This is a genomic window from Centipeda artemidis DSM 19719, assembly GCF_000426665.1.
In the GTDB taxonomy this organism is placed as follows: Bacteria; Bacillota; Negativicutes; order Selenomonadales; family Selenomonadaceae; genus Centipeda; species Centipeda artemidis.
In genome coordinates this window covers 1-53,319 of the sequence record NZ_KE384552.1, presented here as the reverse complement: position 1 = coordinate 53,319, position 53,319 = coordinate 1, and the positions used below count along the sequence as shown (strand labels likewise).

53 protein-coding genes, 1 tRNA gene and 1 pseudogene are annotated in these 53,319 nt (G+C 58.1%); 46 read left to right on the top strand and 9 right to left on the bottom strand.

Annotated features, from left to right (window positions below; all coding sequences use genetic code 11):
• The 12 genes from K341_RS12860 to mnmG all read left to right on the top strand — a co-directional run.
• Window positions 1–181 (top strand): hypothetical protein (locus tag K341_RS12860; protein ID WP_211221222.1); only part of this gene is annotated, 181 nt, incomplete at its 5' end.
• 718 nt (window positions 182–899) lie between these two features.
• The gene (locus K341_RS12050; RefSeq protein WP_037349782.1) at window positions 900–1,229 is read left to right on the top strand and encodes a hypothetical protein; all 330 of its coding nucleotides are present in this window, start codon (window positions 900–902) and stop codon (window positions 1,227–1,229) included.
• Entirely contained in the window at window positions 1,226–1,849 is a 624-nt protein-coding gene (locus K341_RS0111000) for an N-acetylmuramoyl-L-alanine amidase (RefSeq protein ID WP_026762827.1), read from the top strand. Before K341_RS12050 ends, K341_RS0111000 begins: the two co-directional genes overlap by 4 nt.
• A gap of 127 nt (window positions 1,850–1,976) precedes the next feature.
• The gene (locus K341_RS0110995; RefSeq protein WP_071604427.1) at window positions 1,977–2,642 is read left to right on the top strand and encodes a hypothetical protein; all 666 of its coding nucleotides are present in this window, start codon (window positions 1,977–1,979) and stop codon (window positions 2,640–2,642) included.
• Between the two features lie 341 nt (window positions 2,643–2,983).
• Window positions 2,984–3,445 carry a pyridoxamine 5'-phosphate oxidase family protein gene (locus K341_RS0110990; protein ID WP_026762825.1) on the top strand — a complete coding sequence of 154 codons (462 nt, stop codon included), beginning with the start codon at window positions 2,984–2,986 and terminating at the stop codon, window positions 3,443–3,445.
• A gap of 31 nt (window positions 3,446–3,476) precedes the next feature.
• The gene (locus tag K341_RS0110985; protein ID WP_009439504.1) at window positions 3,477–4,382 is read left to right on the top strand and encodes a substrate-binding domain-containing protein; all 906 of its coding nucleotides are present in this window, start codon (window positions 3,477–3,479) and stop codon (window positions 4,380–4,382) included.
• Complete coding sequence (locus K341_RS0110980) at window positions 4,382–5,761, top strand: histidine kinase (protein ID WP_026762824.1); 1,380 nt, start codon at window positions 4,382–4,384, stop codon at window positions 5,759–5,761. The genes K341_RS0110985 and K341_RS0110980 overlap by 1 nt, the downstream gene beginning before the upstream one ends.
• Window positions 5,758–6,411 carry a response regulator gene (locus tag K341_RS0110975; protein WP_026762823.1) on the top strand — a complete coding sequence of 218 codons (654 nt, stop codon included), beginning with the start codon at window positions 5,758–5,760 and terminating at the stop codon, window positions 6,409–6,411. The genes K341_RS0110980 and K341_RS0110975 overlap by 4 nt, the downstream gene beginning before the upstream one ends.
• A gap of 141 nt (window positions 6,412–6,552) precedes the next feature.
• Window positions 6,553–7,881 carry a glycerol-3-phosphate transporter gene (glpT, locus tag K341_RS0110970; protein ID WP_009350782.1) on the top strand — a complete coding sequence of 443 codons (1,329 nt, stop codon included), beginning with the start codon at window positions 6,553–6,555 and terminating at the stop codon, window positions 7,879–7,881.
• A gap of 165 nt (window positions 7,882–8,046) precedes the next feature.
• Window positions 8,047–8,361, top strand: coding sequence for a hypothetical protein (locus K341_RS0110965; RefSeq protein ID WP_026762822.1), 315 nt, complete (start codon window positions 8,047–8,049; stop codon window positions 8,359–8,361).
• Window positions 8,362–8,468: 107 nt separating this feature from the next.
• Entirely contained in the window at window positions 8,469–9,854 is a 1,386-nt protein-coding gene (gene mnmE, locus K341_RS0110960) for a tRNA uridine-5-carboxymethylaminomethyl(34) synthesis GTPase MnmE (protein WP_026762821.1), read from the top strand.
• A 381-nt stretch (window positions 9,855–10,235) separates the two neighbouring features.
• Entirely contained in the window at window positions 10,236–12,116 is a 1,881-nt protein-coding gene (gene mnmG / locus K341_RS0110955; RefSeq protein WP_026762820.1) for a tRNA uridine-5-carboxymethylaminomethyl(34) synthesis enzyme MnmG, read from the top strand.
• A 327-nt stretch (window positions 12,117–12,443) separates the two neighbouring features.
• On the opposite strand, the gene K341_RS0110950 is transcribed toward mnmG, so the two are convergent.
• Genes K341_RS0110950 through K341_RS12780 form a run of 3 tightly spaced genes read right to left on the bottom strand, consistent with a single transcriptional unit; the run spans window position 12,444 to window position 14,171 of the window.
• The gene (locus K341_RS0110950; protein WP_009350776.1) at window positions 12,444–12,743 is read right to left on the bottom strand and encodes a DUF2442 domain-containing protein; all 300 of its coding nucleotides are present in this window, start codon (window positions 12,741–12,743) and stop codon (window positions 12,444–12,446) included.
• Window positions 12,744–12,757: 14 nt separating this feature from the next.
• Window positions 12,758–13,024: a DUF4160 domain-containing protein gene (locus K341_RS0110945; RefSeq protein WP_009350775.1), complete on the bottom strand. Its 267-nt coding sequence runs from the start codon at window positions 13,022–13,024 to the stop codon at window positions 12,758–12,760.
• A gap of 52 nt (window positions 13,025–13,076) precedes the next feature.
• Window positions 13,077–14,171 (bottom strand): alpha/beta hydrolase fold domain-containing protein, encoded by a 1,095-nt coding sequence (locus K341_RS12780; RefSeq protein WP_248676920.1) that lies wholly within the window; start codon window positions 14,169–14,171, stop codon window positions 13,077–13,079.
• Window positions 14,172–14,415: 244 nt separating this feature from the next.
• On the opposite strand from K341_RS12780, the gene K341_RS0110935 reads away from it, so the two are divergent.
• From K341_RS0110935 to K341_RS0110925, 3 genes are read left to right on the top strand one after another with little or no spacing between them, the layout of a single operon-like run.
• Window positions 14,416–15,408, top strand: coding sequence for an HlyD family secretion protein (locus K341_RS0110935; RefSeq protein WP_026762819.1), 993 nt, complete (start codon window positions 14,416–14,418; stop codon window positions 15,406–15,408).
• Complete coding sequence (locus K341_RS0110930) at window positions 15,398–16,312, top strand: ABC transporter ATP-binding protein (RefSeq protein ID WP_026762818.1); 915 nt, start codon at window positions 15,398–15,400, stop codon at window positions 16,310–16,312. Before K341_RS0110935 ends, K341_RS0110930 begins: the two co-directional genes overlap by 11 nt.
• Window positions 16,313–16,316: 4 nt before the next feature.
• Window positions 16,317–17,423 carry an ABC transporter permease gene (locus K341_RS0110925; RefSeq protein WP_009350770.1) on the top strand — a complete coding sequence of 369 codons (1,107 nt, stop codon included), beginning with the start codon at window positions 16,317–16,319 and terminating at the stop codon, window positions 17,421–17,423.
• 446 nt (window positions 17,424–17,869) lie between these two features.
• Here the strand turns inward: K341_RS0110925 and K341_RS0110920 are convergent, their stop codons facing one another.
• Window positions 17,870–18,910, bottom strand: a complete 1,041-nt coding sequence (locus tag K341_RS0110920) for a threonine aldolase family protein (RefSeq protein ID WP_026762817.1) — start codon at window positions 18,908–18,910, stop codon at window positions 17,870–17,872.
• A gap of 158 nt (window positions 18,911–19,068) precedes the next feature.
• On the opposite strand from K341_RS0110920, the gene K341_RS0110915 reads away from it, so the two are divergent.
• From K341_RS0110915 to K341_RS0110880, 6 genes are all read left to right on the top strand, one after another.
• The gene (locus K341_RS0110915) at window positions 19,069–19,491 is read left to right on the top strand and encodes a hypothetical protein (RefSeq protein WP_026762816.1); all 423 of its coding nucleotides are present in this window, start codon (window positions 19,069–19,071) and stop codon (window positions 19,489–19,491) included.
• A gap of 220 nt (window positions 19,492–19,711) precedes the next feature.
• Entirely contained in the window at window positions 19,712–20,110 is a 399-nt protein-coding gene (locus K341_RS0110910; protein ID WP_026762815.1) for a hypothetical protein, read from the top strand.
• Between the two features lie 120 nt (window positions 20,111–20,230).
• Complete coding sequence (locus tag K341_RS0110905; RefSeq protein WP_026762814.1) at window positions 20,231–21,571, top strand: alanine/glycine:cation symporter family protein; 1,341 nt, start codon at window positions 20,231–20,233, stop codon at window positions 21,569–21,571.
• A 66-nt stretch (window positions 21,572–21,637) separates the two neighbouring features.
• A complete protein-coding gene (locus tag K341_RS0110900) occupies window positions 21,638–22,603 on the top strand; it encodes a D-2-hydroxyacid dehydrogenase (RefSeq protein ID WP_026762813.1) in 966 nt (321 codons plus the stop codon).
• A 1,021-nt stretch (window positions 22,604–23,624) separates the two neighbouring features.
• The gene (locus tag K341_RS0110885; RefSeq protein WP_026762811.1) at window positions 23,625–24,065 is read left to right on the top strand and encodes a hypothetical protein; all 441 of its coding nucleotides are present in this window, start codon (window positions 23,625–23,627) and stop codon (window positions 24,063–24,065) included.
• A 44-nt stretch (window positions 24,066–24,109) separates the two neighbouring features.
• A complete protein-coding gene (locus tag K341_RS0110880; protein WP_026762810.1) occupies window positions 24,110–24,550 on the top strand; it encodes a hypothetical protein in 441 nt (146 codons plus the stop codon).
• Window positions 24,551–24,704: 154 nt separating this feature from the next.
• On the opposite strand, the gene K341_RS0110875 is transcribed toward K341_RS0110880, so the two are convergent.
• The 3 genes from K341_RS0110875 to K341_RS0110865 all read right to left on the bottom strand — a co-directional run bounded on the left by K341_RS0110875 (window position 24,705) and on the right by K341_RS0110865 (window position 27,636).
• Window positions 24,705–24,778, bottom strand: a tRNA-Gly gene (locus K341_RS0110875).
• Between the two features lie 43 nt (window positions 24,779–24,821).
• Entirely contained in the window at window positions 24,822–25,256 is a 435-nt protein-coding gene (locus K341_RS0110870) for a hypothetical protein (RefSeq protein WP_026762809.1), read from the bottom strand.
• Window positions 25,257–25,584: 328 nt separating this feature from the next.
• Window positions 25,585–27,636, bottom strand: coding sequence for a TonB-dependent copper receptor (locus tag K341_RS0110865; protein WP_026762808.1), 2,052 nt, complete (start codon window positions 27,634–27,636; stop codon window positions 25,585–25,587).
• Between the two features lie 191 nt (window positions 27,637–27,827).
• Here K341_RS0110865 and deoC point away from each other — a divergent pair, with 191 nt between their 5' ends.
• The 14 genes from deoC to K341_RS0110800 all read left to right on the top strand — a co-directional run bounded on the left by deoC (window position 27,828) and on the right by K341_RS0110800 (window position 40,877).
• Window positions 27,828–28,469 (top strand): deoxyribose-phosphate aldolase, encoded by a 642-nt coding sequence (deoC, locus tag K341_RS0110860; RefSeq protein WP_009658809.1) that lies wholly within the window; start codon window positions 27,828–27,830, stop codon window positions 28,467–28,469.
• Between the two features lie 12 nt (window positions 28,470–28,481).
• Window positions 28,482–29,423, top strand: a complete 942-nt coding sequence (gene rbsK, locus K341_RS0110855) for a ribokinase (protein WP_026762807.1) — start codon at window positions 28,482–28,484, stop codon at window positions 29,421–29,423.
• Window positions 29,424–29,436: 13 nt separating this feature from the next.
• On the top strand, window positions 29,437–31,056 hold the full coding sequence (locus K341_RS0110850; protein WP_026762806.1) for a xylulokinase: 1,620 nt from the start codon (window positions 29,437–29,439) through the stop codon (window positions 31,054–31,056).
• Window positions 31,057–31,165: 109 nt separating this feature from the next.
• Window positions 31,166–32,203 (top strand): LacI family DNA-binding transcriptional regulator, encoded by a 1,038-nt coding sequence (locus tag K341_RS0110845; protein WP_026762805.1) that lies wholly within the window; start codon window positions 31,166–31,168, stop codon window positions 32,201–32,203.
• Window positions 32,190–32,753, top strand: coding sequence for an SIS domain-containing protein (locus K341_RS0110840; RefSeq protein ID WP_009658876.1), 564 nt, complete (start codon window positions 32,190–32,192; stop codon window positions 32,751–32,753). Before K341_RS0110845 ends, K341_RS0110840 begins: the two co-directional genes overlap by 14 nt.
• 19 nt (window positions 32,754–32,772) lie before the next feature.
• Complete coding sequence (locus tag K341_RS0110835; RefSeq protein ID WP_009658853.1) at window positions 32,773–33,219, top strand: RbsD/FucU family protein; 447 nt, start codon at window positions 32,773–32,775, stop codon at window positions 33,217–33,219.
• 30 nt (window positions 33,220–33,249) lie between these two features.
• Window positions 33,250–34,335, top strand: a complete 1,086-nt coding sequence (locus K341_RS0110830) for an autoinducer 2 ABC transporter substrate-binding protein (RefSeq protein WP_026762804.1) — start codon at window positions 33,250–33,252, stop codon at window positions 34,333–34,335.
• 92 nt (window positions 34,336–34,427) lie between these two features.
• On the top strand, window positions 34,428–35,930 hold the full coding sequence (locus tag K341_RS0110825) for a sugar ABC transporter ATP-binding protein (protein WP_026762803.1): 1,503 nt from the start codon (window positions 34,428–34,430) through the stop codon (window positions 35,928–35,930).
• A complete protein-coding gene (locus K341_RS0110820) occupies window positions 35,927–36,934 on the top strand; it encodes an ABC transporter permease (protein ID WP_009349400.1) in 1,008 nt (335 codons plus the stop codon). The genes K341_RS0110825 and K341_RS0110820 overlap by 4 nt, the downstream gene beginning before the upstream one ends.
• Before the next feature lie 2 nt (window positions 36,935–36,936).
• On the top strand, window positions 36,937–37,944 hold the full coding sequence (locus K341_RS0110815; protein ID WP_037349776.1) for an ABC transporter permease: 1,008 nt from the start codon (window positions 36,937–36,939) through the stop codon (window positions 37,942–37,944).
• Between the two features lie 336 nt (window positions 37,945–38,280).
• A complete protein-coding gene (locus K341_RS12985) occupies window positions 38,281–38,556 on the top strand; it encodes a hypothetical protein (protein ID WP_248676919.1) in 276 nt (91 codons plus the stop codon).
• A 10-nt stretch (window positions 38,557–38,566) separates the two neighbouring features.
• Window positions 38,567–38,725, top strand: coding sequence for a hypothetical protein (locus K341_RS12980; protein ID WP_248676925.1), 159 nt, complete (start codon window positions 38,567–38,569; stop codon window positions 38,723–38,725).
• A gap of 251 nt (window positions 38,726–38,976) precedes the next feature.
• Window positions 38,977–40,089: a substrate-binding domain-containing protein gene (locus K341_RS0110805; protein ID WP_026762801.1), complete on the top strand. Its 1,113-nt coding sequence runs from the start codon at window positions 38,977–38,979 to the stop codon at window positions 40,087–40,089.
• A 215-nt stretch (window positions 40,090–40,304) separates the two neighbouring features.
• Entirely contained in the window at window positions 40,305–40,877 is a 573-nt protein-coding gene (locus tag K341_RS0110800; protein ID WP_037349772.1) for a hypothetical protein, read from the top strand.
• A 283-nt stretch (window positions 40,878–41,160) separates the two neighbouring features.
• On the opposite strand, the gene K341_RS12165 is transcribed toward K341_RS0110800, so the two are convergent.
• Window positions 41,161–41,436 (bottom strand): helix-turn-helix domain-containing protein, encoded by a 276-nt coding sequence (locus K341_RS12165; protein ID WP_009349393.1) that lies wholly within the window; start codon window positions 41,434–41,436, stop codon window positions 41,161–41,163.
• 192 nt (window positions 41,437–41,628) lie between these two features.
• On the opposite strand from K341_RS12165, the gene K341_RS0110790 reads away from it, so the two are divergent.
• The 10 genes from K341_RS0110790 to K341_RS0110740 all read left to right on the top strand — a co-directional run bounded on the left by K341_RS0110790 (window position 41,629) and on the right by K341_RS0110740 (window position 52,371).
• A complete protein-coding gene (locus K341_RS0110790; RefSeq protein ID WP_009349392.1) occupies window positions 41,629–42,573 on the top strand; it encodes a Dyp-type peroxidase in 945 nt (314 codons plus the stop codon).
• A gap of 115 nt (window positions 42,574–42,688) precedes the next feature.
• On the top strand, window positions 42,689–43,024 hold the full coding sequence (locus tag K341_RS0110785) for a SemiSWEET family transporter (protein ID WP_026762799.1): 336 nt from the start codon (window positions 42,689–42,691) through the stop codon (window positions 43,022–43,024).
• A 61-nt stretch (window positions 43,025–43,085) separates the two neighbouring features.
• The gene (locus tag K341_RS0110780; RefSeq protein WP_248676917.1) at window positions 43,086–44,090 is read left to right on the top strand and encodes a methyl-accepting chemotaxis protein; all 1,005 of its coding nucleotides are present in this window, start codon (window positions 43,086–43,088) and stop codon (window positions 44,088–44,090) included.
• A 227-nt stretch (window positions 44,091–44,317) separates the two neighbouring features.
• Window positions 44,318–44,899, top strand: a complete 582-nt coding sequence (locus tag K341_RS0110775) for a biotin transporter BioY (RefSeq protein WP_009349389.1) — start codon at window positions 44,318–44,320, stop codon at window positions 44,897–44,899.
• 3 nt (window positions 44,900–44,902) lie between these two features.
• On the top strand, window positions 44,903–45,589 hold the full coding sequence (bioD, locus tag K341_RS0110770) for a dethiobiotin synthase (protein ID WP_026762797.1): 687 nt from the start codon (window positions 44,903–44,905) through the stop codon (window positions 45,587–45,589).
• 13 nt (window positions 45,590–45,602) lie between these two features.
• Window positions 45,603–46,976 carry an adenosylmethionine--8-amino-7-oxononanoate transaminase gene (bioA, locus tag K341_RS0110765; protein ID WP_026762796.1) on the top strand — a complete coding sequence of 458 codons (1,374 nt, stop codon included), beginning with the start codon at window positions 45,603–45,605 and terminating at the stop codon, window positions 46,974–46,976.
• A 383-nt stretch (window positions 46,977–47,359) separates the two neighbouring features.
• The gene (locus K341_RS0110755; protein WP_009349386.1) at window positions 47,360–48,385 is read left to right on the top strand and encodes an ABC transporter substrate-binding protein; all 1,026 of its coding nucleotides are present in this window, start codon (window positions 47,360–47,362) and stop codon (window positions 48,383–48,385) included.
• A 138-nt stretch (window positions 48,386–48,523) separates the two neighbouring features.
• Window positions 48,524–49,615 (top strand): ABC transporter ATP-binding protein, encoded by a 1,092-nt coding sequence (locus tag K341_RS0110750; RefSeq protein ID WP_026762795.1) that lies wholly within the window; start codon window positions 48,524–48,526, stop codon window positions 49,613–49,615.
• Window positions 49,612–51,303, top strand: coding sequence for an ABC transporter permease (locus tag K341_RS0110745; protein ID WP_009439543.1), 1,692 nt, complete (start codon window positions 49,612–49,614; stop codon window positions 51,301–51,303). The genes K341_RS0110750 and K341_RS0110745 overlap by 4 nt, the downstream gene beginning before the upstream one ends.
• 3 nt (window positions 51,304–51,306) lie before the next feature.
• Window positions 51,307–52,371 (top strand): ABC transporter ATP-binding protein, encoded by a 1,065-nt coding sequence (locus K341_RS0110740; RefSeq protein ID WP_009439394.1) that lies wholly within the window; start codon window positions 51,307–51,309, stop codon window positions 52,369–52,371.
• A 288-nt stretch (window positions 52,372–52,659) separates the two neighbouring features.
• Here K341_RS0110740 and K341_RS13030 read toward each other — a convergent pair whose 3' ends face one another.
• Window positions 52,660–52,794 carry a hypothetical protein gene (locus K341_RS13030; protein ID WP_009439435.1) on the bottom strand — a complete coding sequence of 45 codons (135 nt, stop codon included), beginning with the start codon at window positions 52,792–52,794 and terminating at the stop codon, window positions 52,660–52,662.
• A 326-nt stretch (window positions 52,795–53,120) separates the two neighbouring features.
• On the opposite strand from K341_RS13030, the pseudogene K341_RS12015 reads away from it, so the two are divergent.
• Window positions 53,121–53,319: pseudogene (locus tag K341_RS12015) on the top strand (IS30 family transposase); the annotation flags it as partial.

Genomic DNA, 53,319 nt, shown 5'->3' with positions numbered 1-53,319 from the left:
GTTACACAGGCGAATACCGCTTGCGGTATTGAAACAAAAGCGCCCCGCAGGACGCTCAAATCTCATGATGTTGCACAGGCGAATACCGCTTGCGGTATTGAAACTCTGTTTCGGCGAAGGACAAGGATCCAAAACCGCTGTTGCACAGGTGAATACCGCTTGCGGTATTGAAACCCCGTAATATTTGGCAGTCCCGCCTCTACGCTCCCGTTGCACAGGCGAATACCGCTTGCGGTTTTGCGCCCGGTGGAAACCATTGATTTACGCGCGCGCTGTAGGGGCACGGCGTGCCGTGCCCACGTGCGATCCATGCGCGCCTATCGTTTTGTGCGATGCATGGAGACGGCGGGCGTCGTGGAATCCTTGATAGCGGTTTCTGTCGTTCTATGTTGGTATGTATCGGCGTAGAGACGCTAGTTGTTAGGTGTTGTTCGCTTTGCTATGCCGCCGTATATCGATCAAGGGCACGGCACGCCGTGCCCCTACGAGGGCGGTATATTGCGTAGCATTTGCGAGGATATGTACCGCTTGCGGTATTGAAACTACGAGATGTTCGCCTCATCGAAATCAAAGAGTGGTTGCACGGGCGAATACCGCTTGCGGTATTGAAACATGTGAGGAATGCTCTGCCCTCCGTAGAAGTCATGTTGCACAGGCGAATACTGTTCACGGTTTTTATGCCTCGGAGCTGTTGTATCAACGCGCGTCTCTCGTTGCGGAGGGCGCGGTACATGTAATGTGTCCCTGCAACGACAAATTTTTATACGTTCAAAAAAGAGGTTCTGTACCTATTTCGTACAGAACCTCTTTTTATGCGCACCTCTTCTTTTCCGCGCTTCATGCAGGTACATAGGCAGTATATGTACCTGAGCCGGTAGGAAAAGAAAGGAGCAAATCATATGCATGAAAAATTGCCGCGTGTGGATTGGATGGTGGGGACGGGGCTGGTCGCGCTTGCGATTCTGTCAGTGTTCTACGGGAGCGCGGAGCTGACGAGCAATATCGCCGCGGGGCTGATCGGGTTTCTCGGGCGGACGGTTGCCGGGCGGGAGGAATGCGTGTCGCAGGAGATGCGGCACAAAAATACTGTGTTCTCAGATGATGCGGGGGCAGATGTGCGGCACACTGTGTGCGAGAAAGACGACCGGACGCGCGACGTATCTGCACCGCATTCAGGACGGATGATTCAAGTGCCGCAGGGCATTAACAAGCAGGAGATGCAACGATGAGCGGCGTACTCCCGCGTGCGGCGATGACGCGTGTGACGCTATATGATCTCGTGTCGCTCGGCGCGGCATACCGCGTCGCGCTTCGTGATGCGGCGGCACGATATAATCGCGAGACGAAGCTGTACCTGCACTGGACGGCGGGGCATTATGGGCAGTTCTTTGCGGACTATCATGTGCAGATTGATGTGGACGGCGGCGTCTATGTCGTGGGGGACGGTGCGCTCGATGCACTGCGCGCCGCGACCTACATGCGCAACAGCGGGAGCGTGAGCATCGCGCTCCTCTGCGCCTATGGGGCAACGACCTCGCGTCTCGGGGATGAGCCGCCGACGGGCGCGCAGATCGAGGCGGCGGCACAGACGGTTGCCGCGCTTGCGGGCGGGCTTTGGCTGACGATCGACAAGGAACGCATCATGACGCACGGGGAGGCGGCGGATAATGAGGACGGCGTGTACGCACACGCGCCCTATGGACCGCGCTCGACCTGCGAGCGTTGGGATCTCGAGTATCTCGGCACGCCCGAGAGCCCCGCGTTCGCGCCGTGGACGGCGGACGGCACGCGCGGTGGCGACGTCCTCCGGGGCAAGGCGGCATTTTATAGGGAGCTATGGAAGAGATAAGGAAGGGATAGAGCGTATCAAGTAGGCAGATGATTTTGTATATAGAACGTCTTGACCTAAAGTGAAAATAATATTATAATATATTTAGCTCAATATTTGGATATTTTGTTCAGGAAAGGATACCGTGATGAGAAAATTTAAGAAAACAATGGCACTTGGACTATGTGCCGCAACTCTGTCCACTGCTGTGCCTGCCTTTGCTGCTGAGCCTGTGCAGCGTACTCATGAGACAGGTACATGGGAGCCGTTTAAGCCGTCTTTGGATGGGGGCAAGCCTGTCATTTCTAAAATCCCTAAAGACCACGCATATATTCCAAAGGATACCGTTTTATCCGTTATTTTGACCAGTGAACTGACATCCAAAAGAGCTCGCAAAGGGGATATGGTTCCCTTGAAGTTAGCAGAGAATTTAATCGTCAATGGCGTGGTTGTTGTACCGGCCGGGGCGAAGGTGTTTGCGAAAGTCACGCGCGTCACGAGATCCGGTATGTTTGGCCGTGCGGGAAAACTAGAGTTCACTGTGGATAGTGTAAAGGCTGTCAATGGCGTGGAGATTCCGCTTGAATACACTGCTGAGCGGAAGAGACACAACGATGGCGGTGCTGTTGCTGTCGTCGCTGTGGTCAGTATTCTCGGAGGTGCACTCATGAGGGGGGCAAATGTATCGTTTCCTGAGGGATCGGTTTTTGAAGCAAAGGTTGCGGCTGATACGGATCTCAACGTTACGATTGATGAACTGCCGGAAGCGATGAATCCGGAGAAACCGCACGGCGTCGCGATTACAATCCAATAGTTCTGAAAGGGTTCCATTGGACGGTGTTCTAAATAATTGACCATGAAAAAACCTCTTGCTGTAAAATAGAAAGAGCTGCAGCGGGAGGTTTTATTGTGCTGATTCTTGCAAGAAGAGCAACAATCCAGTAAAATAAAATCGAGAGAGGGCATGCTGTGGAGTGGGATTTTGACACTATTTCGTTCCTGCGAAGGAAGGTGGGGGGCGTGATCCCTGGAGATGTCCGGCTTGCGGCTTACCGGCTCAAATATGCCGCATTTCTGCAACGTTGAATGGTGATTGGTTCGTATAGCCTGCCGTCGCGGCGGGCTGTTTTTCTGCACGATGAGAGGGAATCGAAAATGAGACGAAAAGACAGGGAGCTGACGGAGGCGGAGGCGCGCGAGGTGCTGCGGCGGGCAGAGTACGGTGTGCTCTCGCTCGTGACGGCGGACGGCGCGCCGTATGCCGTGCCGATGAGCTATGCGGCGGTCGGGGACACGATCTATTTCCATGGGACGACGGAGGGCGGCGCGAAGATGGACTGCATGGCGCATCATAGCCGCGCGGTCTTTACCGCTGTGACGGATACGCAGGTGCTGCCGGATCAGTTCGCGACGATTTATTGGTCGGTGATCGCGGCGGGGCGCATGGAGGAGATCACGGAGGAGGCGGCAAAGACAGCCGCGCTCGAACATCTCCTCGTGAAATACAGCGCGGACTATATGCGGGCGGGGCGTCGCTACATCGCCGCGAATCTGCACCGGACGGCGGCGCTCTGCCTGCACATCGAGACACTGACCGGGAAGGCGCGCAAGAAGTAAAGGCAAGGGAAAAGCCAAAGGAGGGGACGCGATGCGAGTACGGCAATATATCTTCGTCGGGGCAGTGCTGGCGGTACTCGCCGCCGTCCTCGTTCACACGCTCTCGGAGGAGCGGATACAGGTCTATTTTGACCGGGTGGAGGCGATCCCGGGGTATAAGATCGAGCTGCGCGAGCAGCCGCTGCGGATCGCGATGATCTCGGTGCTGAACCATCAAACGACGGACGAATATCAGCACGCGATGGTGCGCAGCATCGGGCGGCTCCTCGGGCGCCCGGTGCTCCTGCTGCACCGCCGCAGCTACGCGGAGATCAATCAACTCCTCGCGCGCGGCGACGCCGACGTTGCGTTCCTGTCGAGCGGGGCGTACATGGTCTACGGGAAAAAGGAGGATGTCCGCCTGCTCGCGATGCCGGAGCGGGACGGGGCGAACCGCTATTTTTCGTACATTATCGTTCCGCGCACCTCTCCCGCACAGGCGCTGAGCGATCTGCGCGGGCGGCGGTTCGTCTATGTCGATCCCCTCAGTTACTCCGGCTACATCGAGCTGCGGGCGCGCCTGCGCACAATGGGCGAAGATCCCGAGCATTTCTTCGGCTCGTACTACTTTACCTATAGTCACGACGATTCGCTGCGCGCCGTCGCGGACGGGCTCGTGGACGGCGGCGTCATCGCGAGTCTCACCTATGACTATTACCGCGTGAATGCGCCTGCGATCCTCGATAAGATCCGCCTGCTTGAGGCGCTGCCCGGCAGCGGGATGGGCCCCGTCGTCGCGCGACGCGATCTGAGGGATGCGGATGCGGTACAGGAGATTTTGCTCCATCTGAATGAGGATGCCGAGGCAAAAGAAGCGATGCAGCATCTGCTCATCGACCGGTTCGTTCCGCCGCAGCCCGAGCTTTACCCGCAGTTTTCACCGGAAGAGGGGATCTGATGCGCTGGTTTGCAAAACTCCGCATTGCGGGGAAACTGACCGCCGTCATGATGGCAATCGTGCTCCTCTTTGCCCTCCTGACGGGGCTGCTCTTTTGGTCGACGATCTCGGACGTCATGCGCGCATCGCTTGAGCGGCGCGGTACGAGCGTTGCCGTCGAGGTGGCGGAGCTGAGCAGCGAGGCGATCCAAACGGGCAATCTCTTTGCCCTCGAAGAACTCATCCACACGACGAAGCGCAACAATGATTTCGTCGCATATATCTTCCTCCTCGACGAGCAGGGGCGCGTCATGGCGCATACGTTCTCGAAGGGAATGCCGCTCCACCTGCGCGAACTGCACCCGGCGGCGGGCGAAGAACCCGACGTCATGGAGATTCGCACCGACCGCGGGCGCATCCGCGACGTCAGCACGCCCATCGAGGGCGGCGCGCTCGGCACGGTGCGTGTCGGCGTGAGTGAGGACGCACTCGCGGGGCTCTTGAAAACAAACCTATTTAAGCTCAGCGGCATCACGCTCGGCATCCTGCTGCTCGCGACGCTGCTCATTTTCCGCCTGTCCGAAATCCTCACGCGCCCGCTCTTTCACCTCATGGAGCGCGCCGAGCACATCTCAAAGGGGCATTTCTCCCCGCGCAGCATCGCGCTCTCCTCGTCGGACGAGATCGGACGTCTCGCGAACGCCATGAACCGCATGGAGGAGCACCTGAAAGAAGGCGCGCGCGAGCGCACCCGCCTGATCCGCCACATCATCACCGCGCAGGAGGAGGAGCGCAAGCGCATCGCGATGGAGCTGCACGACGAGACCGGGCAGACGCTGACCGCGCTCCTGTTCTCCCTGCGCGCGCTCGCCAACGAGACCGCGGATGAAAATATGCAAAAGGCGCTCCTCGCCATTCGCGACGAGACCGCCGATACCCTGACGAAACTCCGCCGTCTCGCCGTGGAGCTGCGCCCGCCCGCGCTCGACGAGCTCGGCATCGAGGCGGCGCTGGAAAAGCTCGTCCACGACTACCGCGGCGGCGATGCGCCCGAGATCACACTCTCCTGTCGCATCGAGGGCACGCTCAGCGACGTCGAGAGCCTTGCCGTCTACCGCATCGTGCAGGAATGTCTCACGAACATCATCCGCCACGCAGGCGCGACGCGCGCACTCGTCCGCCTGGACGTCGGGGAGCGCATCACCCTGTGGGTCAAGGACAACGGCGTCGGCATCACGGGCGAGCGGATGCGTGCCGCACGCCGCGAGAACCACATGGGTATCTACGGCATCGAGGAACGCGTCCGCCTGCTCGCGGGACGCATGGAGATCGGCAGCGAGCCGCCCGACTGGGCGACCGTCTACCGCATCGAATTTCGCACAAAGGGGGCGCGCACATGATGAACCTGATGATCATCGACGATCACCTCTTGATCCGCGCGGGGATCAAGCTCCTGCTGAAGAACGCGCGCGACTACCGCGTCACCGCCGAGGCGGGCAGCGCAGAGGAAGCGCTCGCGCTGCTGAGGGAGACGCCCGTCGACCTCGTGATCCTCGACATCTCCATGCCCGGCATGGGCGGGCTTGCCGCCATCCGCGCCATCGGCGCGCAGTATCCCGCCGTGAAGATCCTCGTCCTCAGTATGCACGAGGATGAGGAATACATCTACAAGGCGATGCAGTCGGGCGCGATGGGCTATCTCCCAAAGACCTCGGCGGACGACGAACTCTTCGACGCCCTGCACGCCCTCGCCGAGGGACGCCGCTACCTCAGCCCGAACGCACAGCAGTCGCTCCTCGCCGCCATGTTCAGCCGCCCCGGGGACGCCGAGGAAGACCCGCGCGCACGTCTCACCGAGCGCGAAAAAGAGGTGTTCGACCGCCTCATCCGCGGCTACACAGTCACCGAGACCGCAGAGCAGCTCCACCTGAGCGGCAAGACCGTCGACACGCACAAGACGCACATCTACGAAAAACTCGGATGCAGCCGCCGCAGCGACCTCGTCGCACTCGCCATCCGCCACGGATTGTTACAGACACCGGGCGTATAGTCCCATCAGAATTTTCCTGATGCAGGGGCGGAATTTTTCTCTGAAAATCTGATGAAAAAGAAGAACTTTGCCGATGGTCTCCCGATTTTTCATTCTGTATACTAATTACAGATGAAAAACACACAAAGGAGATGAAGCGGTATGTCCATCTTTTCCCCCGCACCGCATATCGAGCGGCTGCCCGCGCACCTCGTTGACGAGCGGTACAAATCGATCCGCCGGCAGGTGTTCCTCGGCACGTTCATCGGCTATGCGACATTTTACCTCATCCGCAAGAATTTCAGCCTTGCGATCCCGTACATGATACAGGATTACGGCTACTCGAAGGCGGATCTCGGCATCGTCCTTACCATGCTCTCCGTCGCGTACGGCGTCAGCAAATTCGTCATGGGGAACATCTCCGACCGGTCGAATCCGAAGTATTTTGCGACCGTCGGACTTCTCCTCAGCGCGCTCGTCACCCTCGCGTTCGGCGTCGTGCCGGGCGTCATGACCAGCATCCCCATCATGTGCGCGCTGAGCTTTATGAACGGATGGTTCCAAGGCATGGGCTATCCCCCGTATGCAAAGACCATGGTCACATGGTTCTCCCAGACAGAGCGCGGCGCGTGGTGGTCATGGTGGAACGTCTCGCACAACCTCGGCGGCGGGCTCATCGCGCCGCTCGCGACCATCGGCATCGCCATCTTTGGCACGTGGAACAGCATCTTTTTCTTCCCCGCGATGATCTCCATCGCGCTCGCGATCCTCACCTTTTTCCTCCTGCGCGACACGCCCCAGTCCTGCGGACTGCCGCCCATCGAGGAGTACAAGAACGACTACCCGAAAGAGCACGGCGCCGTCATGGAGAAGCAAATGACGGCAAAGGAAGTACTCATGAAGTACGTCCTCAAGAACAAACTCCTCTGGTATCTTGCCATCGCGAACATCTTCGTCTACTTCATCCGCTACGGCGTCGTCGACTGGGCGCCGACCTACCTCGCTGCCATCAAAGGATTCAGCAAGGAGAGCTCGCGCTGGGCGTACTTCCTCTATGAATGGGCGGGCATCCCCGGAATGCTCGTGAGCGGCTACCTCAGCGACCGCGTCTTCCGCGGACGGCGCGCGCCCGCGACCATGATCTTCATGGCGCTCGTCATCGTCGCCATCCTCGTCTACTGGTTCAACCCGCCCGGCAATATCCTCGTCGACAACCTCGCCCTCATCGCCATCGGCTTCCTCATCTACGGTCCCGTCATGATGATCGGCCTGCAGGCTGCCGACATGGTGCCGCGCGTTGCAACCGGCGGCGCCACAGGGCTCACCGGACTCATGGGCTACATCGTCGGCTCTGCGTTCGCCGGCGTCTACATGGGATTCGTCGTCGATCACTTCGGATGGACGGGCGGCTTCATCAGCCTCCTCACCTCCTGCGTCCTCGCCATTTTCTTCCTGTTCATGACCATGGGCGGGAAAAGGGCAAAGGCATAACCTCTCTCCTAATATAGAAAAGCCGCCGCATCTTAGTGGAAAAGCTAAGGTGCGGCGGTTTTGTGCTGTGAGGACGGCGGCATAAAGCATCGCTGAAATATTGCGAGGGAATGTGCTATAATCAGATATATAAGGCCGCTGGATCCATGAAAGGGGACGAAGCATATGGATCATCTTACGCCCTATGAATTGGGATTTATGGTAGGAACCATAATAGGGAACACTGTGATTGGCACGGGCGTTATGCTGCTGCTCAATGCAGCGCTGAAAAAATTAGGCAAATGCCAATCGCACCATACGATCCTCATCGTCATGGTTCTGTTCCCGATGAACTGTATGGGGCTGGTTCTCTTTGGCGTCACCCTATGGAACCGACTTCATACCGCGTTTGTGGTACTGATCCTGGTCGTTGCCGCATGCGCCTCTATCCTGTATATTGTGCGCCTCTTGTGGAGGAAAATAACTGCGGAGCGGGATTGAAGGACTGCGTGGCGATGCTTGCAGTTTGGGCGGGGCGGCAGTATAATGTGCACAGGAACAGCGCAGCCGCGGGCTGCTTTTTTTGACGATAGGATAAAGGAGCTATGATGCGAGGAGAGCGCGATACCATCAGTCAGATCGCAACGCCGCCGGGGGCGGGCGGCATTGGAATCGTCCGTGTGAGCGGGGCGGATGCGCTGCATGTGGCGCGCGCGGTGTTCCGTCCTGCACGCGGCGGGCGGCTTGAGGGCATCGAGCCCTATACGGCGCGCTACGGGGATATCGTGGCGGCGGACGGTACGGTGATCGACGAGTGCGTGCTGCTCTATATGCGCGCGCCGCATTCCTACACGGGCGAGGATACCGCAGAGCTCCAATGCCACGGCGGGACGCTCGTTCTGCGTGAGGTGCTGCTGCGTACATGGGAGGCGGGGGCAAGACCTGCCGAGGCGGGTGAGTTTACAAAGCGCGCCTTCCTGAATGGGCGGCTCGATCTCTCGCGCGCCGAGGGCGTGATGGAGCTGATCTCTGCAAAGAGCGCGCGTGCGGTGCGTGCGGCGCGGGAGCGTATGGCGGGGGCGCTCGCGGAGAAAATTGCGGGGATCCGTACGCGTCTCCTCGGGGCAATCGCACACATCGAGGCGGGGATTGATTTCCCTGAGGACGATATTCCGGAGGCACGAACAGGGGCGCTCGCGGCAGATATCGCAGCGGCATCCGCGGATGTCGCGCGGCTGCTCGAAGGGGCGGATGCAGGACGCATTCTGCGCGAGGGGATGAAGACCGTGATCGTCGGGCGACCGAACGTCGGGAAATCGAGTCTCCTCAACGCCCTGCTCGGCATGGAGCGTGCCATCGTGACGGATGTGCCGGGGACGACGCGCGACGTGATCGAGGAGCAGATCATGATCGAGGGCATCCCTCTGCGTCTGCTCGATACGGCGGGACTGCGCGCGGCGGAGGATGCCGTTGAGCAGATCGGCGTCGCGCGGACGGAGCGCCACCTCGCCGATGCCGAGCTCGTTCTCGCCGTCTTTGACGGGGCGGCTCCGCTTACGCCGGAGGACGAGGACTTGATCGTGCGTCTCCGGAACTGCGCGGCGGAGATGATTGTCCTCTGCAACAAGGAGGATCGCGATTCTGTCCTCACAGCGGCGGATTTCTCGATGCTCGATGCGCCCGTGCTCGTTATCTCGGCACAGGCTGGGACGGGGCTGGACGACCTGCGCCGCGCGATTGCGGAGATCGTCCGGCGTATGGAAGGAGACCTCAGCGACGGCGCGCTCCCGAACGTGGAGCGCGAGACGGAGGCACTGCGCCGTGCGGCAGAGCATCTGCGGACGGCGCAGGAGACGCTTGCAGCGGACATGGGCACGGACTTTGTATCCATCGACCTGCGCGCCGCGTACGAGATCCTCGGCGAAATATTGGGCGAAACGGCAGACACCGACCTCATCGACAAGATCTTCAGCGAGTTCTGCATCGGGAAGTAGGGACGCTTGACGAAATATATGTTGGATGGTAAAATAAGAGCATAAAAATAGGCGTTGCCGATAAACGGCAGCCCCTATTTACCGAAAGTCGAGTATCCCCGCCTGCAGTTTGGTAGCTTTAAGGCGGGGCTTTCTCATTTATTGTTTGACCGCAAGGATCAGTATAATGAGCAACACGATGAACGTGTAGAATTCATATATACTCATATATATACCCCCTTTCGGGGGCGAGAATTGACCGCCTACCTGTGATGGCAACGCTTGTTCGTAGTATACCAGAATGAAACATAGTGTGCAAGTTTATGTTTTATCATACTTATAGCCGTCCGCCGGGACGGATTTTTTCTTGTCTGAATCAACCGGAAAACTTTGGAAGGAATTATGAACAGCACGACAGATTACGACATCATCGTCGTCGGTGCGGGGCACGCGGGTGTCGAGGCGGCGCTCGCAGCGGCGCGGCTCGGGCGGCGTACGCTCTGCGTGACGCTTTCGCTCGACAACATCGCGATGATGCCCTGCAACCCGTCCGTCGGCGGACCCGGCAAGAGCCACCTCGTGCGCGAGATCGATGCGCTCGGCGGCGAGATGGGCATCGCGGCGGACAGGGCGTCCATCCAGCGGCGTCTGCTCAACACGGGTAAAGGGCCCGCCGTCCACGCGCTCCGGATGCAGGCGGATAAATTTCTCTATCAGCGCATCATGAAAGAAACGCTCGAAAATACGCCGAACCTCGATGTGCGTCAGCTTCTTGTAACGGAATTGCTGAGCGAGGAGACGGAGGACGGCAGACGCGTCACGGGCATCCGCTGTGAGACGGGGGAGCGGATCACCGCGCGCGCCGTCATCCTTGCGACGGGGACATATCTGCGCGGACGCATTATCCTCGGCGAAACCATCTACGACGGCGGTCCAAACGGACAGCGCCCCGCGATGCAGCTCTCGGATTCCCTGCGGGCGTTGGGGCTCAAAATCATGCGGTTCAAGACCGGTACGCCCGCACGTGTGGATGCACGTACGGTCGACTTTGCTCGGACGCAGGTGCAGGAGGGGGAGGAGAGCGCGCCGCCCTTTTCCTTTATGACCGAGGAGATGCCAAAAGAGCAGGTGCGCTGCTACCTCACCTATACCAATGCCGCGACGCACGAGGTCATCCGCGTGAATCTCCACCGCGCGCCGATGGCAAACGGCGTCATCGAGGGCATCGGGCCGCGCTACTGTCCCTCCGTTGAGACGAAGATCGCGCGCTTTCCCGACAAGGAGCGGCATCAGCTCTTCCTCGAACCCGAGGGGCTGCATACCAATGAGCTGTATGTGCAGGGGATGTCTACAAGTCTGCCGACCGACGTGCAGGAGGAATTTCTCAGGACGATTGCGGGGCTGGAGCGCGCACGCATCATGCGCCCCGGTTACGCCATCGAGTACGATTGTTTTGACCCTCTTGGACTCGAACCGTCACTTGCCGTCAAAGGCGTTGCGGGGCTCTATAGCTGCGGACAGGCGAACGGTACGAGCGGCTACGAGGAGGCGGCGGCGCAGGGGCTGATCGCGGGCATCAACGCCGCGAGGGAGATTGCAGGCGAGGAACCTCTCATCCTCGGGCGCAGCGACGGCTACATCGGGGTTCTCATCGACGATCTCGTGACGAAGGGAACGGAGGAGCCCTACCGCATGATGACGAGCCGCGCCGAGTATCGGCTGATCCTGCGGCAGGACAATGCCGATCTGCGTCTGACGCCCGTCGGGCACGAGATCGGGCTCGTGAGCGATGCGCGCTGGGCGAAGTTTACCGCGAAACGCGACGCCATCGAGGCGGCACTGCATCTCCTTGAGACGACGAAACTCACGCCTGACGCGGCGACGGAAGGGCGGCTTGCGGATGCGGGACTTCTCCCTCTGCGCACGCCGATGAATCTCGCCGCGCTCCTGCGCCGCGAGGGCAGCTACGATGTGCTCGCACGCATCTTTGACCTCCCAATACTCGCGGACGATGTAAAGGAAGAAGTCGAGATCACCGTGCGCTACGACGGCTATATCCGCAAACAGCGGGAGCAGATCGCGCGCATGGAGCGGCTCGAACGGCGCCGTATCCCGGAAGAGATCGACTACGCCGCTATTACGAGCCTGCGTCTTGAGGCGCAGGAAAAACTCGCCGCCGTTCGTCCGCACTCCATCGGGCAGGCGTCCCGCATCAGCGGTGTGTCGCCGGCGGATGTTTCGGTGCTGCTGGTTTATCTCGAGAAAGCTCGAAGGGAGGCGTGACAGCTGATCTTGGTGCACGGCGGTGTCATATCGTCGAATGCTTCGCTAGGAGTAGCTTTTGACTACGCCGTCGCTCGCATTCTCCTCATTCCTAGCCGTGCATCCAAACTTGACTGTCACTTAGGTTGCGGTGGGAGGGGAAGACGCGGGATTTTGGCGCATAGCGACATTCGGTTCATGAGTGGGGGCGGACGTGACTTTCGTCTCGGAAATGCTATACTATGCGTAGGGCAAGGGCGACTGACATCCTGTCACGAAACGACGAATCCCCTAGCGAGCGTGGGCGCCGCTCCTAGGGGATTTTCTTATGCAATTCGCGTGCGGAGATTATGCAGGATTCGCTTCCTGCACCGGGGCGCCCTCGTCATACAGCGTCTCGGGCGAGAGGTCGATTGTGCCGTCGTTCCATGTCGGGACGCCATAGTCAATATAGACAGCGCGAAATGTCTCCGGTGTGCGCAGCGGGGCGAAGATCGGCAGATCAAACAGCGGCTTGCAGTCGAAAATCTTCGCCTCGCCAGTACTGAACCGCACCCACAGGCGGAAATCATCCAGCGGACGCACGCCGCTGACGCGCAGCACAGGCTTCTGTTCTCCCGCATAGGCAATACCGTTGACGATATACATATCTCTTGTCTCCCTTATCTGAGCGGATCGATTTTGTCGAATGCCAGACCACGTACCGCATTGTTCCATGCGGCATATAATTCATCCTCATGAATGGCGAGCCACGCCTCAATGAGCCGCAACTGTTTGACAGGGATGCTGCCGGCAAGGAGTTCGCCATCAATTCCGATGGATGCCTCATATTCATTAAAGTAAACGTGCACATGCGGTTTATGGTGCTGATTGTTATCTTTGAAAATCATCTTTACAACGATGCCAAAAAATCGGCTTAATTCGGGCATATACTCATCTCCTTTATAATGAGTATAGCATGTTTATGATTACCTGCGCAATTCACCTTTTCAGCTGCGCATCGACAAACTGCCGGATTTCCGCGTCCATCGCGGCGGATTCGGGCAGCTCCGGCAGGAGGAGCGTCCAGTCGTGCGACATGCGCGGGTAGATGGTAAACTGCACGGGGACGCCCGCAGCCGTCGCGTGTGCCGCGAGGAGCGCTGCGTCGTCGAGGAAGAGTTCGTCGCCGCCTGCAGTGATCAGCATGGGCGGCAGCCCCGTGAGGTCGGCGTAGACGGGGGAGATGTACGGATCGGTGACGGGCGCATCCTTACGATAGGACGGATGGGCGACCTCGCCGCCGAGGCGGACGTTCTTTGCGCCGAGCACCTGATCCTTCGGGATGTTGTTCACATGCGACGGCAGGTCACTGCCGAGATAGCCCCATGGCGATATGAGGATGGCCGCCTTTGGCAGCGGCATCTTGTTGTCGCGCAGAGAGAGGAGCAGCGCTGCGGCGAGGTTCCCGCCGGCGGAGTCGCCGACGAGTACGATCTGCCGGGGATCGGTTCCCTCTTTTAGAATCGCGCGATAGGCGGTCACGGCGTCCTCAAGCGCCGCAGGATAGGTGTGCTCGGGTGCGAGACGATAATCCACGGCAAAGAGCGTGCCGGCGTCCGCGAGGTCGCCTTGATGCAGCCCCCAGTCGAGATACCGACCGTGCAGCCCCCCAATATAGCCGCCGCCATGAAGGAAGAGGACGGTGCGGTCGATGAAGGTCTTGAGCGCGCCGCTCATCGTGTGCCAGTAGACGGGCGTGCCGATGACGATGGTATCCGCCTGCTCTGTCGCCGCAAGAACGTCGGTGAGCCGGTCGTCGTCATAGTGCTGGCCGAGCTGGTAGATTTTGTAGTCGTTCAGAAAGAGCGTGTCGTGCGGAACGCCGGCGAGGAACGCTTCTCCCATCTTGTACGTATTGCCGTTTGGGTCACGGCTTGTGTTGATGAAGAGTACTTTCGTTTTTAGCGCAGGGGGAGCCGACTGGGCATTTGCCGTCGCATGTTGTGCCGGCACATCGGCTTCCTGTGCAGAGCCGCAGCCCGCAGCGCTGAGCAGGAAAACCGCCAACACGAGCAGAGTGAGCATCTTCTTCATGGTGCACGCTCCTTTCGGGAGTGTTGTGAAAGCTTCTGTATCCATTATATGACGCGCACCTCGTGCTGTCAATCGTGAAGCGTGGTTTAGCGTGCATAGGCGTATATGTAATATGTTGATCCGCATATCTAATCGAAAATTAGTGATTGCCCCTTAAAATCGTATGCTATAATATTTTCTATTAATTCAGTAATTATTATACCAACAAGAGAGTATATTTATCGCCCTAGAAAGGATGAACCGGATGAAACTAAAACACATACGTATTGCGCTCATTCTTATCGCGGTCATCATACTGTCTGTGATCGCCTACCGCTCTTACAGTGCGCAGACAGCACGGACGAATCTCCTCACGGGCACAGTTGAAGCAACGCGCATCGACATCAGTGCGAAGGAGAGCGGAACCATTGAGGAGCTGCTGCTCACGGAGGGGATGGAGGTACATCAAGGGGATATTGCTGCACGCATCCGGCGCAATGATCTTATGGCAGCACGGCTGCGGGATGAGGCGGCACTGGCATACGCACAGGCACATCTCGACCGTGCGGTGCACGGCAGCCGGGCGGAGGATATCTCTGCGGCGGCGGCACGCACGCGGGCGGCACGCGCGGCAGCGGATAAGGCGGCGGCAGACTATGAACGTGGGGCACAGCTCCTCGCGGAGGGAGCGATCGCACCGCAGGCATTCGATGCCCTGCGTGAGGAACGGGAGGCATCCGAGGCAAATCTGCGCGCTGCCGAGCAGCAGGAAGCGCTTCTCAAAAATGGCAGCCGCCCCGAGGATATCCGCATGGCCGCCGAGGATGTGAAGCGACAGCAGGCGATCCTCGCGATCGACGACGCTGCGGTCGGCGACCTCACGGTCAGCGTACCCGCGGACGGTGTCGTCCTTACGAAGAACTATGAGCCGGGTGAGTACGTCCGTGCGGGCGCGGCGCTCGCGACCATCATCGACCCGCAGGACGTTTGGGTGAAGGTTTATGTGACGACCGACGTCCTCGGCGATCTGCGCATCGGGGATGCGGCGCTTGTCTACATCGATGGCCGTGCGGAACCGCTCAACGGGACGATCAAGGAGATCAGCGATGCGGCCGAGTACACACTGCGTCAGAGCATCACGAAGGACGAGCGTGCCAATCTTGTCTTTGCGGTTAAGGTCGCGGTGCACAACGAGGACGGCGCGCTGAAGCCGGGCATGCCGGCTGATGTAGATTTGGACTGGCATCATGCAAGATAAAATATCCGAAGGCGCCGTCATCGAGACGCACGACCTCACTCGCGTATTCGGCAGCTATACGGCCGTCGATCGGCTGAACCTTACCGTGCGGCGCGCCTCGATCTTTGGTTTCATTGGGTCGAACGGCTCGGGAAAATCCACCGCGATCCGCATGATCTGCGGGCTGCTCTCCCCGACGCACGGCACAGCGCTCGTCCTCGGCTGCGATACAGCCGTACACCCTGAACGGGTGAAACAGTCGATCGGCTATATGTCGCAGCGCTTCAGTCTCTATGAGAACCTTACGGTGTGGGAGAATATGATGTTCTACGGCGGGCTCTACGGCCTTGCGAAAGAGGAGCGCCGATGCCGCTGCGCGGACGTGCTCGCGCAGATGCAGCTGGTTGAAAAGCGGGACATCCTCGCAGGCGGGCTCTCGGGCGGGCAGAAGCAGCGTCTCGCACTCGGCTGTGCGATCCTGCACCGTCCGGCACTGCTCGTCCTTGACGAACCGACGTCTGCCGTCGATCCTACGTCGCGGCGGCTCTTTTGGAACCTGCTCTCGGAGATGGCGGGCGGCGAGGGCACGACTGTCTTTGTCACGACACATTTCATGGACGAGGCGGAACACTGCGATGAGATCGCCTTTTTACAGGCGGGGCGCAAGATTGCCGCGGGTTCGCCCGCCGAGCTCAAGGATGAATTGCCGGCGCGCCTGTTCGTTTTGCCCTATGAGAGCACGGGAGAGGCGGAGGCCGCGCTGCGTGCGGCACATGCGCAGTATGACGAGGTTTATGTGTTCGGACGCCAGGTGCGTGCGCTCATCCCAAGGGGCGCGGAAGTGCCGTCGGAGGTGCAGGCACAGCCCGCAGCACTCTCGATGGAGGATGTCTTCATCTATTACGACCGACAGCAAAGGGGGTGAGGAGATGATGCGCATTGTTGCGCTCCTGCGCAAGGAGCTGATACAGATGCGGCGCGACCCCATGACGATCGGTGTGACCTTCCTCCTGCCGCTCGTCTATCTCATCGTGTTCGGGATGGCAATCAGTACGGATGTGAAGCATCAGTCGACCGTCGTGTTCGACCAGTCGCGGAGTGAGGAGAGCCGCAGTTTCCTTGCGGCCATGACGGCGAGCGGGTATTTTGACCTGCGCTATATCGCCTACAGCTATGAGGAGCTTGATGAGCGGATTCAAAACGGGGATGCACGCATCGGCATCGTTTTCCCGCCTGATCTCACGGCGGAGGCAAACCGGGGGCGGACGGTGCCGATTCAGGCGATCGTGGACGCTTCCGACTCTATCGGGTCGACCTCTGCGATCGCTGCGCTTACAGGGCTCGGCATACACGTCCGACCCGTTGCCGCGCGCGGCACACCGGCGATCACGCCCGCGTACGATGTGCGCATCCGTGCGTGGTACAACCCGGATGCCGTCACCGCCTACTACATGCTGCCCGCGCTTATGGGCATCATCCTCAGTCTCACGATGGTGCTCATGACCTCAATGGCGATCGTGCGCGAGCGCGAGACAGGCACGCTGGAGCAGCTTCTTGTCACACCGCTGCATGTGTGGGAGCTGCTCGTTGGAAAGATACTGCCGTACATCGCCCTCGGCTATATCCAGGCAACCGTCTCGATCATCGTTGCGCTTGCTGTGTTCGGCGTACCGCTGCGCGGGAGCATTCCGCTCCTCTATGCGCTCACGACCCTGTTCCTGCTCGCCTCCCTCACGATGGGACTCATGATCTCCTCACTCGCGCGCAGCCAGTTACAGGCGGGGCTTCTCAGCCTCGCGACCCTCCTGCCCGCCGTTCTCCTCTCGGGATTCATGTTTCCGCGCGATGCCATGCCGGCGATTTTTCAATACATCAGCCTCGCCATCCCCATGACCCACTACATCGAGATCCAGCGCATGATCTTTCTCAAGGGCGGCGGCATCGCCGCGCTCTGGCATCAGACCCTCTTCCTCGCGGGCTTTACACTCCTCTTTTTCGGCGTCGCCGTCCGCAAGTTCAAGCGCTCCGTCGGGTGAGGGCTTGACGAAGCTCCGGGGAAAAGCTATAATGAGCATAGAAAAAGGCGCTGCCGGCAGACGGTCAGCCCCAAACACTTAATCGGGAAGAACCCCGCCTAGAGCTGGAGACTAGAGGCGGGGATTCTTATGCTCGTAACGCTACAATGCAAATTATAACGAGGAAAACCAACGATAAAAAATCGTAGAGCTCCATAAGCATCGCCCCTCTCTAGGGGCAAGATTCGACCGCCTACCGCTGTGGCAGCGCCTGTACACATTATATCAGTGGAAAGACACGCATGCAGCGTGTCTTTTTGTTGTGTGGGAAAACCGCAAAGCGGCGTTCTATAAACGTGCAATAAAATTATCGCAGGGGACTTCCTCTCCGGGGAACGGTACAGGATAGCGTGCTGCTGCCGCACGGTAGTTCCGGTGGTGTGCCTCCCATTCAGAAAGCCCAGTGTTTACAGTACTGCGATCAGCCGGTCGACATCCTCGGCGCGCGTCGCCCAGCTCGTGGCGATGCGCATGACGGTCGTCTCGTCCGAGACCTTCTCCCAGAAATCGATCTGCACATCGCGTTCGAGGGGCTCCCGCTCCGCGGAACTCAGCACGAGGAAAATCTGATTCGTCGGCGTTTCCCATGCGAACCGATAGCCGCGTTCCCGGAGCGCTGTACGGATGCGGTCGGCGCCAGCGATCGCGTGCGCTCCGCAGCGCCGATAGAGATCGTCCGTGAAGAGCGTGTCGAACTGGATGCCGAGCAGGCGTCCCTTCGCGAGAAGCGCGCCGCATTGTTTCACGATGGAGAAGAAATGCGGCACCGTTCCCGGCTGAGGGAAGACGACCGCCTCGCCGATGAGCGCGCCGCACTTCGTCCCGCCGATGTAGAACACATCCGTCAGCCGCGCGATGTCCGGGAGCGTCACATCGTTCGCGCCGCAGCCGAGCGCGTACGCCAGGCGCGCGCCGTCAAGGAAGAGCGGCACGCCGTGTGCGCGGCAGATTTCGCTGATGGCGGTCAGCTCCGCGCGCGTGTAGAGCGTGCCGTACTCCGTCGGGTGCGTGACATAGACCATGCCGGGCATCACCATGTGGTCGCGGTTCTCATCGTCCGCATAGGCCGAAAGACACGCAGCGACAGCCTCCGCCGTGAGTTTCCCGTCCACGGCAGGCAGCGCGAGTACCTTGTGCCCGCCGCGCTCGATCGCGCCAGCCTCGTGCAGCGCGATGTGTCCCGTCTCCGCCGCAACGACGCCCTGATAGGGGCGCAGCATCGCCGAAATCACCGTCATGTTCGTCTGCGTCCCGCCTGCGAGGAAGTGGATTTCCGCATCGGGCGCGCCGCACGCTGCGCGGATTTTTTCACGCGCCGCCTCGGAAAATTCATCGCAGCCGTAGCCCGCCGCCTGCACCATATTCGTCTCGACGAGACGCTGCAGAATCGTCGGGTGCGCCCCCTCCATATAGTCCGACGTAAAGCCGGGACGATTCGTTTTACTCATTGGTATTCCTCCATTCCATGCGTTCATTATATGGTGCTGCGAAGCAAAACACAATGCTGCTCGCTCAGCAAATTCTTACTTAAACTCTATGTGAAAAATTCCGATGATATGATCAAAGGAAGCGAAAAATTTGCAGGAGCGCGAAAGGAGGGAAAACGATGGAATTTGAAAAGCTGTATCCCGGACGCGGCGCGCGTGCTGTGGCAGCCACGGCGACGTCTCCCGTACGCCGCACCGCGCAGAGCGAGGACACGAGCGACACATTTGCGCGTATGCTGCAAAATATGCGCGAGGCGAAGCCCGCCAACAGCCGCAGCCGGGAGGACGCCGAGGGCGATACCGTCGTCACGCGGATCCTCGCCGACGGATCGGTCGTCGTGCAGATCTTCCGCGAGGGAAAGCTCATCTCGGAGAATATGACGCGCGGCTCCGATCCCGCGGCGGGCAAGGAAATCCTGAGCACGCAGGTTGAAACGATCGCACAGAAAGCGGACGAAGCCGCGCAAAATCCTCTGCTCGCCTCACGCGCCGCACAGGGCGCAATGGGAGCGGCGGCAGCCGTGATGAACACGGTAATGTAAATCGCAAAAGCCAACAAAGACCTCTTATCCGATGACCGGATAAGAGGTCTTTTGTACTTATTTAGACGTATGAAGATGCGTATGATGGATACATTAACTTTAACGACATATAAATTATAAATGGTATCATAACATTCTACAAAGCAAGACTTAACCTATATCCCCGATACTATTTACAAGATGCACAGAATAATCGCATCCGTGAAAGGAGGAGACCTTGATGGTACTTGACAAAATTGATGTCGACCGCGTTGTATCGCCGGTGAAACCGGTGCAGCGTGCTGCACAGAAAGGAACTTCGGGCGCATTCGAGGATGCCCTGGAGGATTTTAGGCGCTCTAAGCCTGCGGAAACGAATCATTCCGCCGAGGCGGAGGGCGATGCCGTCTTTACGCGTCTCCTCACGGATGGTTCGGTTCTTGTGCAGGTTTACCGTGGGCAGCAGCTCATATCGGAGACTCACATGCGCGGGGCGAATGCAGCCGCGCAGCGCCGGCTCTTGCGCAGCATTGCGGGATACCCGCATCCGGATACCTCCCCCGGGCGTGCGTCCCTGCTTGCCTCTCGCGCAGCACAGGGCGCAGGCGCCGTTGCCGCACTGGTCAATAGGGCGGTGTAGTGCCGACGATCAAAGACCTCTTGTCCGCTTGCCGGAGAGAGGTCTTTTTGTATACATGGACATTCGCGCCAATCTTTGATATGATACACGCATATTTTCATTTTTTTGGAGGTATGCGCCATGGAATCCTTTCTTCCCATCCTAAATGCGATCGACTCCTTTCTCTGGGGCGCGCCGCTCATCGTGCTCCTTGTCGGCACGGGCATTCTGCTGACCGTGCGGCTCTCGCTGATCCAGGTCGTCCGTCTGCCGCAGGCGCTGCGCTTGATTCTCCGAGCAAAGAGCCGGGGGCTCGGTGACATATCGAGCTTTAAGGCACTCTGCGTCGCACTCGCCGCGACCATCGGCACGGGCAACATCGTCGGCGTTGCGACGGCGGTGCAGGTCGGCGGCCCCGGCGCGATCTTTTGGATGTGGACGGCGGCGTTCTTCGGCATGGCGACGAAATACGCCGAGGGGCTGCTCGCCGTCAAATACCGCGAAACGGACGCGCGCGGCGAGATCGCGGGCGGCCCCATGTACTACATCCGGCGCGGCATGGGAGAGAAATACCGCCCGCTTGCCGCGTTTTTTGCCGCAGCAACCGTCCTCGTCGCGTTCTTTGGCATCGGCACGTTCCCGCAGGTCAACGCGATCGTGGACTCGGTGGAGCTGTCGTTCGGCGTGCCGCGTCTCTATACGGACATCGCGCTGACGCTCGTCATCGCCGCCATCACCATCGGCGGGCTCAAGAGCATCGCAGCGGTCGCGGCGCGCGTCATCCCCTTTATGGCGGCGCTCTACGTCGTCATCTGCCTCGGCATCATCCTCGCGCATCTCGGCGAGATCCCCGGCGCGATCGCGCTCATCCTTGATGGCGCCTTTACCGGAACGGCGGCTGCGGGCGGCTTTGCAGGATCGACCGTCATGATGGCGATGAAAAACGGCATCGCGCGCGGCGTATTCTCGAACGAATCGGGACTTGGCTCCGCACCGATCGCGGCGGCTGCGGCAAAGACCAACGAACCCGCCGAGCAGGGACTTGTCTCTATGACCGGCACATTCATTGACACCATCATTATATGCTCTATGACCGGACTGGTTCTTGTACTCACGGGCGCATGGAACGGGGACACGGCGGGCGCCGCCATGACGGGCGCGGCGTTCACGAGCTTTTACGGCGCGGTCGGCGGTGTGCTTCTCACCGTTTCGCTCGCCCTCTTCGCATTTACCACAATTCTCGGCTGGAACTACTACGGCGAGCGCGCCGTCGTCTATCTCGCGGGGCGCGGCGGCATCCTCCCGTACCGCGTCGTCTTTATCGTACTCATCGCGCTCGGCGCATTTCTGAAACTCGAGGCGATTTGGATTCTCGCCGACATCGTGAACGGACTCATGGCGATCCCGAACCTCATCGCCCTGCTCGCCCTCTCGGGCGTCGTCGTCCGCGAGACGCGGAAATACATGGAAAAGCAGGACTGAGCGCGGGCGTCGTCGAATCCTATGGAGAAGGAATATGACCGAAACAATCTCATAGGAGGACTGCGCATGAAGATCGTTGTTTTGGACGGATATACGGAGAATCCGGGCGACATCAGCTGGGCGCCCCTCGCGGCACTCGGCGACCTCACGGTCTACGACCGCACATCGTACGACGAATCGCCGCTCATCCCTGAGCGCATCGGCGACGCCGAGATCATCGTCATCAACAAGACGCCGATTAGCCCCGCAACCATGGATGCCTGTCCAAACCTGCGTGCCGTTGCCGTACTCGCTACGGGATACAACACAGTCGACGCTGCCTATGCACGCAAAAAGAATATCGATGTCATGAATGTACCCGGCTACGGTACGGACAATGTAAGTCAGAATGCAATCGCACTCCTCCTCGAGGCGTGCTCGCAGGTCGGGCATCACGACCGCTCCGTCCATGCGGGCGAATGGACGTCCAGCATCGATTTTTGCTATTGGCAGCGTCCCCTCATCGAGGTCAGCGGCAAGACCGCGGGCATCATCGGACTTGGGTGCATCGGCAGAGCCACCGCGCGCGTCCTGCGCGCGCTGAACGTGAACGTCATCGCCTACAGCCGCACCGAGACGGACGAGGGGCGCGCCGTCGCGGACTATGTGCCGCTCGATACGCTCTTTGCGCGCTCAGATTTCATCTTCCTCCACTGCCCGCTGACGCCCGCGACCGAAGGGATCGTCGACGCGGCGGCGATCGCCCGGATGAAGGACGGCGTGATCATCGTCAACAACGGGCGCGGACAGCTCATCGTCGAGCAGGATCTCGCCGCCGCCCTCAGGAGCGGCAAGGTTGCATGGGCGGCGGTCGACGTCGTATCCGCAGAGCCCATCACCGCGGACAATCCTTTGCTCAACGCCCCACACTGCATCATCAACCCGCACATCGCGTGGGCGACAAAGGAAGCCCGCGAACGCATCATGCAGATCACCGCAGACAACGTGCGATCGTTCATTGAAGGGCATCCGCAGAACGTCGTTAATCGCTGAAAATCCGTATGACGATCCTAAAAAACAGCGTAAAAATTAAAAAGGATCTCGGCAAAAGATAAGAATCCCTCATGAATGTAGAATATATCATAGGGGCATGGGTGATTATTTTTATCTTCGTCGCGCTGTTTGTGCATGGATGCCGCCAACATAAAAAAGGGGCGGCAAGCGGACAGCTCGCAGTTTATTATATGGGAATACTGATCTATGTTTTAGTGCTTGCGGGACTTTTTTCAGTTGCTGTAGCTCGGGAGACCTTTTATTTGGTTTTACATCGAAGGATACAGCGTTTCTCGTATGGATTTTTTCTATAGGAGGCGCGTCTGTTCTTGTCGGGCATACGGCACGAAGATATCTGAAATACCTGGAAGCTACTGCTCCGGACGACCTTCCCGCGATGGATCGTAAGCTGTCCTCCCGCAGGATGTTCGAAGACAGCTTGTATAAAGGTTTTGCATTATTGTGGCTCGGCGGGATTCTGATCCTTTTGAGTATCGTTCTAAAAATAAGCAGCATTATGATAAGTGGAATTGGGGACTGTAACGAAATAGCGTTTTTCGCACTTTCGTTACAGTCCTTTTCTTATGCAATAAATACAGGGCTTCCGGCTGATATGTACCCAATCTTTGTTTGTAGTATTTCGTTACAGCCCCTTCTTTTTGTTGTGTTACAGCGGTAGGGAGGGATGATGGGCACGGAGGCATACGCCCCGGTACCGCCTCGTCTTTATCATGCACATTGTGCTCGGCGCGTTCCTCAAACTCGAGGCGATTGGGTGTCCGCCGACATCGTCAACGGTTCCGGGGCGATCCTAAACCCCATCGCCCTGCTCGCGCTTTCGGACGTCGTTGTGAGGGAGACACGTGCGTATATGGAGCAGATGGGGCGGTGACGCGCGCTCGGCACTTTATGTCGGAGCGGCATGCATGAGTGAGGGCACCTTTTTTCAATTGCCAGCGCGACGATCAAGGGATATTCTGAAGGAAATACCGTATGACCAGGAGCGGGGAGGGAGGTTCCCATGTGGGGAAATATTTTATGTATTCTGCTCGTTGCAGCGGGGACGTTCCTCTATGGTCGGCGGCTGTGCAGGTTCGTCGGCTATTATCGGGAAGGGCGGGTCAGCGGACGGAGGCTCTGTCGTATGGCGGGACGGCTATACGGTATCGTCATCGTGCTGATTTTAGGCCTTTTGGATTCGCTGATCCGGACGGCGCCCTTTATGCAAACGGGGACGGCGAGAGGAATGCTTGTTTTTTGCATGGGGAGTGTAATTTTTATTGGATCGTATACGGATCGAAGGTATATTCGCTATTTGAAGCGGACGGATATGCATGATCTGCCTCCGATGGATGCGGAACATTATCGTTCCTACGGATATTTAATGCATGGGTTCTGTATATGGCCTATCGGGGGGCTCGTCATGCTGATCGGGATATTGATGGTCGCCGCATCGCTGTAGCTGTTCGTGAGAAAAATGTATCGCCGGGAGGAGGGATGAGCGCTATGTGGATGATTTTTGCGGCGCTTTGGTTATCTTTGTTTCTCGGTATGTCCGTCGGCCTCGGCCGGCTGACGTACCGTGCGCGGGCGGCGCAGCGGGAGGGGCGTGTCAGCAGGCAGGCGGTATGCTGGCTCATCGGGCAGACGCTTGCCGCGGGGATGTTGGCGCTATGGGGATTTGACGCCGATTTTATCCTGCCGCGACATTTAACGGATGCCGGGAGCGGATTGCTTACGTTCTATATAGGATGCACACTCTTAACTAGTTGGTACCCGGGCTGCCGGTATCGGCGCTATCTGAAAGGAACTGCTCTTGGTGAATTGCCTCCGCTGGATGCGCGGCATCGCTCCCTCAGCCTTTGGCTGACGCGCGGCACATATTGGATTTGGCCGCTGCCGCTCGGGATGGTCATCGGCGGACTCTATACGGTTTTTGTATCATGAATCCGGTCGCAGGAAAGAAGGGGGGGCATGTGAGCATTTCCATTTAACTAGTGATGTGACGAGTTTCGATGCTTCGGTTCTTGCTGATGGCGTATATCTACGATATGAAAATATACGAAAAAAGCCGTCCAAACGGACGGCTTATTATTTCCTATGGAGCGGGCAATGGGAGTCGAACCCACCTCTAAAGCTTGGGAAGCTTTCATTCTACCGATGAACTATGCCCGCGATGTTCTACATGATAGCAGACACCCGGCATTTTGTCAATCGTTCATTCCGCCTCGGGCAGGAGCTGGATGAGCTCGGGCATGAGGGCGGTGATGTCGCGGACAAAGACGCGCAGAACGCTCCCCATAACGTCGGGATCGAACTGCTCGGGCGCATGCGGTACGACGACGTCGGCGATGATGGTCGTGTCGGAGGTGAGGTAGAACTTCACGAGGCGGCTGTCCTGGTTCTGCCGCATGAGCCAGCCGGTGAGGAGCATGGCGTTCGTGTCGTCGACGGCGTTCTGCGCGAGGCGGATGCGCACGGTTGCGTACGCGGTGGCGTCGATGATGACGAGGATCGGGAGACGGCGTCTCTCGATTTCGAGTTCGCTCTCAAAGACGGTGGTTTGGCGCTCATCGCCCGGCTCACGAATCTGAAAGCCCGTGATGTTTTCCTTCTTGATGTATTCCTCGAATGCTTTGGCCGCCTCTGTCACGACCAATCACCTCCTGCCGCAGTTGAAATTAAAATCATTATAACATACCGCGGACAAAAGTGAAAGGCGGCGCGGGATACTTTTGCGGCAGATGATAAAATTTGCTGTACGCTCTCCGTTGCCGCCCGAAAAATCCGAAACACAGAACCTTCTTCCACGGCAACTAGCCTCGGATGCTCAACCACAAAATGAGAAGCCCCCCTAGGAGTTGGCGCTCCTAGGGGGGCACTTTTTGTGCCATTGACACTGTTTCACTTTTGGCTGACTGCATTGCAGCACGTTCATTTCCGAATGACAAGCCTCGGAACGATATTTTTCTTATACCGTCTTAGAACCGATAATTGGTCTTGAACCATACGGTGCGCCCCGGCTCGTTGATATGCGCCTTAGAGGGCGGCGCAAAACCCGCGACATCCGCCAGCTCCGTGTGGTTGACGAACTCACTGTAGGTCTTGTTAAAGAGGTTGTCGACGCCAAGAGAGAACGTGAGGTTCGTGTCGGGGCGGTAGGCGAGACTCAGTGAGAGAATGCCGAATCCGCCCGCTGCGCCGCTGTCCGTCCCCGTGACGCTGCCGTAGCCCGTGTGGAAGCGGTTCTGCCGGGCAACGAGCCGCCAGACGGCATTTGCCTCGGCCTTGCCGTGTGCGTACTTCGCCGTGAGATTTGCCTCGAGCGGTGCGATCTGCGGGAGCGCTGCGTCGTTCGTGCGGTCGTCGCCGCGCGTGTAGGCGAGCGCGGCGTTCATGGAGAATGCATCGGAGAAACTGTGCGTATAGTCCGCTTCGAACCCGTAGAGCCGCGCATTCACGTTCGCGTAGTCGTTTGCAGGGCGGCGCAGGATGAAGTCCTGCACATGACTGTAAAAGAGGGAGAGGCTGCCGCTGTTCTTCTCGCCGCCGTAGACCCAGCCGAGGTCGAGCTGCGTATTGCGTTCCTTCTTTGGGCGCGTGGAAAGATTATGGTGCACGTTCCATGTGTGATACGCTTCCCAGTAGTCGGCGGGACGCTCCGCGTGACCAAGACCGATGTAGAATGTGAGCGGCTGTGATTTTGCCGTGTGTTCCCAGCGGATAAAGCCGCTCATCATGTTGTCGGTGGTCGTGCCCGACTGCCACCCCCTGTACGGATGGTAGTGATCCGTCGTGCGATCCCAGCGCAGACCTGCCTTTAGGCGGTCGCGCTCCTTCATCTCACGGCTGTACTCGAAGAACATGCCGAGATTCTTGATCGTCATATCGGTGGAGAACGGTGCGCGCGGCATATTCTTCATCGCGCGGGCAAAGGCGTGCTCCTGCTGTGCCAGCTCGATGCCGACGGCACCCATCGTGCGCGGGGAAAACTTCAGATCGGCGACGGTGCGCACACCGTACTGACGGCGCTTGACATCCATACCCATCATGCCCTTGCGGAACGTATAGTTGTCCATGAGATGATCGATGTCGGCGTGGTTAAAATTCAGCGTGAGCTTTTCAACCACAGGAGACATATGCGCACGCTCGAACTTCACTGCCCAGCTGTCGCGGTCGAACTTGCTCCCGTCCATCATGCCGTGAGCGAACTTGCCCCAGCCGCGGCTGGAATCATAGGCGACCTCGAACAGCGTGTCCCGGTCGGGGGTCAGACCGATGATGCCTGAAAGGCTGTGTCGCCCGTAGCCGGAGTGAATGCGGTTCCCGTCACCGTCCTTGTAGTCCTGCGAATAGTTGCGCGTCTGGATGAAGCGCGCATAGCCCTCTTTGCCTCCCGCTGTGACATCGACGATCTCGTCAAAACGGTGATTGGAGGCGCCCATCAGCGAGATGTTGCCGCGCACGCCCGGTTTCTCGAACCGCTCCGTCTCGCGCTCAAAGATGACGCTGCCCGCGATGCTCGCGCCGTAGCGCACGCTTTGCGGTCCTTTGTTCACGATGATGCGGCTGTATGTCTCCGGGAACGCGTACGTCGCCGTCGGATCCATGCGGTTCGGGCAGCCGCCCGCCATGCTCATGCCGTCCATCTGCATCACCATGCGCGAACCGCCCATGCCGCGCATCATCGGATCGCCGCCGATGCCGCCCTTGCGCACGACGGAGAACCCGGGGATGGATTTCAGATAGCCGCCGCCGTCCGCCGCGGGGATCGGCTGGCGCGGTTTGCGCGGATCGGTCACGATCGTCAGCGGCGACTCGGAGCGATAGCCCGTCACAACGATCTCCGGCAGCGTGAACGCATAGGATTCGTCCGGGACTGCCTGCGCAGGTGCAGAACCCGTCATCCCGTTCATACCGGACATATTCATATTGTGCATCGTGTCCGCCGCATAAGCATGTGCGCTCATCAGTGCGAGCCCCGGCAAGAGACCGAGGAGTGGGAGTATGCGGTGGCGCGTCATTCGAGTCATCGGAATACCTCCTGTGGATTCGTCAAGTAAATGAGATTGATTCTAACAACAATAGAATAATATCACAGTTTTGAAAACTAATCAATCTATCATTTTTCTATAAGTGCAGACTATTTATTGTATTTACTTATTTTTGATTCAATGTTACAATTTAAGCATTGAAATATCTAAAAATTTAGGAGGTCAGCTGTATGGAACTTGCAAAGTGTATCGATCATACCCTGCTGCGGACGGATGCACGGAAAGAGGATCTGGACAAACTGCTCACCGAGGCGAAGGCATATCGATTTGCCTCCGTCTGCGTCAGCCCGATTCGTGTTGCGTATGCGGCGCACCGGCTTGCGGGGACGGGCGTTGCGGTCTGCACCGTCGTCGGGTTCCCGCAGGGCGCAACACCGACCGAGGTGAAGGCGTTCGAGACGCAAAAGGCGATCGCGGACGGTGCGACGGAGGTCGATATGGTCATCGCCGTCGGGATGCTGAAGGACGGCGACGAGGACTATGTGAAAAAGGACATCGCCGCCGTTGTAAGCGCTGCCAAGGGGAAGGCACTGGTCAAGGTCATTATCGAGTGCTGCCTTCTCACCGATGAGGAGAAGAAAATTGCGTGCCGTCTCGCCAAGGAAGCGGGGGCGGATTTCGTAAAGACCTCGACGGGATTCAGTACGCACGGTGCGACTGTGGAGGATGTCCGGCTCATGCGCGAAACGGTCGGTGCGGAGATGGGCGTTAAGGCGGCGGGCGGTATCGGCTCGCGCGCGGACGCGGAGGCGATGATCGCCGCAGGTGCCACGCGCATCGGCACGAGCCGCGGCGTGGATATTGTAGGATAGGAGGGATACATGATGAGGATCGCAGTCATCGGCTCGAACATGGTGGATCTGACCGCGTATATTGATCGGATGCCGGCGCCCGGCGAGACGCTTGAGGCGCCGGACTTTGCACTCGGCTGCGGCGGCAAGGGCGCGAATCAAGCGGTCGCTGCCGCGAAGTACGATGCGGACGTGTGGATGGTGACAAAGGTCGGCAGCGATATCTTTGCTGACAACACGATTGCAAACTTTAAGGCGTGCGGGGTCAACACAACCTATGTGCGGAAAACGGAGGGCTCGAGCGGTGTTGCACCCATCTTTGTCGACCGCAGCGGACAGAACAGCATCCTGATCATCAAAGGCGCGAACAACCGCCTTCTGCCGCGTGACATCGACGAGGCGGAGGCAGATCTGAAAAAATGCGGCATGATCCTGCTGCAGCTCGAGATTCCTCTTGAAACCGTTTACTATGCCATCGATTTCGGGCAGAAACACGGCATCCCCGTCCTGCTGAATCCTGCCCCCGCGACGAAGGATCTCTCCATAGAGAAGGTGTGCGCGTGCGATTTCTTCGTGCCGAACGAGACGGAGCTTGCGATCCTCACGGGAATGCCCGCGGAGACCGTTGAGGAGATCGAGCGTGCAGCCGAGACCTTGCTTGCACGGGGACTGAAGAACGTCATTGTCACAATGGGCGGACGCGGGAGCCTTTGGATGACGGGCGGGGAGACATACCGCCTGGAGGCGTACAAGGTTGCTGCCGTTGATACCTCGGGGGCGGGAGATGCGTTTATCGGATGTTTCGCTGGCTGTTATGTGCGGCACGGGGACGTACGGGCGGCGATGCAGACGGCGAGCGCCTTTGCCGCGCTGAGCGTTACGGCGAAGGGGACGCAGATGTCCTATCCGGCGAAGGATGCGGTGGAGACGTTCATTGCGTCTCATGCACCGCTTTCCTTTGACACACGTTCCTAGAAAGGAGGGCATCATGGACGCGCATCGTGCGGCGATTGCCGCAGGTGAAACGGCGCTCGGTCTGGAGCTTGGCTCGACGCGGATCAAGGCGGTTCTTACGGATATGAACTGCCGCGTCCTTGCGCGCGGCAGCTATACATGGGAGAACCGTCTAGAAAACGGTATCTGGACGTATGACCTAAATACGGCATGGGAAGGGGTACGCGCTGCCTATGCGGCGCTCGCGGCAGATGTGCAGGCGCGTTATGGAACGCCGCTCACGCGCATCGACGCGGTCGGGATCAGCGGCATGATGCACGGCTATCTTGCCTTTGACCGCGATGGGCGTCAGCTCGCTCCCTTCCGCACATGGCGGAACAATATCACGGCACAGGCTGCGGATACGCTTACGGAGTATTTCCTCTTTCATATCCCGCAGCGCTGGAGCATCGCGCATCTCTATCATGCCGTTCTCTCGGGCGAATCGCATGTAGGGGAAATCGGCTTCCTAACGACCCTCGCGGGCTATATACATTGGCAGCTCTCGGGAGAGCGGGTGCTCGGCATCGGCGACGCGTCCGGCATGTTCCCCGTCGATGCGGAGAGCGGCACCTATGACGGCAGTATGCTGGAGACCTTTCGATGCCTTGCGGCGGTGAAAGCGCTCCCGTGGGACATTGCGGATATCCTGCCGCGCGTTCTGCGTGCAGGGGAGCCTGCCGGAACGCTGACACCGCACGGCGCGGCGCTTCTCGATCCGAGCGGGCGGCTTCGCGCGGGCAGCCGGATGGCGCCGCCCGAGGGCGATGCCGGGACGGGCATGGTTGCGGCAAATGCCGTGCGCAGGGGCACGGGGAATATCTCCGTCGGAACCTCGGCGTTCTCCATGAACGTCCTCGAGACACCGCTGCGCAAGGCGCATAAGGACATCGACATCGTTATGACGCCCGACGGTGCGCCCGTTGCGATGGTGCATACGAACAACTGCTCTTCGGACATTAACGCATGGGCGGCACTGTTTGGCTCGTTTGCCGCAGCGATCGGCACCGCGCTCACACCGGACGATCTCTATCAAAAACTCTTTGCCGCAGCAGGAATAGGGGATATGGATGCGGGCGACCTCTTGAACTATGCCTGTCTCTCGGGCGAACATATCACGGAGGTGCGCGAAGGGCGGCCGCTCTTTGTCCGCACGCCGCACAGCCGGTTTACACTGCCGAACTTCATGCGGGCGCAGCTCTACGCGGCGTTTGCGCCGCTGCGGATCGGCATGGAGATCCTGGTCCGGGAAGAGGGCGTCAGCCCGACGCGCATGATTGCGCACGGCGGTCTCTTCAAAACACCCGTCGTCGCGCAGCAAATCCTCGCGGATGCATTGAACGTGCCCATTGCCGTCATGGAGACGGCACATGAGGGCGGTCCGTGGGGCATGGCGGTACTCGCCGTCTTTGCTCTCTGTGCGCGGGAGGGGCGGACGCTGCCGGACTTCCTCGACAATGTCGTCTTCGGTACGGCGCGAACGTCTGTCTGCGTGCCGGATCCTGCGGGCGCCGCGGGGTACGACCGATTCATCGATCGGTACCGGACGGCGCTCTCCGTTGAGAAGGAGGCACGGATTCTGCGGGATGAATCTCCTTCCAATACGAGTATATGAAAATTACATGGAAAGTAATATAAAAATATATTGACAATTTGCAAGAAATAAAATAGACTAAAATTGTAATCGGTTACAGGAAAGAGGGCAACGGTAAGGAGCGGTTATTGTGGGGGTCAACATTTACGACGTGGCAAAAAAGGCGCGCGTCTCCTCTGCGACCGTTTCACGCGTGATGAACGGCAGCCCGTATGTGCGTGAGACCACGAAGAGCCGTGTGGTCAAGGCGATTGCGGAGCTCGACTATACGCCGAATGCGGTGGCGCGCAAGCTCAGTACGGGCGATACGGGCAGCATCGGCTTTCTTGTACCCGATATTGAGAACCCGTTTTTCACGCATCTGCTGCGCGGCATCACCGATGCGGCGGACAAACACGGGTACAACATCTTTTTGTGCAGTACCGAGGACAGCGCGGAGAAGGAGCGCCGCTTTCTCGAGTCTATGCGCGCAGAGCGCATGAGCGGGATGCTCGTCATTCCCGTAGAGGCGGGCAGCGAGTCGCTGTGCCGCGCGCTGACCGCTTTTGAGACAGAGCATGTTCCCGTTGTACTGGTCGACCGCAGCCTCAGGCACGGCAGGTTCGACGGGGTGTTCTCCGAGGACTTCCGCGGGGCGATGGCGGCAGTGGAGTGCCTGATCGGCGAGGGGCACCGACGCATCGCGACGATCAGCGGCCCGGAGGACTCCCGCCCCGGCAGCGAACGCCGGCAGGGATACGCGGCCGCACTCTCGAAGTGGGGCATCCCCTTGGAGGAACGCTATATCGCGCAGGGCGACTTCCACCAGGAGCGTGCCTATGAGGCGATGCACATGCTCATGGAGCAGGAGGAACCGCCGACGGCGATTTTTTCCGCGAACAATATGACCTCGCTCGGCTGCGTGCGCTACTTCACGGAGACGGGGCTGCGGCTCGGCAGCGATGTCTCGCTGATCGGGTTTGACGACATCGACCTCCTCCGCTGGGCGGGCATCCCGCTGAGCGTGGTTGACCGCGATACCTGCCGTATGGGGCGGGACGCTGTCAAATTGCTCGTGCGGCGGATGCAAAGCAGCGCGGATACGGGCAGGGAGGAGATCTTTATCCCGACGGAGCTCATTCTGCGCGGTTCTGAGAAATGGAGGGGAGGCCCCAATGCAGCGTTATGAAGAACTTTACCGTCGTGTGCTCCACGAGCATGAACAGGTCTTTACAGCACAGAGTGAAGACGATCTTGCAGCGCTCCTCGAGGAGCTGTGCGCGGCACGCCGCATCTTTGTGGCGGGCGCGGGGCGCGAGGGGATTGCAGCACGCAGCTTTGCCATGCGGCTCATGCATCTCGGCAAAGAAGTGCATTGGCTGTGGGACGACACGACGCCGGGGATGCACGCGGGCGATCTGTTCCTCGTGGTGAACGGCTCCGGCAGGATCGGGCACATCGACTATCTGCTCGATAGGGCGGAGCATACCGGCGCGCGCCGGCTCGTCATTACGGGCGCCCCGGAGGAGCGGACGCCGCGGGCGGCGGAATGCTGTGTGTTCGTTCCCGCCGCCGTCTATAAAGGGACGGATCCGCGCACCGTGCCGTCGGAACAGCCGATGGGCAATTTATTCGAGCAGCATCTCTTCCTGCTGTTTGACATCATTATCATCATGCTGGCTGAGCGGCTGGGGCAGACGCCGGAGACCATGGAGTCGCGCCACCGCAATATCGAGTGAGAGCAAAGGAGGTCTATCTATGTTAAAAGGTATTCCGTCGTGTATCAGTCCGACGCTGCTCAAAGCGCTTGCGGATATGGGGCATGGAGATCTCGTCGTCATCGCGGATGATTTTTATCCCTCCGTTTCGATGGCACGGGACGGCATCACTGTTGATGCGGACGGCATCGGCGCGGCTGCAATGCTGGATGCAATCCTGCAGCTCATGCCGCTCGACACCGAATATGTGGAACATCCCGTGCTCATCATGGACGTGATGGAGGAAAAACGCGCCGAAATCGGACGTCCCGCCGTATGGGATGAGTTCATCGCCGCCGTCGAAAAGAACGAGCCGAAGGGGCAATCCTGCGTCGGCTTCATCGATCGTTTCAGTTTCTACGACAAGGCAAAGACCGCCTTTGTCACCATTTCCACAGGGGAACGCCGGCCGTACGGCTGTGTGATCTTACAAAAAGGCGTTATGTAAGCGCCGACGAGTGCTGAAAGGAGAATTTTCATGAAGGGATCAAAGAAATTCGCCGCCGTCGCGGCAGGGCTGATGCTCTGTCTGGGCGTTATGGGCTGCGGCGGCGGAGACGGCGGTAAGCAGACCGCTTCCTCCGGCAGCGAGGTCAAGCAGGTGGTCGATGCGACGGACGCCGCTAAACAGGGAGACAAGAAGGACTGGAAGATCGCGGTCGTTGTCAAGGACTCCTCGAACGGATGGTTCGCGCGGATGGAGGAGGGCGTCAATCAGTTTGCCGCCGATACCGGCATCAACGCGTACCAAAAGGGCCCCGTCGCGACGGATGCCGCACAGCAGGTGCAGGTCATTCAGGACGTCATCAATCAGGACATTCAGGCGCTCTGCGTTGTTCCGGTCGACCCGGCGGCGTGTGACCCCGTGCTGAAAGAAGCGCGCGACAAGGGGATCATCGTCATCACGCATGAGGGCTCCACCTGCAAGAACGTGGACTATGACCTCGAGGCATTCAACAACGCGGGCTACGGTGCGTTCATCATGGATAAACTCCAGGAGTCGATGGGCGGCAAGGGCATCTACACGACCATGGTCGCACATTTGACGAATGCCTCGCAGAACGAGTGGGCGAACGGCGCCGTTGCCGAGCAGGAGGCAAAGTACCCCGGGCTGAAGCTCCTCGACAACCCCAAGCGCGTCGAGTCGGAGAACAACTCCGAGAAAGCCTATCAGGTCGCTAAGGAAGTCCTCAAGTCCCATCCCGAGGTGACGGGCTTCGTCGGTACGAGCTCGATGGATACGCCGGGCGTTGCGCGCGCGATCAATGAACTGGGACTCAAGGGCAAGGTGTTCGTCGTCGGTACGGGCATGCCGAACGAGTGCCGCGCGCTCATCAAGGACGGCTCACTCTCCTATATCACACTCTGGGATCCTGCCGAAGCCGGCTATGCGATGTGCGTTATGGCACGCCGCGTGCTCGAGGGCAAAGCCATTGAGAACGGCACCGATCTCGGGCTCAAATCCTACAGCAAGCTGATCGTGAGCAAGGAGAACCCGCATCTCTTTATGGGCGCGGGCTGGATCGCGATCAACAAGGACAACGTGGACAACTATAATTTCTAAGCGTCAGCCATTGAGAGTGAGAGCGCGGCAGGCCCTATCCGGCGCCTTCTGCGCTCTTGCTGATTCTATCTATATGTGAGGAGGGGGCGTACGTGTCAGAGTATATGCTCAGGGCGGCGGGCATCAAAAAGTATTTCGGCGGTGTCAAGGCGCTCGACGGGGTCAGTCTCGACATTCGAAAAGGGGAGGTACACTGTCTTGCCGGCGAGAACGGCTGCGGGAAATCCACGATCATCAACATCATCTCGGGATTTTATACGCCGGACGCGGGGTATATCGAGATCGACGGGGAGCGCCATGAGCGCATGACGCCGCAGCTCGCGATCGCCAAGGGGATACAGGTCATCTATCAGGATCTCTCTCTCTTCCCGAACCTCACGGTTATGGAAAATCTCGCGCTCAACATGGAGGTCGCAAGCGGGCGCAAACTTGTCAGCCGCGCACGCATGCGCGACATTGCCCGCGCCGCCCTCTCGAAGGTACACCTCGAACTCGACCTCAACGAGCTCGTGGAGAATTTGACGTTCGGCATGCGGCAGATGATTGCCATCAGCCGAGCGCTGCTGAACGATGCAAAGCTCATCATCATGGATGAGCCGACGACAGGGCTCACGAAGAAAGAGGTAAGGACACTCTTCGGCCTCATCCGGGAGCTCCAGTCGCGCGGCATCGCCGTCCTATTCGTCTCGCACAAGCTCGACGAGGTCTTTGAGATTGCCGAGCGCTACACCATCTTCCGCAGCGGGCGCAACGCTGCGTCGGGCGATACGAAAGAGCTCGATCAAGATAAGTTCACACTCTATATGACGGGGCGCGAGATCGTTGCGCAGCCGTTTACCTACGAGGAAAAGGACGCTCCTGCCGTGCTGGAGGTGCACCGGCTGGGGCTTGCAGGCGGGTTCCGGGACGTGAGCTTTAGCCTCAGGCGCGGCGAGATCGTCGGCATTACGGGACTGCTCGGATCGGGGCGCACGGAGCTCGCCGAGACCCTGTTCGGACGTCATGCCGCCGAGACCGGTGAGATTCGTATCCATGGGGAGAAGGTGACGATCCACTCCATCCGTGATGCCATCGCACACGGGATCGGCTATCTGCCGTCCGATCGTGTGACGGAGGGGCTTTTCCTGCGCCAGCCGATCGCCGACAACATATCCGCCACCAAATGGGAGACCTTTGCGAATGCGTTCGGCGCTGTGGATCGGGGCAAGATCGATGCGATGGCGCATCATTGGACAAAGGAACTCTCCATCGCTCTCCACGACATCCATGACAATGTCGGGACGCTTTCGGGCGGCAATCAGCAGAAATGCGTCCTCGCCAAATGGCTTGCGCTTGATCTGCGGGTACTCATCCTCAACGGACCGACCGTCGGTGTTGACATCGGCGCAAAGTTCGACATCTATGAGCTCATCAAACGACTCGCGCGTGCGGGACTGACCGTGCTCATCATCTCCGACGACCTGCCGGAGGTGCTCATGAACTGCAACCGCGTCATGGTGATGCGTGCGGGGCGTCTATCCGCCGTGCTCGATACGGCGGGGCTCACCGAGAGCAAACTCGCGGGACTTGCACACGAAGGAGGGGAAACGGCATGAAAAAGAGATTTTTTTCATCCACGGAATTTTATATCACCGTCGTTCTGTTTCTGCTCTGCATTGCCATCGAGATGAAAAGCGGGCAGTTCTTCACGGGCAACAACGCGGTCGACCTCGTGCGTGCATTTTCGGTGCCTGCGATGTTCTGCATCGGTGAGATGTTCGTCATCATCACGGGCGGCGTCGACGTCTCCTTTCCGGCGATTGCCTCCATGTCGATGTTCATCGTCTGCTCACGTATGGATGGGGTTGTAGAGAATCCTATTGCCTTCTTTGCGGCGGCAATGGGCATCGGCCTCCTCGTCGGGCTCGTCAACGGATTCATCATCGCGCGCTATCGGTTCCCTGCGCTCATCGTAACGCTCGGGACAAGCAGCATCTGTTTCGGCATCATGCAGGGCGTCTTCAAGTCGCGCGAATACCCGCTCACGGCGCCGCTCTACGAGATGGGGCAGATGAAACTGTTCTCGGCGACCAATGCCGTCTCGGGGCTGACGTCCGACATGCCCGTCGGCATCCTCTTCATGCTGCTGCTCGTCTTTGTCGGTTGGTTCATTCTCAACCGTACGATGCTCGGGCGCGGCATCTACGCCATCGGCGGCGACGAGCGCGCGGCGCAGCGTGCGGGATTTAGCGTATTTAAGACCATTCTCTTCATCTACGCCTTCTCCGGCTGTATGGCGGGGCTGATCGGCGTCCTGCGCTCGACCATGCTGCTAGCCGTCCATCCGAACAATCTTGAGGGACTGGAGATGACGGTCATCGCTGCGTGCGTCCTCGGCGGCGTCCGGATGGAGGGCGGCAAGGGGACGGTGCTCGGGGCACTCCTCGGCATGGCGCTGCTCACCGTCGTGGACAACAGCCTCATTCTGCTCGACATCTCGACCACATGGCAAAAGGTCTTTACCGGTGCGATCATTATCATCGGCACTGCGATCTCCGCCATCCAGATGAAACGAAATGCGCGGCGGCTCACCGTACAAGTTGATAAAGGAGGGGAATGAGCATGGCGACCATTCGAAGCCTCATGCAAAAGGATCAGAACCTGACGCGTCTCTGTATCGTTTTCCTCGCGGTATTTATCATCTGTACTGTACTCAAAGGGACGCTCTTCCTCAGCGTCAACAATTTCCAGTCGATGGGCAAGCAGTTCCCCGAGTTTGGATTACTCGCGATTGCGATGGCGTTTACCCTCTATACCGCGGGCATCGACCTCAGCGTTGTCGCCATTGCAAACCTTTCCGCCGTGCTCGTCGCGAAGGCGCTGCCGCTGCTCGTCACACCGGAGACGGATGCGGGCACCGTGACGGCGATTATCCTCTGCGTTTTCCTGCTCGCACTCCTCTTCGGTACGCTCTGTGGCGCGCTCAACGGGCTGCTCATCGGCGGCGTCGGCATCACGCCGATCCTCGCCACACTAGGCACACAGGCACTCTTTATGGGATGTGCCGTCGTGCTCACGGGCGGCAGCACACTCGGCGGACTCCCCCCTGAGATCGCGAAAGGGATGGCGGCAAAGCCGCTCGGCATTCCCGTGCCGTTCCTCATCTTCGCCGTATTCGCCGCTGCGGCTGCGTTTATCATGGAGCGCACGACGCTCGGGTACAAGCTGCGGATGCTCGGCACGAGTGTCAAAGCATCGGCGTTTACAGGGTTCAGCAATGTGCGGCTCTATATCGCAAACTATATGTTGAGCGGTCTCCTCAGCGCCGCAGCGGGGATCATCATGCTCGGGCGATTCAACTCGGCAAAGGCGGACTACGGTGCCTCCTACGTCATGGAGGCGATCCTTATCGCGGTGCTTGGCGGTGTCGATCCCTATGGCGGAAAGGGCAATATGAAGGGCGTTATCGTCGCCATCCTCATCGTGCAGATGATCTCGAGTTGGCTCAACATGTACGAGAGCATCTCCAACTTCTACCGCCAGATTATCTGGGGCGCGCTGCTCATCTTCGTCCTGATTTACAACCACATCGTGAGCGAGCGCGAGAAGAAAAAGGCGAGCGAACATTGAGAGGACTGGATTTCACCGATATTGCACTGCCGTTATAGGAGCTGTCGCCTCCATCAGAGCGCGGTGCGGTCTTTTAACGGCGGCATAACTCCATACGAACAGAAAGCTCGCTGCGCTGAAAGCTATATCAGTGCAGCGGGCTTACTATTTTTGGACTATTTTATAAGCCTTCATTCCTAACGGAACTTATACCCCGACCTAAATCGCATCACATCTGCTTGTCGTATGTTATGTGCAGAAAGTCGAACAGTGAAGAATGCTGCTGCTGGAAAGGAAGCGATAAAGATGATAACAAAACGTTTGCAAAAGAATATTGCCGTTATGCTGATAGGTATTATGAGTTATGGAGGAGGGAGCGTCGTATTTGCGTACGACGATATAGCCGTTCGCGCGGCAGTGGCGGCAGACGAGGCGGACGAGGTGCATGTGCCGGCATATCCCGAAGAGGCAGTGCCGCCGGGCGAAGCGGACGAGGTGCACATGCCGGCGCATCCCGAAGAGGCGATGCCGCCGGACGAGGCGGATGAGGTGCACATGCCGGCGCATCCGGAAGAGTCTGTGCATGCCGAGAAGGCGGATGACGTCTATATGCCGCTTTCATACTCAATATAATGGGGGCGATATGATCACGCTTGCGCGCCGGGATCGTGAATACGAGCGTGAACGCCGGGATCGAGATCGCCGTGAACGCAGCCGCCGGGGCGGGTACTCGCAGGGCAGCGTCAACACCGCTGCAATTGCGGGTGCCGTCATCGGTGCGATCATCGCAAAAAACACCTAAATATGAGCGGTATCTTGCCGTGCTGAGAGAAAAGGATTGCCGCAGGAAGACGTTCTGCGGCAATCTTTTTATATGCCGTATATTCCTGCGCTCCCTTTTCCTTGACAAATATCATGCCGGTTGCTAGGATAGCATTAAAGAGATATATACGAACTGAACATAGGGCAATGAGAAAAAGGTATACGATCGTTCACGGTACATCCATGGGATTTCCTGCAGAGGCTTGATACACGGATCAGGAGGATGATGGTATGCGAATGGGGAGAATTTTTTTCTATGCGGGGATTGTCGCTGCAATATTGAGTCTCGCGGGCTGCGGCGGAACGGACGTCGTACCGCGTGACAACAGCGGGACAAAGGTGGGCGTCGCGATGCCGGCACAGCAGCTGCTCCGATGGAACCGGGACGGCGCGTATCTCGAGACGGAGCTGCGCGGGCGCGATTTCGATGTCGACATCATGTTTGCGGACAACGACGCGGAAAAGCAAAAGATGCAGCTCGAGCAGATGATCGGCGAGGGCTGCAAGGTGCTTGTCATCGCCGCGGTGGACGGGGATGTGCTCCGCCCAGTGATTGAGCGCGCGCAGCAGGCGGGGGTGACCGTCATCGCCTATGACCGCCTCCTCATGGGGACGGATGCGGTCGATTACTATGTGACATTCGACAGCTATGCCGTCGGACAGATACAGGCGCAGACGATTGTGGACAGGCTCGGTCTTGCGGAGGGGAAAACGGGCACGCTCGAGGTTGCGGCGGGTCCCATGGAGGACAGCAATGCCAAGGTGCTCTATGCGGGTGCAATGGATGTGCTGAAGCCTTACATCGACAAGGGGCAGCTCACGATTCGCTCGGGGCAGCGCTCGCAGGAGCAGTGCGCAACGCCCGGCTGGGCGACGCTGATGGCAAAGGAGCGCATGACAGCGCTGCTTAAGCAGTATGAGGGCGACGAAAATCTCGATGCCGTACTCGCGGCGAACGACTCCATCGCGCTCGGCGTCCTCACCGCGCTGAAGGACGCGGGGTACGGTTCGGCGGCGCATCCGATGCCTGTGCTCACGGGGCAGGATGCCGATCTGCCGAACGTGCAGGCGCTCATCGCGGGCGAGCAGACGATGTCCGTCTTTAAGGACACGCGTCTGCTCGCGCTCGAGACGGCAAAGATGGTCGAGGCGATCGCCGGGAAGCAGCAGCCCGAGATCAACGACACGCAGAATTTCATGAACGGGAAAAAGGTCGTCCCTGCGCATGTGCTGAAGGGAACACTCGTCGACGCGTCGAATTATAAGAGCGTCCTCGTCGATTCCGGCTACTACAGCACCGTCGATATTGACGGTACGGCATCGCGTGCGCTCGGTGTGAAGTAATTTTTATAGAGACGACACAGGGAGATTGTCCCCCTCGGGCGGGCGAGCCTCCCTTTTGTGTTGCGGCGGCACGCGGTGACAGCACGGCGGGGATTATGCTGCGCCATTGTGCCCGCACGGACTTACAAAAAAATGAATCTGTCGGTTCGTCGGGGGCATGGACGATATGCGGTCATCTTTGAATAAAACCCGTGCTTTACGAGAAGGAGCCTCTGATGCAAAAACTTCGCGCGGTCTTTGACCGGAGAATATCACCGCTCCCCTATGTGCTTTGTTCCGGCATTTTGACTGCGGCAGGGATTTGGATTCTCTGGCATTGGGGGGAGGTTGTCGATGTCCTTGCCGCGCTGATGATGCAGGTTTTGGCGCCGATTTTTGTGCCTGCGGCGGAGCGGCTGCCGGACGCGCCGGATCGGTACACATTGGATTTTGTGGATTATTGTGTTTACACGCTGTGTCTGCCGCTTGCGCCCGCGCTGCCGCTTGTGCCGCAGCTATATCTCGCCGTTTGCCGTCTGCGGGATGCGGGGCGCCCGCTGAAGTATCTGTGGATCCCGCTCGGCACCTTTCTTTCGCTCACGGCACTGAACCTCCTCTATGTGTGGGTGCGGGTCACGTTTACGCCGCCGGAGCCGTTTCGGGTACAGAATTCGATGGGTCCCTACGGTTCGACGATCTTCGTCAGTATTCTGTGCTTCTTGCTGACGATTTGTATCGCGCAGCTGATTTTCATTCTGTTTGGATGTCTCAAGCGAAAAAAGGATCCTGCAGCGGAGCACACCGTATAGAAAAGCGTATAAGAAAAGGCTGCCGACTCCGTACACAAGAACGTACGAAGGCGGCAGCCTTTTTGATACGAATGATAATTTTTCCACGGCGTTCTTGTGTATTTTTGTTGCGGTGTGTTTTTCCGCGATGACGTAATTTCCGCTTTGCTTTGTTCACCCCAGGATATCGCCGTTTCGTCGCGGCATCAAACAATCCGGCATAGATTGCACGGTAGATTGTGGCAGTGCTCACGACGGGCATTCCACGCTCCAGTGCAAGGCGCATAGAGATTTGCTCGGGGGATCATTGATGGTCCAGGAATTTACGTGCTACGAACCGTGCTAACTCTTTAGAATCTAGCTTCCTATGTGGCTTACACACCTTGCGGCGTTTCATATATTTCCCCTGTGCTACGAACGGTGTGTAATCTTCTTTGATGCGGTTGCGCATGAGTTCCCGGCTAATCGTCGATTTGTTGCGGTTCAGGCGAGCAGCAATCTTGGTAATGCTTAGTCCCTGCGCGTGATAAATTGCTAGCTTTTCTCGTTCAAGAATGGTAAGATGGTGGTAGTGGATCATAGCGGTGCCCCTCCTTTTGTGGTTTTCCTTACTAGCACCATTATATAGGAGTTTTCTCGTTATGAGTCCTTTTCTTTGCTAAATTGTGTTGCACTTAGATTGTACATCCAAGCCTTTATTCTTTCCTTGCATGGAGAAACATCGTACAATGAAAGCGGAAGTAGGATGTATTATGGTATAGGAGGGAGACCTATGGAGGTCAATGCAAATCTGGCGCAGGATGTGTTCAAGGATGCGGGGGAGAGCGTCATCTTCCTCATGCTCTCACTGAAGCGTGAGGATATCGAGAAGGAGCGGGAGATCATCGCCGATATGGCGGATCGGATGGAGGCGATTCAGCGCTCGATGAACATCCGCGTCGCACCGGAGGCGGTGAAGTTCTCATTTGGGTTCAGCAACCGTGCGTGGGAATATCTCTTTCCAACGGCAAAGAAGCCGAAGGAACTGGAGGATTTCAAGGGGGTAAACGGAGCACATCACACAGCACCTGCGACACCTGCCGATCTCTTTCTTCATGTGCGCGCGGGTCAGGCGGCAACCAGCTACCTCGTCGTCGATCAGATCATGGGCTTCCTTCGTCCTGTCGTAGACGTGGTGGATGAGACACATGGCTTTCACTATCTTGAGGGACGTGCAATCATTGACTTCATTGACGGAACGGAGAATCCCGTCGGTGAGGAGGCAAAGGAGTGGGCGATCATCGGCGCAGAGGATCCGGAGTTCATCAACGGTTCCTATGCCTTTGCACAGAAATACATTCACGACCTCGACGCATGGAGGGCACTCCCGACCGAGGTGCAGGAAAAGTATGTCGGTCGCAGGAAATACAGCGATCTTGAACTCTCCGACGAGGAGAAGGATCCGCGTGCGCACAACATCATCTCGCAGGACAACCGCGATGGCGAGGAGCACAAGATCGTGCGTATGAACGTCGTCTTTGCCAATCCGGGCGAGGGGGTGCGCGGCACTTATTTCATCGGCTACGCACGTCACTGGGATGTGACACGGCAGATGGTTACCAATATGTTTACGCAGGATGACCGTTTGCTCGAGTATTCGACCGCCGAAAAGGGGCAGCTCTTCTTCATTCCTTCGAAAGAGTTCCTCGGACGTATCGCCGAGGGAGAATTGTTCTGAATATATCGGTATTCCATCGGTATACATTGGGGAATGTGGTATGCGTCAAGAAATTGTGTGGTACAATATTGAGGCTTGAAAGATCATTCATCTGTTTTGAGGGAGGAAACGCGATATGAAAGAAGTATTGAAAAAAGCAGAGGCTGAGGCGGAGCATCTGGAAGAGAAGGCTGTGCAGATTGGGGTGGAAGCCGAAAAAAACAAGATGAGAATCGTCGGCGTAATTGCCTCCGGTCTGTCCATCTGTATGTACGTTTCCTATATCCCGCAGATCCTTGGAAATCTGTCCGGTCATCAGGGAGACTGGATTCAGCCGTTCGTCGCATTCATCAACTGCACGATGTGGGTCGGATATGGATTTTTCAAAGAGCATCGCGATTGGCCGCTTGTAATCGCCAATTCTCCGGGCATCATCTTTGGTCTGACGGCTGCGATTACCGCCCGTCTATAAATGCGCAAACCCAGCAACCAATACAGATGATGTGAATTTCCATAAATAAAAGGACTGTTGCATGAGTCAATTTCGACTTATGCAACAGCTCCTCGTTTTATCGCGTACGATGAACGATTTCAGTGCGCAGATCAAGACGATGGTCGGCTCGCTCGCGCATGGTGCAGCGGCACTCGGCGATATGTCAACGACGCTCAGTCACTCCAATACGAGCGTTCTGGAGTCCGGCGAACAGATCAGCCGCACCATCGAGAGTATCGCAAGCGGTGCGACCGATCAGGCAATGCACACGCAGAATATCAACGACAACATCCGGTCCATTGAGACGGCGCTGCGGGAAAATGAGACGATGCTGCATGACCTGAAGGAGGTCAGCAGCATGGTGAACGAAGAAAAAGAGCATGGATCGCGAGCGATGGAGGCTCTGCTGCGTGAGACCAAGCAGGTGAATGATAATGTCGCGCGTATTGCAGCCCTCGTTACGGAGAGCCATGCGAGCGCAGGAAAAATTGGCGAAGCGAGCACGATGATTGAGTCCATCGCCGAACAGACACAGCTCCTCGCACTGAATGCGGCGATCGAAGCTGCGCGTGCGGGCGAGACAGGGCGCGGATTTGCCGTCGTTGCGGGCGAGGTGCGCAAGCTCGCAGAGCAGACCGGCCTCTTTACAAATGATATCAAATCCGTCATTCTCGCTCTGCAGCGCGACTCGGAGAATACCGTAACCTGTATCAGGGATGTCGAGTCGTCTGCTGAGGCGCAAGCGGCGGCAATCGAGTCGACGCGCAACAACTATACGAATATTGCGGGATCCATTGAACGGATGGAGCGTGCCGTCGGCAACCTGGAGCATGCACTCTCCAATATCTTTGCCAACGTCAAGGAAATTGTGCCGCTCGTCGGCTCGCTGGCGGGCAGCGCGCAGAACAGTGCCGCGAGCACTGAGGAGATGGCGGCGAGCGTCCAGCAGCAGACACACGCGATCAACGAAATGGCAGATGTCGCACGTCAGCTTGCCGAGGAGGTTCGCGCAATCAAAGGGCAGATCGAGACATTCGACGTGTAAGCACAGCCTAAGGTACGGAAGACAGCATACGTACCGTATACAAAGAACCGCCCACCCTGTCATGGAACAGCGGTGCGGCGGTTTTTTGATGTGCATATGCGGATACATAGGAACGGATACGTCTAAAACACTTGAAAAATTATAGTAAACCAATCTTCAAAATTTTGTTGACAATAATATATATTTAGAGGTATCATAAACCGAACAAATAAAGGAGGCGTGTTTCTGTGAAACATTTGGAGGTTCGAGAGTTGGTACGCTGCGGGATTTTCATCGCGCTCATTACGGTGGGATCGTGGATCCGCATCCCGGTGGGGACGGATGTCTACACCTTGCAGTTCCTGTTTACGCTGCTGGCGGGGCTCGTGCTCGGGGCGCGGCTCGGAGCGATCGCGGTCGGCGCCTATGTGCTGCTCGGTCTCGTGGGCGTGCCGGTCTTTGCGATGGGCGGGGGGCCGGGGTATCTCTTTCAGCCGACGTTCGGCTATCTGCTCGGCTTCATCGTGCAGGCGTATTTCTGCGGGCGGTGGGCGCGGCAAACGGCGGAGCCGGGCGTTCGGCGGCTGCTGCTCGTAAACCTCGGAGGGATGGCGATCGTCTACGGCATCGGCATCAGTTGGTTCTATCTCGCGTCGAACTATCTGCTCGAGGCGCCGATCGCGCTCTGGACGGCGATTCTCTACTGCGGCATCCTCCAGACGCCGCCCGATCTCCTCATCTGCGGCGCGGCGGCGTGGCTTGCCGTACGCTTCCGGCGGGCGGGAGCGTGGCAGAGTGTGCCGGCGCATGTTCAAGTGAAAGAAGTGTAATTGATGGGAAAAGCACTTTTTGTGGTCGGGACGGGCACGGACGTCGGCAAAACCTATGTGACGGGGCTGATCGTGAAGAAACTCCGCGATGCGGGCTATCGGGCGGGTTACTATAAAGCCGCGCTCTCGGGGGCGGTGCCGGATGCGCAGGGCACCCTCGTGCCGGGCGATGTGCGCCATGTGCAGGATGCGGCGGGGATTCCGCCGGACGGTCCCGCGGCGGTGTCCTATGTCTACCGGGAGGCGGTGTCGCCGCATCTGGCGGCTCTGTGGAACGACAACCCCATCGATCCGGAGCGCGTGCGCGCAGATTTTGCACGCGCGAAGGACTACTACGAGCTGCTGACGATGGAAGGGAGCGGCGGCATCATCTGCCCGCTGCGTTGGGACGCGGAGCAAAAAATGATTCTGGATGATCTCATCAAGATGCTCGATCTCGGCGCGCTCGTCGTCGCGGATGCGGGACTCGGGACGATCAATGCGTCGGTTTTGACCATCGAACATTTACGCCGGCGAGACATCCCCGTCCGCGGAGTGATCCTCAACAACTATCATGCGGGCAACCCCATGGAGGAGGACAATCGGCGCATGATCGAGGAGATGACGGGCGTCCCCGTGATCGCCGGCGTCGCGCCGAACGCGGCGGAGTTAGACATGGACGCGGCACGGCTCGCGGCGCTGTATCACTGAAAAGAGGAGAGCAATGAAGGCATTATCCATGGAGGAGCGGGATCTCGCGCACATCTGGCATCCTTGCTCGCAGATGAAGGATTATGAGGAGCTGCCGCCCATCGTCGTGGCGCGCGGCGAAGGCGCATGGCTGCAGGACATTCACGGGAAGAAATATCTCGACATTGTCAGCTCGTGGTGGGCAAACCTCCTCGGGCACTGCAACCCGGACATTAACCGCGCGGTCAAGGAGCAGCTTGATACGCTTGAGCATGTCATCTTTGCCAACTTTTCCCACGAGGGAGCGATCCGCCTTGCCGAGGAGCTGGCGGATGTCGTTCCGCCGGGGCTGACGAAGTTTCACTTCAACGACAACGGTTCGGCGGCGGTCGAGTGCGCGCTCAAGATGTCGTTCCAGTACTATTTGCAGACTGGAAAGCCCGAGAAACAGAGGTTCATGTGCCTGACGGAGGCGTACCACGGAGAGACGATCGGCGCGCTATCCGTGGGGAGCATGGATCTCTTCGCCGAGATGTACCGTCCGATGATGATGGACAACATTCATGTGGAGGCGCCCGACTGCTATCGCTGTCCGTACGGCGAGACGCGCGAGCGCTGCGACTGCCCGTGTTTCGAGCACGCGGAGCGCGCCTTTGCCCGGCATGCGCACGAGACGGCTGCGATCATCGTAGAGCCGCTCCTCCAGGGCTGCGCGGGGATGCGCATCTATCCGCCGCTCTATCTGAGGAAGCTGCGTGCACTCTGCGACGCGTACGATGTAAAGCTCATCTGCGACGAGATTGCAACGGGATTCGGGCGCACGGGTAAGATGTTCGCCTCCGACCATGCGGGCATCACGCCCGACATCATGTGTCTCTCGAAGGGGTTGACGGGCGGCTATCTGCCGATGTCCATTACCTGTGTGCGCGAGGAGATCTACGCGGCATTCTATGCGGACTACGCGGCGGGGCGCGCGTTCATGCACAGTCACACCTACGCGGGCAACCCGCTCGGCTGTGCGGCGGCACGCGCGGTGCTCCGCGTCATGCGCGAGCAAAGCATCCTCGCGCGGGCGAACGAAACGGCAGAATGGCTGACAGCGGAGATGCAGGACGCCTTCGGCGCGCATCCGAATGTCGGGGAGGTCCGCCACATCGGACTGATCCACGCCATCGAGCTGGTCGCCGATAAAGAGACGAAAACGCCGCTCCCACAGAGACGCACGGGCTACGAGATCTACAAGCGCGCCCTGCGCCGCGGACTCCTCCTGCGCCCCCTCGGCGACGTCCTCTACTTCAACCCCGCGCTCAATATCACGCGCGAGGAACTGCGCATCGCAATCGATCGCGCAAAGGCGTCTCTCGAAGAGGTACTGCCAAGCGCCGAACGCCGGGAGCTTTGCGCGTAGCGTTTTCATAATAAACGGCAGGAATGCATAGCTCGCATTCCTGCCGTTTGTTTGTGAGAAATAATGTAGGTATTTTCCTCCAATGCGTACCTAGGAAAGGAGGCTGTCACTATGGGCAGCGCTAGCAAAATGGTTATTATAGCTGCTTTACTCAAACTTCGCAGATTATTCATCTGCGAAGTTTGAGTTTATAATTATGCCTATCTATGATAAGTATATCATATAGATACATTGTCAACAGTGATTGACGATGCGAACATATATTGCTATAATATATCCATCAAATTTGTCGCCGCATTCGATTTCTTCGTGTTTCGTCTGATTAAAGCGAAAAAGAAATTGAGCGCGATGGCTAGGAAGATTTTTCTAAATGAGGTGAATGTATGAGAAAACAAGGCATTCTCGCATTCCTGGCAGCAGTTCTGTGTACAGTCCTGCTGGTTGGGTGCGGCGGCGGTCCCCAGCAAAGCGGCGGTGCAAGCGGCGGCAAGAACAAGCTGGTCATCTACACATCCATGAAGGAATCTCTGATCGGCGGCATCGTCGAAGGATTCAAGAAAAAGTATCCTGACATCGAAGTCGACTACCAGTCGGCAGGTGCAGGAAAACTGATGGCAAAGATCGCTGCAGAGAAGCAGAGCGGCCACATTCTCGCCGATGTCATCTGGACGAGCGAAGTGCCTGACTTCTACAAGATGAAGGCGGACGGTGTTCTCGAGAACTACAAGACGCCGGTGTTCGGCGAGCTGCTGAATCCGTTCGATGACTACGACGGTACGTTCACGGCGGCACGCCTCGGCACACTCGGCATTGCGTACAATACGGACAAGATCCAGTCAGCACCGACGCAGTGGGCCGATCTCACGCAGCCTGCATTTACGAATGCATTCGGCATCGCTGACCCCGCACTCTCCGGAACCTCCTACATGAGCATTGCGCTCCTGCAGAAGCAGTTCGGCTGGGAGTTCTTTGAGAAGCTGAGCGCAAATCAGACGCGCATCGGCAAGGGCGCCGGACAGGTCATTGACGATACCTCTTCGGGCGAGCTCTCTGCCTGCCTTGCCGTTGACTACATCACGAACAACAAGGTGAAGAAGGGTGCACATGTGGCACTCGCATATCCGCCCGAACTGCTTGTTGTTCCGAGCCCGGTTGCAATCTTCAAAGAGTCCAACAACATTGACGCTGCGAAGAAATTCGTCGACTACCTCCTGAGTCAGGAGGCACAGACGATGATTGCAAACGAGGGGACGCTGCCGGTGCGCAGCGATGTTGAGATCCCTGAGAAATTCGGACTGCCGAAACCTGAGGAGGCGCTCCAGCGTGCGATCAAGGTGAACTATACGGAAATTCTCCCGCAGAAAGAGGAGACTATCAAAAAGTTCACGGAGATCATCGGCAAGAAATAAGCGCATAAACTTGGAAGCAAGGAGGCGGCGGAATGAACTCGTTCGTTCCGTCGCCTTTTGAGTGGAGGCCGGCAACTGCGCCGTGCCAAAGGCTGCCCGCCGGTACAGCGCGTGCCTTGCGGGCTGGGGGAGGTCTGTATGGATATTATCCGTGTGGAGGATGTCAGCAAGAGCTATGGAAGCCGCAGTATATTGAACAATCTGTCACTGACGATCAAGAAAGGGGAGTGCTTTACGCTGCTCGGTCCGTCCGGTTGCGGCAAGACCGTTCTCCTTCGTCTGATCGCGGGATTTGAGTCGCCGGATGCGGGCAGAATTTATCTCGACGATACACTTGTCACTGATCCTGCTGCGCAGGTCGAGGTGCCGCCGGAGAACCGCGGCATCGGGCTTGTGTTCCAGGACTATGCCGTATGGCCGCACATGACGGTATTTGACAATGTTGGATATCCTCTGAAGATCGCAAAGCGCCCGAAAGAGGAGATTCGCGAGCGGGTTATGGAGATGGTCGAGATCGTCGGCATGAAGGACCTTGAGAAGCGTCTGCCGTCGGAGCTGTCCGGCGGACAGCAGCAGCGTGTTGCGCTGGCCCGTGCACTGGTTGGCAAGCCTGCCCTCCTCCTTCTGGATGAGCCGCTTTCGAATCTGGATGCGAATCTGCGTGAGGAGATGCGCTTTGAGATCAAGGAGCTGCAGCGCAAGCTGAATGTCACGGTGCTCTATGTTACGCACGATCAGGAGATCGGCCTTGCGATCTCGGACCGTGTGGCAATCATGGACGAGGCCGGGGCGATACAGCAGATCGGCACGCCGTGGGAAATCTTTGAGCAGCCGGTGAACCCGTTCGTATTCAACTTCATGGGGATTGCGAATTTCATCGACGTGCGCCGCGAGAACGGTGCGCTCCTCGTCGGCAGCGGCAGCCAGCCCATCCATTGGGAGACCCCGGAGGGGGATGCGGAGCGCTGGGCGGGCGGATTCCGGCCGTCGGATGTCGTGCTCGCACGCGAGGGTGAGGGGCTGACCGGAACGATTAAGCGTGCGAACTTCCTCGGTGCGATGATGGACTATCTCATTGAGATCGACGGCACGCATCTCCGGACGAGCGTTGAGACACACATTGCACTCAGTAAAAATCTGATGTTCCAGGCGGGCGATGCCTGCAAAGTTCGTTTCCTCAACCTGCTCTGGTTTGAGGCGGATCAACTGAAAAGAGGGGTGATCGAATGAGCTCCATGAGCAAGCCAAATAGTTTTGGAATGGCGCAGCTGATTCTGTTCCTTGCGATTGCCATTCTTGTCATTGTCGTTGCATTCCCAGTACTCCTGATCTTCTTCAATGCATTCTGGGCAGACGGGGAGTTTAATTTCGCGAGTGTGGTCGACATACTCAAGGAACCGGAGACATTCCAGGCACTTCTCAACTCGCTGATCATCGCGACCTGCACGACGGTCGGCAGTACCATTGTCGGTACGTTCTTTGCGTGGCTGGTTACGCGCACGGATCTGCCGCACAAGACCTTCATGAAGAGCATGTTCCTTGTGCCCTTCATGCTGCCCTCATTCATCGGCGCGCTCGCATGGAAGATGCTCCTCTCGCCGAATGCAGGCTTCATCAACCAGTTCTTCATTGACAACTTTGGTTTTACCGGACCGATCTTCAACATTTACAGCTACTACGGCATCAGTATTGTGGAGATTATGTATCTGTTCCCGTTCGTATTCATTCAGGTGTGCGGTGCGCTCGAGCGCATGGACCCGACCCTGGAGGAGTCGGCGCGCATCTCGGGCGCAGGGCTCTTTACGATCACGCGCAAGATCACGATCCCGCTGGTGCTGCCGAGTATTCTCTCGGGCGCACTCCTCATCATGCTCTACTCAATGGCGCATTTCGGCACGGTTGCCGTTCTCGGTATTGAAAACGGCATCTACAACATCCCGACGCTGATCTACGAACGCATTCACCAGAGCGGAGGAAGCTTTGAGGCAATCCGTACGGGCACAGTGCTTGCAACGGTGCTCGTTATCAGTGCGGCGCTCATCATCTGGCTGCAGAGGAAGATTCTCGGGTCAGGTCACTACCAGATCATCGGCGGCAAGAGTTTCCGCCCGATGGAGCTGAAACTGCGCGGCCTGCGCTATCCGCTCCTCATTTTCTGCCTCGCGTATATTGCGTTCACAATTTTACTCCCGACGGCGGTCATCTTCCTCGTCGGCAGTCTCAAGACGTACGGGCTCTCGTTTGCGCTCAGCAATCTGTCGCTGGATAACTATAAGTTCATCCTTTTCGACTACAAGGTTACGCGCGACGCGATCTTCAACAGCGTGACGCTTGGCTTCAGCGCGGCAATCATTACGATGTTCGCCGGTGTCATGATCTCCTACGTCATTGTCAAGATGAAGGTGCGCGGGAAGGGGATTCTCGAGTTCCTCGGCATGCTGCCGTTCTCCGTCCCCGGCTCGGTCATTGCGCTCGGCGTGATCCTCGCATGGAGCGGCCAGTTCGGCATTAATCTTTACAACACGGTATGGATCATCCTCGTTGCCTACATCGCACGCTATATGGCATTCTCGCTGAAGGCAAACTCTGCCGCACTCGAGCAGGTGCACGACTCGCTTGTCGAGGCATCCCGTGCCTGCGGTGCGACGATGTGGCAGTCGCTGCGCGACGTCGTTCTGCCGTTGGTCCGGCCGGGCATGTTTGCGGCATTCTTCCTCATCTTCCTGCCGTCGCTGCGCGAGCTGACGGTCTCCATCATGCTCTATGCGCCGACGACGCGAACGATCGGCGTTGCGATCTACACACTCAACGAGGACGGTGAGACCGTTATGTCCGCAGCGCTTGCGGGCATTGCGCTCATCATCATCATTGTCGGTCAGAGCATTATCAACCACTTTACGAAGAAGGCGGGGATGTGAGTCATGTCGTATGTACGTTTAGTTAATGTTACAAAGCGGTTCGGCGACGTGACCGCCGTCGACCATCTGAATTTTGAGATCGAAAAGGGCAGCTGCTTCTCCATGCTCGGCCCGTCGGGCTGCGGCAAGACAACGACCCTGCGCATGGTCGCCGGGTTTGAGGATCTCTCCGACGGTGAGGTTTGGGTTGGCGACCGTCTGCTCTCTTCGCCGAAGAAGAACCATTACCTTCCGCCGGAGAAGCGCAACTTCGGAATGGTGTTCCAGGCGTTTGCCGTCTGGCCGCATCTCTCGGTCTATGAGAATGTTGCGTTCCCTCTGCGCATCCGCAAGCTCCCTGAGGAGGAGATCAAGCAGCGCTCGACGGAGGCGCTCAAGGCGACCAATCTCCTCTCGGCGGCAGATCAGAGCCCGGACTTCCTCTCGGGCGGCGGCAAGCAGCGCGTTGCGCTTGCGCGGGCCCTTGCCATCAATCCTGATGTGATGCTGCTCGATGAGCCCCTCTCCAGTCTCGATCCGCATCTGCGCGAGGAAATGCGTTTTGAGATTAAGGAACTCCAGATGAAGTACGGCTTCTCGATCATCTATGTTACGCATGACCAGTCGGAGGCAATGGCGCTCTCGGACAACATTCTCGTTATGAAGAACGGCGTCATGCAGCAAGTTGATACGCCGCTCAACATCTATAACCATCCGGTCAACAAGTTCGTCTTTAGCTTTATCGGTCTCTCAAACTTCCTGAAGGCATCGTGGCAGGATGGCCGTCCTGTGCTCGAAGGAAGCGTGTTGGACGCTTCCTTCGAGCCGCCGGAAAATCTGCGCAATGAGACGGCGATTTCGCTCGCAAGCCGTCCGTCTGAGATTGACTTCGCAGAGGAGGGGGCATCCGATGTCCTGTGCGGCGTGGTAACGCGCAAGTCCTACCTCGGTGAGATCATCGACTATCAGATTCAGATCGGAGATCAGTTCCTTCGCGTGCAGAAGGGGCGCCGTGCGTCCGGCCCGAATGAGGGAGAGAACTGTGCTGTACGTCTCCTGCGTCCATTCTGGTACTCGGACAAGGACTGACAACAGGACGTCTTGTGTATAAGAAAAAACATATGAAAAGGGCTCTGCTTTCAAAAAGTGGAGCCCTTTTTCATGGAGTGTCATTACAAGATTGCCCCGTCGGCACCTTTTCTCAAGGAGGAGCTGCTTTCCCTGGATGAGAAGAATAAGGAGGCGCAGTGGATACCTATCAGACGAATTCAAAGACCATCTAAAGAGGAGTGATAACGCCCTCGGACCCGTAACGGAAAAGTGGGCATAGGAGAAAGTCACCCTCCATATGGGGGCGGCTTTCTCATGAAATTTGTGTTATGCGACGGTGTAGATGCGTATGTCGGGGGCAGCATTCAGATACGGCTTGAGCCCGATGACGACATCGTCGCTGAACATGGCGCTCGAGAGATATGCCTCTGCGTGTGCAGCGCTGTCGAAGCCGTGCAGCACCTGAACGTCTCTTCGGCGGAAAGTGGAAGTCGCGCGTGATTTGACCGAGAAAGGCAACTCCGTCGTCCCTATTTGCAAAGCATCTGTATTTGGGCATGGCTTTTCTTCAAGGAAGACCACGGGCATATGATGACGCAGTGTCAAAAATGCGATTACAGATGAAAAAAGCTGCCGTTCGGCAGTTTTTTTCATGTGGTTCGTTGTAAAATGAAGTTGAACAGCTAAACAAAAACAAAATCCATAGTGACATCCCGTGCTATAATGGTTCCGCTACAAAACATCAGCAAAGGAGCAATCACTATGGATTACGCCTATTCTACCACAATGGAAGTGCCCTTGTGGACGAAGGCACGGAAATCGGACACTGGGAAGCCGACACCGTTGTCGGATCGCGAAAAGGGCGCGGCGCAGCCGTATTTACCGCTGTGGAAAAGGTGACGCACGACTACATCGCAATCCGCATCTCGGGTCGCACGTGCGCCGGCATTGAAGAAGCCATCGCCCATTTGAAATCGGAATATGGAG

Coding starts and splice junctions, on each gene's coding strand:
- K341_RS0110980 (WP_026762824.1), top strand. CDS start 4,382: ATGCGCTGGTTTGCAAAACTCCGCATTGCGGGGAAACTGACCGCCGTC.
- K341_RS12050 (WP_037349782.1), top strand. CDS start 900: ATGCATGAAAAATTGCCGCGTGTGGATTGGATGGTGGGGACGGGGCTG.
- K341_RS12980 (WP_248676925.1), top strand. CDS start 38,567: ATGATCACGCTTGCGCGCCGGGATCGTGAATACGAGCGTGAACGCCGG.
- K341_RS12780 (WP_248676920.1), bottom strand. CDS start 14,171: ATGAAGAAGATGCTCACTCTGCTCGTGTTGGCGGTTTTCCTGCTCAGC.
- K341_RS0110785 (WP_026762799.1), top strand. CDS start 42,689: ATGAAAGAAGTATTGAAAAAAGCAGAGGCTGAGGCGGAGCATCTGGAA.
- K341_RS0110910 (WP_026762815.1), top strand. CDS start 19,712: ATGGTACTTGACAAAATTGATGTCGACCGCGTTGTATCGCCGGTGAAA.
- K341_RS0110905 (WP_026762814.1), top strand. CDS start 20,231: ATGGAATCCTTTCTTCCCATCCTAAATGCGATCGACTCCTTTCTCTGG.
- K341_RS12985 (WP_248676919.1), top strand. CDS start 38,281: ATGAGTTATGGAGGAGGGAGCGTCGTATTTGCGTACGACGATATAGCC.
- K341_RS0110965 (WP_026762822.1), top strand. CDS start 8,047: ATGGATCATCTTACGCCCTATGAATTGGGATTTATGGTAGGAACCATA.
- K341_RS0110915 (WP_026762816.1), top strand. CDS start 19,069: ATGGAATTTGAAAAGCTGTATCCCGGACGCGGCGCGCGTGCTGTGGCA.
- K341_RS0110995 (WP_071604427.1), top strand. CDS start 1,977: ATGAGAAAATTTAAGAAAACAATGGCACTTGGACTATGTGCCGCAACT.
- K341_RS0111000 (WP_026762827.1), top strand. CDS start 1,226: ATGAGCGGCGTACTCCCGCGTGCGGCGATGACGCGTGTGACGCTATAT.
- K341_RS0110975 (WP_026762823.1), top strand. CDS start 5,758: ATGATGAACCTGATGATCATCGACGATCACCTCTTGATCCGCGCGGGG.
- bioD (WP_026762797.1), top strand. CDS start 44,903: ATGGGAAAAGCACTTTTTGTGGTCGGGACGGGCACGGACGTCGGCAAA.
- K341_RS0110745 (WP_009439543.1), top strand. CDS start 49,612: ATGAGCTCCATGAGCAAGCCAAATAGTTTTGGAATGGCGCAGCTGATT.
- K341_RS0110750 (WP_026762795.1), top strand. CDS start 48,524: ATGGATATTATCCGTGTGGAGGATGTCAGCAAGAGCTATGGAAGCCGC.
- K341_RS0110930 (WP_026762818.1), top strand. CDS start 15,398: ATGCAAGATAAAATATCCGAAGGCGCCGTCATCGAGACGCACGACCTC.
- K341_RS0110985 (WP_009439504.1), top strand. CDS start 3,477: ATGCGAGTACGGCAATATATCTTCGTCGGGGCAGTGCTGGCGGTACTC.
- K341_RS12165 (WP_009349393.1), bottom strand. CDS start 41,436: ATGATCCACTACCACCATCTTACCATTCTTGAACGAGAAAAGCTAGCA.
- K341_RS0110925 (WP_009350770.1), top strand. CDS start 16,317: ATGATGCGCATTGTTGCGCTCCTGCGCAAGGAGCTGATACAGATGCGG.
- K341_RS0110950 (WP_009350776.1), bottom strand. CDS start 12,743: ATGTATATCGTCAACGGTATTGCCTATGCGGGAGAACAGAAGCCTGTG.
- K341_RS0110990 (WP_026762825.1), top strand. CDS start 2,984: ATGAGACGAAAAGACAGGGAGCTGACGGAGGCGGAGGCGCGCGAGGTG.
- glpT (WP_009350782.1), top strand. CDS start 6,553: ATGTCCATCTTTTCCCCCGCACCGCATATCGAGCGGCTGCCCGCGCAC.
- K341_RS0110740 (WP_009439394.1), top strand. CDS start 51,307: ATGTCGTATGTACGTTTAGTTAATGTTACAAAGCGGTTCGGCGACGTG.
- K341_RS0110820 (WP_009349400.1), top strand. CDS start 35,927: ATGAAAAAGAGATTTTTTTCATCCACGGAATTTTATATCACCGTCGTT.
- K341_RS0110800 (WP_037349772.1), top strand. CDS start 40,305: ATGCAAAAACTTCGCGCGGTCTTTGACCGGAGAATATCACCGCTCCCC.
- K341_RS0110920 (WP_026762817.1), bottom strand. CDS start 18,910: ATGAGTAAAACGAATCGTCCCGGCTTTACGTCGGACTATATGGAGGGG.
- K341_RS0110830 (WP_026762804.1), top strand. CDS start 33,250: ATGAAGGGATCAAAGAAATTCGCCGCCGTCGCGGCAGGGCTGATGCTC.
- K341_RS0110790 (WP_009349392.1), top strand. CDS start 41,629: ATGGAGGTCAATGCAAATCTGGCGCAGGATGTGTTCAAGGATGCGGGG.
- deoC (WP_009658809.1), top strand. CDS start 27,828: ATGGAACTTGCAAAGTGTATCGATCATACCCTGCTGCGGACGGATGCA.
- K341_RS0110840 (WP_009658876.1), top strand. CDS start 32,190: ATGCAGCGTTATGAAGAACTTTACCGTCGTGTGCTCCACGAGCATGAA.
- K341_RS0110755 (WP_009349386.1), top strand. CDS start 47,360: ATGAGAAAACAAGGCATTCTCGCATTCCTGGCAGCAGTTCTGTGTACA.
- K341_RS0110865 (WP_026762808.1), bottom strand. CDS start 27,636: ATGACTCGAATGACGCGCCACCGCATACTCCCACTCCTCGGTCTCTTG.
- K341_RS0110880 (WP_026762810.1), top strand. CDS start 24,110: ATGTGGATGATTTTTGCGGCGCTTTGGTTATCTTTGTTTCTCGGTATG.
- K341_RS0110900 (WP_026762813.1), top strand. CDS start 21,638: ATGAAGATCGTTGTTTTGGACGGATATACGGAGAATCCGGGCGACATC.
- K341_RS0110815 (WP_037349776.1), top strand. CDS start 36,937: ATGGCGACCATTCGAAGCCTCATGCAAAAGGATCAGAACCTGACGCGT.
- mnmE (WP_026762821.1), top strand. CDS start 8,469: ATGCGAGGAGAGCGCGATACCATCAGTCAGATCGCAACGCCGCCGGGG.
- K341_RS0110780 (WP_248676917.1), top strand. CDS start 43,086: ATGAGTCAATTTCGACTTATGCAACAGCTCCTCGTTTTATCGCGTACG.
- K341_RS0110835 (WP_009658853.1), top strand. CDS start 32,773: ATGTTAAAAGGTATTCCGTCGTGTATCAGTCCGACGCTGCTCAAAGCG.
- rbsK (WP_026762807.1), top strand. CDS start 28,482: ATGAGGATCGCAGTCATCGGCTCGAACATGGTGGATCTGACCGCGTAT.
- K341_RS0110935 (WP_026762819.1), top strand. CDS start 14,416: ATGAAACTAAAACACATACGTATTGCGCTCATTCTTATCGCGGTCATC.
- mnmG (WP_026762820.1), top strand. CDS start 10,236: ATGAACAGCACGACAGATTACGACATCATCGTCGTCGGTGCGGGGCAC.
- K341_RS0110885 (WP_026762811.1), top strand. CDS start 23,625: ATGTGGGGAAATATTTTATGTATTCTGCTCGTTGCAGCGGGGACGTTC.
- bioA (WP_026762796.1), top strand. CDS start 45,603: ATGAAGGCATTATCCATGGAGGAGCGGGATCTCGCGCACATCTGGCAT.
- K341_RS0110850 (WP_026762806.1), top strand. CDS start 29,437: ATGGACGCGCATCGTGCGGCGATTGCCGCAGGTGAAACGGCGCTCGGT.
- K341_RS0110945 (WP_009350775.1), bottom strand. CDS start 13,024: ATGCCCGAATTAAGCCGATTTTTTGGCATCGTTGTAAAGATGATTTTC.
- K341_RS0110805 (WP_026762801.1), top strand. CDS start 38,977: ATGCGAATGGGGAGAATTTTTTTCTATGCGGGGATTGTCGCTGCAATA.